The 42,570-nt window shown below is 37.6% G+C and carries 32 protein-coding genes and 1 tRNA gene; 18 read left to right on the top strand and 15 right to left on the bottom strand.

Features of this window, described 5'->3' with window-relative positions:
* A partial coding sequence (locus D0T53_RS13480) for a hypothetical protein (RefSeq protein WP_221411538.1) occupies positions 1-183 on the top strand: 183 nt, incomplete at its 5' end.
* Positions 184-781: 598 nt separating this feature from the next.
* Here the strand turns inward: D0T53_RS13480 and D0T53_RS12265 are convergent.
* From D0T53_RS12265 to D0T53_RS12255, 3 genes are read right to left on the bottom strand one after another with little or no spacing between them, the layout of a single operon-like run.
* Complete coding sequence (locus tag D0T53_RS12265) at positions 782-3,367, bottom strand: alpha-L-arabinofuranosidase C-terminal domain-containing protein (protein ID WP_163268325.1); 2,586 nt, start codon at positions 3,365-3,367, stop codon at positions 782-784.
* A gap of 46 nt (positions 3,368-3,413) precedes the next feature.
* The gene (locus D0T53_RS12260; protein WP_163268323.1) at positions 3,414-5,858 is read right to left on the bottom strand and encodes a family 43 glycosylhydrolase; all 2,445 of its coding nucleotides are present in this window, start codon (positions 5,856-5,858) and stop codon (positions 3,414-3,416) included.
* Between the two features lie 10 nt (positions 5,859-5,868).
* Positions 5,869-9,495 (bottom strand): alpha-L-rhamnosidase, encoded by a 3,627-nt coding sequence (locus D0T53_RS12255; RefSeq protein WP_163268321.1) that lies wholly within the window; start codon positions 9,493-9,495, stop codon positions 5,869-5,871.
* A gap of 374 nt (positions 9,496-9,869) precedes the next feature.
* Here D0T53_RS12255 and D0T53_RS12250 point away from each other — a divergent pair, with 374 nt between their 5' ends.
* Complete coding sequence (locus D0T53_RS12250) at positions 9,870-10,559, top strand: DNA alkylation repair protein (RefSeq protein ID WP_163268319.1); 690 nt, start codon at positions 9,870-9,872, stop codon at positions 10,557-10,559.
* A 56-nt stretch (positions 10,560-10,615) separates the two neighbouring features.
* Here the strand turns inward: D0T53_RS12250 and D0T53_RS12245 are convergent, their stop codons facing one another.
* From D0T53_RS12245 to D0T53_RS12230, 4 genes are all read right to left on the bottom strand, one after another.
* Entirely contained in the window at positions 10,616-11,674 is a 1,059-nt protein-coding gene (locus tag D0T53_RS12245) for an LD-carboxypeptidase (protein ID WP_163268317.1), read from the bottom strand.
* Positions 11,675-11,964: 290 nt separating this feature from the next.
* The gene (locus tag D0T53_RS12240; protein WP_163268315.1) at positions 11,965-12,966 is read right to left on the bottom strand and encodes a glycoside hydrolase family 43 protein; all 1,002 of its coding nucleotides are present in this window, start codon (positions 12,964-12,966) and stop codon (positions 11,965-11,967) included.
* A 519-nt stretch (positions 12,967-13,485) separates the two neighbouring features.
* A complete protein-coding gene (locus D0T53_RS12235) occupies positions 13,486-16,581 on the bottom strand; it encodes an alginate lyase family protein (RefSeq protein WP_163268313.1) in 3,096 nt (1,031 codons plus the stop codon).
* Between the two features lie 8 nt (positions 16,582-16,589).
* Positions 16,590-19,361, bottom strand: a complete 2,772-nt coding sequence (locus D0T53_RS12230) for a LamG-like jellyroll fold domain-containing protein (RefSeq protein WP_163268311.1) — start codon at positions 19,359-19,361, stop codon at positions 16,590-16,592.
* 710 nt (positions 19,362-20,071) lie between these two features.
* Here D0T53_RS12230 and ndk point away from each other — a divergent pair.
* The 10 genes from ndk (at position 20,072) to D0T53_RS12180 (ending at position 30,152) form a co-directional block, all read left to right on the top strand.
* Positions 20,072-20,533, top strand: a complete 462-nt coding sequence (gene ndk / locus D0T53_RS12225; protein WP_163268309.1) for a nucleoside-diphosphate kinase — start codon at positions 20,072-20,074, stop codon at positions 20,531-20,533.
* 3 nt (positions 20,534-20,536) lie between these two features.
* Positions 20,537-21,562 carry a M23 family metallopeptidase gene (locus tag D0T53_RS12220; RefSeq protein WP_163268307.1) on the top strand — a complete coding sequence of 342 codons (1,026 nt, stop codon included), beginning with the start codon at positions 20,537-20,539 and terminating at the stop codon, positions 21,560-21,562.
* A gap of 113 nt (positions 21,563-21,675) precedes the next feature.
* Complete coding sequence (locus tag D0T53_RS12215) at positions 21,676-22,224, top strand: DUF1599 domain-containing protein (RefSeq protein ID WP_163268305.1); 549 nt, start codon at positions 21,676-21,678, stop codon at positions 22,222-22,224.
* A 26-nt stretch (positions 22,225-22,250) separates the two neighbouring features.
* Positions 22,251-23,591 carry a BT_3928 family protein gene (locus D0T53_RS12210; RefSeq protein ID WP_163268303.1) on the top strand — a complete coding sequence of 447 codons (1,341 nt, stop codon included), beginning with the start codon at positions 22,251-22,253 and terminating at the stop codon, positions 23,589-23,591.
* Positions 23,592-23,619: 28 nt separating this feature from the next.
* A complete protein-coding gene (gene tpiA, locus D0T53_RS12205; RefSeq protein WP_163268301.1) occupies positions 23,620-24,375 on the top strand; it encodes a triose-phosphate isomerase in 756 nt (251 codons plus the stop codon).
* Between the two features lie 92 nt (positions 24,376-24,467).
* On the top strand, positions 24,468-24,998 hold the full coding sequence (locus D0T53_RS12200) for an SPOR domain-containing protein (RefSeq protein ID WP_163268299.1): 531 nt from the start codon (positions 24,468-24,470) through the stop codon (positions 24,996-24,998).
* A 39-nt stretch (positions 24,999-25,037) separates the two neighbouring features.
* Entirely contained in the window at positions 25,038-25,604 is a 567-nt protein-coding gene (folE, locus tag D0T53_RS12195; RefSeq protein WP_163268297.1) for a GTP cyclohydrolase I FolE, read from the top strand.
* Between the two features lie 27 nt (positions 25,605-25,631).
* Positions 25,632-26,372: a DUF6348 family protein gene (locus D0T53_RS12190; protein WP_163268295.1), complete on the top strand. Its 741-nt coding sequence runs from the start codon at positions 25,632-25,634 to the stop codon at positions 26,370-26,372.
* A 53-nt stretch (positions 26,373-26,425) separates the two neighbouring features.
* Entirely contained in the window at positions 26,426-27,967 is a 1,542-nt protein-coding gene (locus D0T53_RS12185; protein ID WP_163268294.1) for a glycine--tRNA ligase, read from the top strand.
* Between the two features lie 379 nt (positions 27,968-28,346).
* Positions 28,347-30,152 (top strand): CotH kinase family protein, encoded by a 1,806-nt coding sequence (locus D0T53_RS12180; protein WP_163268292.1) that lies wholly within the window; start codon positions 28,347-28,349, stop codon positions 30,150-30,152.
* A gap of 98 nt (positions 30,153-30,250) precedes the next feature.
* Here D0T53_RS12180 and purN read toward each other — a convergent pair whose 3' ends face one another.
* Positions 30,251-30,826, bottom strand: a complete 576-nt coding sequence (gene purN, locus D0T53_RS12175; protein ID WP_163268290.1) for a phosphoribosylglycinamide formyltransferase — start codon at positions 30,824-30,826, stop codon at positions 30,251-30,253.
* 157 nt (positions 30,827-30,983) lie between these two features.
* Between purN and D0T53_RS12170 the strand changes: the two genes are divergently transcribed.
* From D0T53_RS12170 to rnc, 3 genes are read left to right on the top strand one after another with little or no spacing between them, the layout of a single operon-like run.
* Positions 30,984-31,220 (top strand): acyl carrier protein, encoded by a 237-nt coding sequence (locus tag D0T53_RS12170; protein WP_163268288.1) that lies wholly within the window; start codon positions 30,984-30,986, stop codon positions 31,218-31,220.
* 24 nt (positions 31,221-31,244) lie between these two features.
* Positions 31,245-32,510, top strand: coding sequence for a beta-ketoacyl-ACP synthase II (gene fabF, locus D0T53_RS12165; protein ID WP_163268286.1), 1,266 nt, complete (start codon positions 31,245-31,247; stop codon positions 32,508-32,510).
* Between the two features lie 4 nt (positions 32,511-32,514).
* The gene (rnc, locus tag D0T53_RS12160; RefSeq protein ID WP_163268284.1) at positions 32,515-33,405 is read left to right on the top strand and encodes a ribonuclease III; all 891 of its coding nucleotides are present in this window, start codon (positions 32,515-32,517) and stop codon (positions 33,403-33,405) included.
* On the opposite strand, the gene D0T53_RS12155 is transcribed toward rnc, so the two are convergent.
* Together D0T53_RS12155 and purD are read right to left on the bottom strand one after the other, a co-directional pair.
* Entirely contained in the window at positions 33,402-34,391 is a 990-nt protein-coding gene (locus D0T53_RS12155; RefSeq protein ID WP_163268282.1) for a hypothetical protein, read from the bottom strand. The genes rnc and D0T53_RS12155 overlap by 4 nt on opposite strands.
* A 19-nt stretch (positions 34,392-34,410) precedes the next feature.
* The gene (gene purD / locus D0T53_RS12150; protein ID WP_163268280.1) at positions 34,411-35,682 is read right to left on the bottom strand and encodes a phosphoribosylamine--glycine ligase; all 1,272 of its coding nucleotides are present in this window, start codon (positions 35,680-35,682) and stop codon (positions 34,411-34,413) included.
* Positions 35,683-35,933: 251 nt separating this feature from the next.
* Here purD and D0T53_RS12145 point away from each other — a divergent pair.
* The 3 genes from D0T53_RS12145 to D0T53_RS12135 all read left to right on the top strand — a co-directional run bounded on the left by D0T53_RS12145 (position 35,934) and on the right by D0T53_RS12135 (position 37,630).
* Positions 35,934-36,020, top strand: a tRNA-Ser gene (locus D0T53_RS12145).
* Positions 36,021-36,350: 330 nt separating this feature from the next.
* Entirely contained in the window at positions 36,351-37,163 is an 813-nt protein-coding gene (locus D0T53_RS12140) for a DUF6597 domain-containing transcriptional factor (protein ID WP_255489446.1), read from the top strand.
* A 95-nt stretch (positions 37,164-37,258) separates the two neighbouring features.
* A complete protein-coding gene (locus D0T53_RS12135) occupies positions 37,259-37,630 on the top strand; it encodes a VOC family protein (RefSeq protein WP_163268278.1) in 372 nt (123 codons plus the stop codon).
* A gap of 57 nt (positions 37,631-37,687) precedes the next feature.
* On the opposite strand, the gene D0T53_RS12130 is transcribed toward D0T53_RS12135, so the two are convergent.
* The 5 genes from D0T53_RS12130 to D0T53_RS12110 form a co-directional block, all read right to left on the bottom strand.
* Positions 37,688-38,548 (bottom strand): alpha/beta hydrolase, encoded by an 861-nt coding sequence (locus D0T53_RS12130; RefSeq protein ID WP_163268276.1) that lies wholly within the window; start codon positions 38,546-38,548, stop codon positions 37,688-37,690.
* A 27-nt stretch (positions 38,549-38,575) separates the two neighbouring features.
* Positions 38,576-38,992, bottom strand: coding sequence for an rRNA maturation RNase YbeY (ybeY, locus tag D0T53_RS12125; RefSeq protein WP_163268274.1), 417 nt, complete (start codon positions 38,990-38,992; stop codon positions 38,576-38,578).
* 15 nt (positions 38,993-39,007) lie between these two features.
* Positions 39,008-40,240, bottom strand: coding sequence for a nucleoside recognition domain-containing protein (locus tag D0T53_RS12120; protein ID WP_163268272.1), 1,233 nt, complete (start codon positions 40,238-40,240; stop codon positions 39,008-39,010).
* Positions 40,241-40,301: 61 nt separating this feature from the next.
* Entirely contained in the window at positions 40,302-41,495 is a 1,194-nt protein-coding gene (locus D0T53_RS12115; protein WP_163268270.1) for a DUF418 domain-containing protein, read from the bottom strand.
* Between the two features lie 536 nt (positions 41,496-42,031).
* On the bottom strand, positions 42,032-42,331 hold the full coding sequence (locus tag D0T53_RS12110) for a hypothetical protein (RefSeq protein WP_163268268.1): 300 nt from the start codon (positions 42,329-42,331) through the stop codon (positions 42,032-42,034).
* Positions 42,332-42,570: the final 239 nt, after the last annotated feature.

Genomic DNA, 42,570 nt, shown 5'->3' with positions numbered 1-42,570 from the left:
CTTTTTGTTCCGGGCGTTCACTTCGCTAAGCGGGTACCCCGCACATACGGCGAGGTCGGTCCTTTTTGCGATGCATTGTCTGAGAGCGGCCTTAGCTTCGACGGACAAGGCATGCAGGCGGCAAAGGCGTTAAAAATTAAAAGCTGTTTGAGCAGCTTTAGCTGCGAGTTATTTTTAATTTAGCCTTTACGGCTGCAATGCTGTCCCCAAGAAGGTATAGCCGCAAAATGCCTTTTTGATTCCTTTTGCGGCATAGGGCAAAAGGAATGTAAGTGATCTTCGATCACGCGCAGTAACAACAGTTAATTAATAAGTATAATTTTAAAGAACACTTGTTATTTGCTATTCTATCAATATAGAATTATACACAACTTACAATGCCATAAAATGCATATAATCAAAAAAACCTGACATACCTGACAATAATTTATATTTTTTGATAACCAATTATCATTTGTTGTTAACTAATAGCAGGGCTTCACAACTTATAGATAATATAACTTTGATTATATTGGCTCATAAATGGGAAAAGCGACAATTTAAGAGATTTCTTAAATCGTCGCTTTTAACTGTTTACAACTTCCCCTTGCAAAGTTAATTATATGTCTAAACAGAATATTTATTTAGTGACAAAAGTATTTAATGAATGAGTTCCCAACATAACTTCCAGATTTTTATTTCCTAGTTGTATATTTAGCGTCCCACTCTAACTGGTTGAAACAAGTGTCTCCTTATTTAAATGTCACTAACTTTTTTCATGCTCATCATTATAATTTAAAGGTTATTTAAATCTTAAAACAGTAAAAGAATAAGCCGGTAGTTCCAGATTGTCGATATCTTCTAACAAAACTTTATCGCTTAAGGGATGAGCACCCCTATCGTCCGGTTTTCCTTTCAAAATTGTTCTTTCAACTTCCGATCCCATAGTTCCTAATTCGTCGGCATTTAGTTTTGCTTTAACTTCAACAGGAAGTAAGTTTACAATTTTTACAATTGTGTTTCCTGTACTACTATCGCGAACAACAGAGCAAGCCACCCGTTTCTGAACCTTATTGTTACCATTTGCGACACTGACAGCGGAAGAGATATATTCAGTTCCGGCATTTTGCCCAAATAATTGCTGAACGTAATAACCAACAGTTGGTTTTACTTCCGAGTTATTAAAATAAATTAAATCGGGATTCCACTGAGTAAATTTCTCTTTTGCTAAAAGGGGTGCATACGAGGTCATTTCTACTACATCTCCATTACGTTCGCACGAAATAAGATGAAGAGCTTCGGTTAAAGCTGTCTCAATATTATTAGGACGACCCGGTAAATGTGAGGCATACTCTCCCAAATAAACTTTCGCTTTATTTCTATCGTAACGGTCGTAATAATCCTGATTGTAGATATACCATCCCGGAGGTTGATAATAATGCTCGTCCAACATCGGAATACCTAATTCGGAGGCAAGTTCCCAACCACGTTCATAGTCCGAACCCTCGCAGAAAGGCCCTGCTGTTCCTATAACTGTAATTTCGGGATGTTTTTCTTTCAGAGCTTTAAATATCATCTCGAAACGTTCCTCAAAAACTTCCGATATCAGGTCTTCGTTACCAACCCCGATGTATTTTAAATTGAATGGTTTAGGGTGCCCTGCATCGGCACGCATTTTTGCCCATTTGCTTTTTTTAGGGTCGCCATTCGCCCACTCTACCAAATCTACTATATCCTGAACGTATGCATCCATTTCTGACAAGGGGATACCTCCTTGTTGTCCTCCGATAGCACAACCATGATGAGCCGAATTCTGGCAAGGTACACCTGCTGCAACAATAGGTATAGGTTCGGCTGCTATATCTTCGCAAAACTGAAAGTACTCGAAATAGCCCAATCCTGCTGTTTGATGATACCCCCATATGTTTCGCTGAGGCTTACGTGCTTCTAGCGCTCCCACCGTATTCTTCCAATGATATATATTGCCTATACCATCGCCATGAGCTACACAGCCTCCGGGAAAACGTACAAATTGAGGCTTCAGGTCTGCTAATGTTTGAGCCAAATCGGCCCGAAGTCCGTTCTTTCTGTTTTTAAATGTTTTTTGAGGGAATAACGAAACCATATCTAAGGCTATTTTGCCTTCTGTTTGTGGTGCAATTTCTAAACGGGCATTTGTTGCGTTTTCTTTTGCTGTTATTACAGCCTCATATTTTTTCCAGTCCTTCGACAGACCGGAAATGTTTGTTTCGCCCAATATTTTTCCGTTATGGTCTATCAAGCGGATTATCAATTTCCCCTTTTTACCATCTAGCGAACGGGCAAATAACGAGAAGTTATATTTTTCTTTTTCTTTCAGAACAATGCCATCAAAGCCTTCGTTACGTATGCCTGCGCCTACTTTTTCTACAGTTAATACTGCATAATGCGAATTGTTTTCGTGGATAGGGTTTTCCGTTCCAATTTCAAAATTCATATTATCGCCATTCAAATTCCAGAACGATTTTGAATTCCACTCCCGACGGTCGGCCGAAGAATATTCAAAATCACGATTCTGAATCAATTCGGCATAAATGCCTCCGTCGGCCGAATAGTTAATGTCCTCGAAAAAGATACCCAATAGCTTATCACTAATTTTTTTACAATCAGTAACATCTATCGAAATAGTAGCCTCCAGAGGCTTTAAATCGGCAAAACGAGCATGGTCGTCTTTCATCGTTTCGGAAAACAGTTGATTACGGTAATTTGTCCATACAACCTTTTTCTCCAATTTGTCTATAACATCCCACGAAACAGGATGCACAGTTCCAGTCTCCGGTTTATTTGCAACTAAAACAGTTTTGCGTTGCCCTATACGATCCGATTTCGATATTTGTTTTGCTTTGCTATATGTCTTGAAATCGGGGGTTGTTACCGCACTATAGGTAGTGTCAGTTCCATTTATGCTTGCCCACGACACAGTATAAAGCCCATTATTAAACGACAATTCGGTTTGCATGCAATTTTTTCCTTCAGCAACTAACGGATAGGCCTGAGGTTTCCAATTAACCAAATCTTCAGAAAAAGCATAAGCAAAGGCTCCATCTCTTTCGTTCAGAGTCCACACGGCATGCCAGTTAGCATTCTTATCCTGAAACAATACCGGAGATAACATTCTCTTTTCGGACCCCCAGCGACTATAATCCGATTTCACAAACGAAAATTCAGGACCAATAGGGAACCATGTTTTCTGATCGATACTCCATGCAAAATGCAACCCGTTATGGTTGTTATTCTGTCCGGTAGCATATGCAAATATGTAAGCCGATTTTGGTTCATTTGCATACAGGTTTATACTTACTTGGGTAAGCATAAACAACAGTAAAAAAGAAAAGATTTTTGTTTTCATGTTTATTATGTTCGATAAAAAGTGATATAGTGAAATCAGTCGCCGATTATTTCATTCCCCAATGTTTAGATAATTTATCTGCTTCTTCTTTGGTTAAATGAATAATAGCGCCATGTTTTGGCGAGGTAAAATTTGTTGTTCTCATCACCCCTTCGTTAAAGTGTTCCAAGTTTTTAAAGTGAACAAAATCCGATGTTTCGCTAAATCCGAAATTATGAACTTTCTGCCCATAACAATCATACATTAACACCCATTTTTCTTCGCCTATACGCTTCCATACATTAGGAGCCTCGCAAGCCCTTGGTTCAGGATCGTACCAACGCGAGTCATACTCATAATTACCATTCACTTTGTCCGAAACAGCTTGTTTTATTCCGGCAACACCATCGTGAGCCACATAAAACATTCGGTATTTTCCGTTTATTTTTGTTATATCGGCATCTATGGCCGACACTTTTTCATTTGGATATTCGAACAAGAGTTTAGGCATTGACTCTAAGCGGTTATAGTCTTCGTTAACATAAGCATAATATAATTTATTAGGCTCGTTTTTATAGCGCATAGTAAAGTAAATCATCAACTTACCCGACTCTTCATCGTATACGGTTTCGGGAGCCCATGCACATCCGATTTCCTGAAATTGAGCCGAAATTTCGTTAAAGCGGATATTAGTGCGTTTCCAATTAATTAAGTTCCAAGATTTCATCAATATCAATCCTCTGTTATTTCCCCAGCCATATATCTTTCCATCCCGTTCCCACTCTTCGCTTCGTAGTCCATCGCGTTTGGCAAACACGTGTAAGTCGGTCATTGCCATATAAAAAGCACCGTCGGGACCGCGATAAATATGCGGATCTCTTATACCCTTCTGGTCGGCAATTGTATCGCCCGACATTATCGGTTTCGCATCATTCAGAGCAGTAAAACTATATCCGTCGGTACTCAATGCCATATACAACCCATGAGTGTCGTCTTTATGGAATACCATAAGGTAGGCACTCATATCTTTTTCCTGAGGAACGGCATTTTTGTACTGAAATTGTTTGAATTGCGCTTTACCCTTTCCTGAAGAAACTAATGCCGGACGTAAGGCAAAAAATCCTTTATAATTATTATGATGCATATTCGAAACATCAATATTCTCGGCCAAAATTGTCCAGTTATTTCCATCTTTACTTGCCAAAAATGTACAGTTATTTCCCTGATTCAGTATTTTCAGAAAAGAGCGTTTACCAATCTTGTTCGGAATGTTTATTCGAGTCTCTGCATTTTTATAAATAGTGAATTGTTTTCCATCGGAAAGAATTCCTGCGAATGCCTTTTCATTGTAAAATAATATTAATCCTGCATCATTCCCTTTATCCGATCGAACCTCTACTTGTACTTCATAAGTTTTATCGGTTGCCGTAACCAGTAATTTTCGGGCATCGGCCGGAGTTGTACCCATTGCTTCGAGGTACAATGTATTGTCTTTCAAAATAACCGAACGGGGAGTATATTCTTTCCAGAAAGTCCATTGCAATCCTAATTCTTTTCCGCCAAAATTATCCGATAGTTCTAAACCATGCTTTACCTGTTTTTCCGGAATAATGGGTGTTACCTCAGCTGTGGTACGACACCAACCATCAGAAGTCCACTCAATAGGCTCTATTAAGGTTTGTCGCCCTAAAGCATGATAGCCATTAGCATAAGCATGGTAAACAACCCACCAATTACCATTTATATCGTCAACAATTGTTCCGTGCCCTTTCGACCACCAATTGTCGTTAGCACTGTATGTGTGAACAAGCGGATTGTATGGAGAGTTTTCCCATGGACCATGTACGTTTTTCGACCGCGCAACGACAATCATGTGGCTGGTAGGAGGTCCTGCTGTTCCGCCTTGTGCCGAAATCATATAGTAATAGCCATCTTTAAAAATCAGTTTAGGAGATTCGAGGTACATCCCTTCAGTTTCCCATTCTTTCGGATATTGCCATCCTTCGTATACCAATTTTCGTTCACCAATGGTAGACAACCCATCATCTGATAGGCGAATAACATATCCTTTATCTACATACAGATAACGTTCTCCGTTATCTTTCACAACATGTCCGGGATCGATACCATTTACTTTAAGATCGACAGGCTTGCTCCAAGGGCCTTTTATATCATCTGCCCAAACTACCCAGTTTGTTCCTTCCGATGGAAAATAAAGGTAGAAACGTCCGTTGTGTTTAATTAAATCGGGAGCCATTGCCGAACCGGTGTATTCGGGCACTGCACGACAAATGGGTTGCCAATTGATTAAATCCTGAGAATGCCAGATAAGAAAGCCCGGCATATAATAGAAGGGCGAATGAGTCATATAATAATCTCTTCCATCGCGCACGATAGACGGGTCGGGATAATCTCCGGATATTATTACTTTCGGATATTCTTGTGCTTTTATCTGAAATATTGAACAGACAAAAACAAATAATAAGGAACATAAAAAGCTTGATCTTACCATAAGTGCAATGTTAATATTTGTTATTATTTTGTACTTCAATTTGATATACCCCGGCCGACAGTTCGAAAGCATATGTGTTTTTATTTGCTTGCAAATACTTTATGCCTTTCGACTGAGCTAATGGTTTCTTTCCCTCTTTAATGTTGTTTAATGAAGGTGCTTTTAAAAACAAGGTTGCCGAAGTATTAGCAGGGACAGTAAATTTGTAAAGACATTTATTTCCGTCAATTTGCCAACTGCTTTTTATCCTTCCATACATTGAATCGTAGTGTCCTTTTGCATAAGTCATTTTTCCGGTCGGATCGGGTTCGGGCTTCAATATAAAATGTTTAAATCCCGGATTGCTCTCATCCCGTTCAATACCCAGCGAATAGTTGTACATCCATGCACATACTGCACCAAAAGAATAATGATTAAAAGAATTCATCCGGTTGTTGCCTCCAAATCCATTGGTGTGGGTATACGAATTTAAACGTTCCCATATGGTGGTTGCTCCTTGTTCTACCGAATATAACCACGAGGGATAGGTTGTTTGCTGAAGCAGATCATAAGCAATATCTGTATATCCATTATCGGATAAAGCTTTATTGATCCAAGCCGTGCCAATAAAACCAGTCATGAGAGAATAAGGGGGGCACATTGTTTTATTGTCGGCCATATTCTCTCGTTTTACAGTATTTACAAAATTAGATACAACTTTTTTGTTAGTCGCCTCGTCTATAATGCCGAATGCAAGCGGAAGAACATAAGAAACTTGTGTATCAACTTTCTTTTCTTCCAAATTTGGGAAGATCGTTTCTCCTGTTTCTTTATTTATGTAGGTTTTATTAAAGAATTCTTTTCTTTCAGTATGCAATTTTTTGAATCTTTCAGCATCTCCATTTTCGCCTAAAAGCGAAGCTATTTTATTCATAAGTTCTAAATCATATATGAAATAAGCTTCCCATAACAATGATTTTTCATTTCTGTCGTATTCGGGGCTGAGCCAATCGCCTAGACTGCCCCAATTTCGTACGTATTTCTGCCCGAATATGTTTGTTTTCCCATCTATTTGTTGTAACAGATAATCAATATAGTTTTTCATTGCAGCATAGTGTTCTACAAGCAACTCCTTATCTCCATATTGTTGAAAGCTTTCCCAAGGTACGGTAATAGCGGCGCTTCCCCACAAAACTCCACCAAACCCTCCACCTATGGGTGCAATATCAGGAAAACGGCCATCTTCGCGTTGCACATCACGCATTGCTAACATATGTCTTTTCAAGAATTGCGATATATTTGATAAATAAGTAGCAGTACGTGAAAAAATAGAAATATCGCCACTCCAGCCTAGTCTTTCGTTTCGTTGAGGACAATCGGTAGGGATAGAAATAAAATTACTGTATGTAGACCAAACTATGTTTTCCCAAAGCTTATTTACTTTGTTATTAGATGTTTCGTATTTAGAGGACAGTTCGAGAACAGAACTCAAAACTTCGCCTTTCACTGCATTTAGAGGTAAGGCTTCGGGAATCCCTGTTATTTCGACAAAACGATATCCATGAAATGTGAATCGTGGGCTGATTGTTTCATTCCCGCCTTTTGCAATGTAAACATCCTGCGACATAGCTGCACGAATATTTTCGAGCATAAGCATACCTACATTCTTTTCATATTCGGGTAAATCTGGATATTTAACTTCGGCAAAACGCAAAGTAATGTTTTTACCTTTCTCCATTCCCGACAGTTCAATTTTAGGAACTCCTGCCATATTTTGCCCCATATCATAAACAAAAACACCGGGACGGACTTCTTCGACGGAAACGGCAGTCAACTCCTTTATCTTTTTTACTGTTTCACCAAATTGCCCAACTAAAGACAAATTACTGTAATCGTCTATCATAGGCATATTATAATGCTTATTCGTTTCATCGTAACTTATATGTTTTTCAAGCCCTACTTCAATAGCTTTAGTCCAGCCCGAATCGTTGTAAGTGCCAGTAGCCCAGCCCGTAATCAGGTGTTCTTTTGTTGCATCATAAATTTCACCCTGAAAAAAACTTCCATAAAGCAGAGGTCCATTATTAAAATAATTCCACGTTTCGGGGTTTGTTATAATCACATCTTCTCGGCCATCGGTATAAGTGATAACCAATTTGGCTAATAGCGATTGCCTGTCGCCAAAAAAATTCCAGAAATCGCCCATGTAGGTTGCACCTCCGCTCCACCAACCTTCGCCCAAAATAGCACCTATTGCATTTTTACCCGAAATAATATTGTTGGTAACATCGTAAGTTTGGTACAAATGAGTTTTATTATATTGAGTTAATCCCGGATTAAAATAATCGTCACCAATACGTTTCCCGTTTATAAATATCTCATACACTCCGCGCGAAGTAACATATAAACGAGCTTTTTTTACTGAAGAATCTGATACCGAGAAAGTAGTACGCAACATAGGCATCGAGTTTTGCTGAGGATTAGCAATAACAAAAGCTGCAGAGTTTTTACCTCTCACTTCATAAAGAGAATTTGATACAGTTATGTTATCCGATGTTTCCGAGAATATACCGCCGTAAGGCTGTTTGTTAAGGTCTTCTGTAAATAAGATATTGGACGGGCTTCTGTAATTTCGAATTTCAATGTCAGAAAATCGGCAAGCTTGCCCTTGAGCCACAGAAAATCCAATTTCAGAAAGCATTGGGAACGCAATAAAGTCACCTCCCCTTCCTAATGGATTCAGGTTTATTTCTCCAACTCGGTTTTTACGCCCTTCGTTATCAATATATATTTGGGTATATCCCAAAACAGAAGTAACAAAAATAGTTTGCTTCCCATACTTATTTTTGTCATTAATTATTTCTGTAGGAATCGGAAAACTTTTCAGAGGTATATTTTTTTTGTCGTCGGGGTGATAGCCAGTTCTATATATGTGTATTTGCGCAAGATTACCCGAAAATAACGGCTGAATATCTAATTCGACTAACAGATAAGATTCGTTTAATTTGCTTTTCAAACCATAGAGGTTTTTATTTTTATCCATCAGTCGGCTATCGTTTGCTCCATAAACAAATCCAGCTTTGGTTGTTTGCGTCGCCTCATCCAGTTGCAGCGAGTAATTTAACTTAAATACAGGAAGATAATATGGATACAAAGGCAAGTCGCTGTCTGTTCCTCCTATCCATTTGGCTCCATTCCAAGCCAACAGATTTGAGTTAGGGTTCATTAAACCTGTTTCGAACCATGAAGTGGCATCTTTCTTTTCCTTCCGATTATTCCATACTGTTAGTTTCCAGTTGTAACGTGTGCAAGGGCTTAACGGATGGCCTGCGTATTTTATATTTAAAGAAATATTGTCATTCACTTTGCCCGAATCCCACACTTTTTGATTGAATTCGTCAGTAACAATTATTTGATAAGCTGTTTGGGAAATACCTCGTTCTTCGGAACTCATTTGCCAACTAAAACGGGGGTTTTCAACGTCTATGCCTAAAGGTGTTTTGGTGTATTCAACTTTTAGGTTTCTTATTACCTTAACTTTATTGGTGGCAGACAGACTACCACAACAAGCAAATAAACATAAAAAGAGCAATAAAATAAATAGGAATTTATGAACAACCTTTAATTCTGCTATTAACTTCATAGCTTTATTTTTCATCTATAAGAATTTGAAAGTTAAACAATTGTTTTTCTTTACAGGTATTTGCTTATTAGTTATAAAACACTAAAGCATTTGAGGTTTTAAATATATAAAAATTATCGGATAAATTCGGCTTTTATCCGATAAAATGTTTAAAATACACTTTCTGCTTATTGTTTGAAAATCACTTTGTTCTTTGGCTTTGATTTGAAGCACGAAGTGAAAGGCAAAGTCAAGTTTGTACACAAATTTTTTGTTTTAATTCGCATCGAAAAGAGGGGCTACACATTCATAAATAGTATATCGTTATGAAAGCTTAATACTAAGTCGTAAAAAATTTATCATAATATATTTTATAAGTATCTTTGTTTATAATACTATATCTAAATCATATGAATACTTTGATAGCCGAAAAACTCAAAGCTTTATCTGAAAGTGATTATAAAGCATTTAATGAAAAACTCATCCCTACCAGTTATGAGATACATGGTATTCGCATGCCTGCATTGAAAAAACTGGCAAAGGAAATATCTGTCAGTGCAGATATTGAAATCTATCTGAGAAATGCAGAATATACTACTTACGAACATATTCTACTATATGGTCTTGTATTAGGTCAGCTAAAAAAGCCTTCTTTGGAAAAAATATTTTACTACTTAGACCCTCTGATTTTGAAATTCGACAATTGGGCTCATGTAGACACTATTATTTCTTCGCTGAAAGTTTTTCAGAAACAACCAGAAGAGGTATTGACTCACTTTCTGCCTCTCAAAACCCATAATGGAGAATTTACAAAACGCACCTTCGTCATTCTCCTGATGGATTATTTTATGAGCGAAACGTATATTGATTCAACTTTAAAGCATTTGTTGGAAGTGCCTCAAGGACAGTATTATGTAGATATGGCTATTGCTTGGGCTATAAGTGTTGCACTGGTTAAATTTTATGACGAAACTCTCCCGATATTAGAGCAGAGGACTTTCTCAAAATTTGTACACAATAAAGCTATCCAAAAAGCACGCGAAAGCTACCGTATAACACCGGAAAGAAAAGAATTTTTGAATAGTTTAAAGATGAAATAATATTATCTAGCCATTCAACTTAGAGGTTTTTCCTTGCCTCATTTTTCTGTTACTATCTACTCCACAGCTTTTTCGAATAGCTGGATAGTCATGTTGTTGGCATCAAAACGGGCTTTTAGCCCAATAGGGAAAGTAAAGTTATTAATATTATGCCCAAACGATAATCCGTATACTGCAGGGATGTTTAGTGGTTTTATCCTGTCCTCAATCACTTGCCTTAGGGTAAACGAGTTAAGTGTTTTTGTTTTATCCGATTTGTCGCACCCTCTACAAATACCGAATACAATTCCTGCAGCCTTTGTCAGTTCGCCACTTGCTATCAGCTGCGTCAACATTCTATCAATCCGGTAGGGCTCTTCGTTAATATCTTCAATCATCACAATTTTACCCTTCATGTCAATCTGATATGGAGTTCCTATCATGGAGCATATTAATGTGAGATTTCCGCCAACTAACTCTCCCTGCGCTTTACCTGCAGTAATGGTATACCTGTCGAGAGTTTTATTGTTTGCCGACTTTAGCAAATCTTCGGCAGAGCTTTCAATCACATACTTATCTATCGGGCTGACTATTATGTTTTCGAAATGTTCCTGGTTATATCCCTTATGTATTGTTCTGGCAATTGGTCCATGAAACGTAACCAAGCCCGTTTTCTTATTTATAGCATTAATAAGGGCTGTATTATCGCTAAATCCCATTATTACTTTAGGATTTTTCTTTATCATATTGTAGTCCACCAAATCGAGAATGCGGGTACAACCATATCCGCCACCTGCAAATATTATCCCTTTTATGTCGGGATTCTTTACCATATCGTTAAAATCGGCAGCCCGTTGTTCGTCTGTACCACTAAAATAGCCATATTTTCCATGTATTTTGTCCGAATAAACAGGTATAAACCCGAGTTGCCTTATTTTTTCGACCGATGTTTGTAGATCTTTCTCGGTTATAAACGAAGCCGATGCAACCAAACCTATTTTATCGCCCGAACGTAACCTTTCAGGTTTTACGGTACATGTTGTTCTACTTGTTATGTTTTGGCCTAGCAGTATGCCCACATTAGAGAGCACCAATATAAGCCCGATTATACAGATTAAGACGCTTCTTTTATTCATGCCATTTTTTTTCGTATTGCTGTTTCCCGAAGATATAACAAAACCGGTTCAAAGTGAACCCTTGGAAAATAATTTTCTTTTAAAATCTTAGTTTTAAAATATCGTATTGTACCATCTGCTGCAAATTTAACAAATAAGCTTTCAAATCAATACAAAATCTTGCTTTTGTGCAATGTTGTTTATTACCTGCGGGTTTAATTGCCGATAACCAGCAAATTGTAAAATAGGCTATTCTCGATATGAAGAATAGCCTATTAATAGTCAATATATTTTTAGATTATACCCAATAGTTAAGGTATATATCTTTTTCCGATAATCAGTTTATCGCCCGAATCGTCAACCTCAAATAAACAAGGTATACGGTGATAATGTCCGTTTACATCCTTATGACTATGCACCGACATCAAAAGTTTCCCATCGAAAGTACGAAAAAGCATGCCATGCCCAAAATTGGGTGGTGTAATTGGGTCGGGCTCGTGAATCCACGGACCATCAAGAGTTCCGCTTTCGGAATAGGCTATACCTTGGGTATATGTAGAATAAATCCAACTTGTCCAGATCATACCTAAACGTCCTGTTCCTGTTTTAAACAAGTAAGGCCCGTCGGTAACTTTGTTAAAAGTATCTTCTCCCTTTTCATTCTTTTCTCTGCTCCATGGCGAATCGCTGGCTTTAAACATCAGTTTCGGTTCTCCTACCGATCCGCTCAGGTCGGGCTTTAACTCAATCTTTTCGATAGTTCCATTCATATTCTGCAACCATTCGTAACAATATACCATATAAGGTTTTTCATCACTGTCTATCCAAAATGTGCCATCCAGTGTTGGCATATTGGCAGGCAGATAAGTCTCATCCTTCATTGGCAGATACGGGCCATCGGGCGTATCACTTACTAAAATATGCGAGGCTCGGCGTTCAATAGCATTTCCTGCTACCGTATCAATTATTACGTTTTTATTGGTAAAGGTAGCAAAGTAGTAATATTTACCTTTATATTCGTGTAATTCGGCTGCCCATATCATAGGTTTAGGCCCCATCCACGAAGTAGAATCTGTTTGTGCCACATCATAAGGGCCTTCCCAAAGTTTCAGATCTTTACTTTTCCATAACTTACCTCCTGTTCCTGTCATATAATACATGCCAGTTTTATTGTCCGGCAGAATAGCAGGATCACTTAACACGATAGAATCTATAGGTGTCAGTTTTTTTTCTGTTAGGTTCTTATTAGCTGACTGGTTCGAACAAGCACAAATGACGAGGCAAACCAAAAGGAGCAAAAATGTTTTCTTCATACTTTCTGTGATTTTTGTTTAAAAATAATCAGAATTATCGATTAAACACAATGAATGGAAAATTATAAAAAAGGTTTAGCAATGCTAAGCCCTATGGAAACGTTGGTATATCGAACGTCATGTTTATGGTATTCCCTGAGATTCTTTAATTGTACAATGTACACCTTAAAAAGAATAAATGGAGATTTTCATGAAAAATCTCCATTTATTGAGTTAACTTAGGTATTAGTCTTTAAGGTAAAAAGATTGTTTTAGGTTATCTGATACAAAGAAAGACTATTATTCTCAGATTGCAAAATAAAAAACCATATTATAAAACATATAATTTTTTGTGAAGAATCTACAAAAAATTATGCAAGAAGCTTACTTTTTATTGCTGAGTCGAATGTATTTCATATACCAAATATAACCTAAAGGTATATAATAAAATAGGGAATCGTTATTTTAAATAAGCAATTCCCAATATATGTAATGGTTTATAGAGAATAACCGAATATTATCCGGTTGGTAAAACCTAAATTAGTCTTTAATAATTTTAAACGTTTCGTTTTTACCGTTAGAGCTTAACACACCTATGTATAAACCTTTGAACATACCAGACATATTAATTTTGTTTTCGCCGGCTTGGCATGATCTGGTTTTTAATGCTCGACCATCAAGGCTATACAATGTAAATTGGGTATCATTACTTGACGTTTCAGCGATATTAACAATCAGGTAATCCTGAACAGGATTAGGATATACAGCTACTCTATTGCCGCTTGTTATATCTGAAATTGATGTATCGTCTATTTTTACAGTATATGTTAATGAAAAAACGAAGGTTGTATCAGCCTCAGGGTAAGTATACTCAACAGAATAAGTACCTCCACTTTGAATATTGTTCAATTCAATCTGACGGTTTGTGCTGTTATCGCTCCAAAGCCAAGTGCCTCCGCTCATTCCTTGTACAACAATAGGCCTTAACCTTAAATTCTTACCCGCCTCAATTGTGATTTCGCTTCCGTATTTAGAGGCTCCGCCATTGACCGAGTATGCCGGAGTAATATAAGAAAGAACATTTGTTCCCGGCACAGAAGGCTCTTCAGCCCAAGGAACAGTAGGTGTTATAAGAAAAGGATAGCCATCCTGTACGTCTGCACCTTGCGAAATACCTGCTGTCGAAGTTTGCCAGTATTTAGTACCTGACTTTCCTCCATTTTGTATTGCATAAAGGTTTTCGCCATCCAATGCATAAAACGTATAAGTATTCCATTCGGGATAATACGGATTAGTCCCGAAATCGCCTTTTTCATTCACATAGTTCCCATCTTTTTTTGAAACAATCTTAAAACGTCCATCGGCATTCGATGCTGTTTCTTTACTTATTGTCCATATTTGGGAATCTGTGTCGGTTTCGTTTTTGTCGTTAAATAAAGGTTTTTCTTTTGTTGTTGCTGTTGCATTATGATTGGTCAGGTATAATCCGTCCGATGCACTCTGAATATAATAGTCTCCGTTTGGCATCTGAAAAAAATCTTTCTTTACCGAAACGTAAAAATCCAACGTGTCGATAGTTGTAACACCACTTGTATTGGTTAAAGTATAATAAACCTGAAGGTGCTGCGATTTTTGTATATTCAAAACAACGAGATTTTTCGACGTATGGCCTGTACTCCAACGATAAGTACCCCAATCATAGCCTGTGCCGGTTTTTGGCTTTAGTTCAGCAAATTGACCAGTTTCGACTAAAACACGATTTGTTGTTTGTGCATCACCTCCATCTACCGAGATAGTAGGCGTTACATATCTCATTTTTACATGAAAATTAACAGTTGTTTTATATCCACCATCATTATAATGCACTACTGTAAACACCGAATCTTTTGAAACCCCATTATTTACAGGTAAGCTAAATCCGGTAGCACCTACATCCCATTTGGCAGAACCACGGTTATAATCTCTGGTACCGATACTCAGCGTAAATTTTTGGAAAGGCAGAACCTTGATTATTGTATCCTGATAAACATCGTCACCTACAGTTATACTTGGTATCAACGGTTCGGGTGTACAATCTCCCCAAACTGCTATGTTAAATGCCTGACGGCTTCTTACTCCGTTAGGCGATGTGTAAGTTACACGATAGATCCCGCTTTTTTGAACATTAAATGTAAGTTCGCGGGTAGTTTCTCCGGTTTCCCATTTCCATGTTCCTCCTGTGTCAGCTCCATCAGGTAAAGATGGACTCAACGTTATAGAACTACCTTTTTCTACTTTATTAATGCGGTTATCATTAATAGTTTGGCTTCCATAAATAATTTTTGTTCCAAGAGTCACAGGTAAACGTCCCGGCATAGGATACATTGTTTTAGGACGGTAGTTGGTTATAGTAGAAAAACCAAGGTGGTCAAATCCTCCGCTATTGCCTCCGTAGTCGCCACCACCACCATCAACACCCATTTTATCTCTCATTTTACGCGAGTAAGTCATCGAAATACCTTTCTCCCCTTCGTAATGAGCGATAACACGATCCCAAAAAGGACGACCAGCACCGCGACCTCCTATACCCATCACTGTTTTTTCTCCAGCTTCGGCAGAGTATTTTACATAAGTAATAAAAGGTACTGAATCGGCAACTTGCTCATCAGTTTCCAGAGTATTGGTAAGTGCAACATATTCGATTCCGGCAGCAATCCGATTGTTCATATATGCATATAAATCGTCGCCCTGATTCCATGCGGTTTGACATATATCGACACTCAACCCCGTCTCCATAAGTGTATGTCCTTGGTCGCGTCCACTTTCCTGCATCTGCCCTAAAAAGCCGAAAGGGCCACGAGGATCAGGGTGCATCCATACAACATTATTACCTAAAAACTCGTTATATCCACGTCCATGAACTTTTTCGTCGGCCTCCAATTGGTCGGTAAAAGTCCCTATTTTGTCATCCTTATAGAACGAAAGTCCTTGGTTGTAAATCGAAACATCATCGCATAAAATACCAATGCTTATCAATGCCAATGTATTACATAGCCCCCAGTTTGCCCAATAGTGATTAGGTATAGTGCCATGCCGATTTTCAAGAAAATACATAACCCGAGGATACCATAAATTACGCATCCAATCTTGGTAAGCTTTGAAATCGGCTTCTTCCCAACCCGAATAACCACGTAAAAGCTCTCCGGCTTGAGCAAATTCATAGCCATAGATACCCGATGCTAATGAGGCATTTGTATTTCCTGTGATTGCTTTACAGGTTCTTGCCCATGCATTAAGAATACGAACAGCACAATCGGCATGACGCGTATCTCCGCTAATACGCCACATCAGCGCATTTTGGTAAGCGGCAGCTACCTGATTCATTGCATTGCCATAATTATCGCCACTTAATCCTCGCTGAATATAAGCTGTGGCATTAGGGCTATAATTGAAGGATGCATGTCCGTTTGCTTTCAACTTGTTGTAGGCTGCAATTATTGTAGGGTCTTTTTCCAGATTAAGCAGAAATTGCGTCCTGTCAATGTCTTCCTGAGTAACTAAACCTCCGGGATGAATGAAGGTTTGGCCTAAGGAAATGTATGGGTGCGCTACTAATAACGCACCCAATACAAATAAATTTATTAAGATTCTTCTCATTCTATAGTTTATTTAACTACCACTTTTCCTACAGCAGTTTCTTCACCTTGAACTTTTACAATATATAAGCCCGATTGTACAGGTATTATCTGTTCTCCCGATACCGAAACTTGTTTAACTAATGCTCCGGAAATTGAATATACTGTTACTGTTGCAGATGTTTCGGTTACAACTTTAATAGCATTGTTATCGGCAGTAATTTTCACACCATTGCTGTTAACTCCATTTTCAATACCATCACCAGTAAAAGGTATAAAGTTGAATATAAATGGAATTTTAGCACCAAAGGCTAAACTTTCTTTAGTAGCATCATAAGTCCAGTCTCCTTTGCTTGCTGCTGCTCCTGCACTCTGAACTGCATAACCAGTTCCATTATAAAGAATATTAAATGTACGCCAATTGTTGTCTGAACCACCCCATGCACTTTGAAGAACAGCAGTTTCTGTTAAATGGCGTTTTACTCCATTTTCATCTAGTTCGCTATAAATAGAATAACGGAAAGGATCAAGAGCCATAACTTTAGTAAGTTTCCAAGCTTGTGTATTATCTGCAACTTTTGTAGCAGACAATCCTCCATTTGCAATAGTTAAAGTTTGTTTATCGGCCAAAGCTTCAGCTCCGGGATTTGTAAGATAAAGTGAATTATTTACTGTAATGTAATATAAGCCTTCGTCCAATGTATTAGCTTCGTACACAACTGATACACTAAATGTTTGGTACGCAGTATTTAATGCTTTAACCTCTACGTCAAGTCTAACCTGAGATACATTGTCAGTATTAGCAAGTTCGTCTGCTGCTGCTATACTGGCTTTAAACGCATCTATAGCTTCTTGAGGATATTCACCTGTAGCTTCACCTGCTACCGCTGCATCTGCAATCGCTGCATATTTTTTAATTAGATCTTCCAATTCGGTGTAATCTCCATCTGTACCAAAGTTAGTTGCATTGTCTAATGCCAAAACTGTTTCAGTCCATGTTGTTATACTGTCTGTATTAACCGGGAAAGCGTAATTGTAAACACGGAAATCGTAAACCATTGTTTGTTGCAGATATCTGTCACCTCCGAAAGGTGGGCGTCCAATCCAGTTGTAAGCAGTAGGCGCAGTGAAATTTAAAGATGGTTTAGTTAACTCACCTGTTATAACTTCAACACCATTTACATAAATTGTACAAGTTTCACCTGTTTGTTGGATAACTAAGTGTTGCCATTCTCCTTTTATAGGATCTGCATTTCTATTTAACGTTTTCTCAGTACTCCATCCAGCAGATGCCATGCTATATTTTTGTCCCGGTACACGATAGAAAACATATTCTCCGGCTGTTGATGCATTTGCTTCAAGAGAAGAGAATGTAAACAACATTCTTCCGTTACCCGAAATATCGGCATTTGCGTCGATACGATAGTAAGTCGAAATTGTATAATCGCCTGTAGTGCAGAATGCATCGCCAACAGTTGCGCCCATGTCTAAATAACCGTTTTCGGTTCCAAGTTCCAGAACATTGAATTTGCCGTCGCCTAAAGCCTTAATAGTTGCTTTATTTAATTTACCATCATTTCCTGTTCCAGAAACGTCAGGGACAATATTATCTGTAACATCGTCGAATAAATATCTTACTTTTAAGCCAACAGTTGATGCGCGACAAACAGCAATTATTTTATCAAACTCTTTAATCACTGAAGGGATTTCCATCGATTTAATAGCACCGGCAGTTAAACGGCTGTCTATAAGCATATAATAAGCTTCTAATGCATCGCGCGAAGCTTGTGAATACTCAAAGTCGTTGATAACAGATTCCGCTTCTGCCATTTTGTCTTGCAGTTCAGCTAAAAGAGTTGGATTTTCGTCATAAGGGCTAACAAATTTAGAGGCGTTGGCTTTTGCTGTAGCCTCATCAGTTTTTTCTACAACAAGATTCGACCATTTAGTACGGGCATAAGCTCCACGTGGAGTATTTTCTCCGTTGTTAGTACTGCGTGCATCTGTTTCAAACGACAGTTTGTCGCCCTCTTTAGCGTAAAAATAAAAATATTCAGTAGTGCTACCTGTAGGTAATCCACGCAAAGGCTGTCCACCGCCATTAACTACTTGTGGAAATTCAGGAATAAGTGCAACATATTTATTATAAAGTTCTAAATTTTCGGGTTGTACAAGGTCAATACCCTGTCCAATACCATAGTCAAAGTCTTGTCCCATTGGGTATCCTGGTCCTTCGCCTTCATAACGGAAATACTGATAAACTTTCATTGGGCCAATTTTGCTCCACAGGTCCATGCGGATTACTTTCATGTCTACTTTGTAATATCCTGTTTCAGGAACAGTAAAAGTAATAGCAGCACTAACTCCTTTCGAGTCTGCATATACTTCATATCCCTTCAGTGTATCAGGATAATTTGTTCCATAAACAATATTGTCGCCTATTGTAACATCATCGGCGTACTCGTGTGCTACATAAACAAATTCGTTTACAGCAGCATACCAGGCAGTTCTTTTTTGCTCATACTGAGTACCACTTGCCGGACGATTCATAATTGGATACAAATTGAAACGTTCGGTAATGTATTGGTCATAAAAGTTTACAGCAGTACTGTTTTCGTCACATGTTGTAAACGACGAATAAACGTCAGAATTGACATCATGACGTTCAAAACTCCACTCATCGGTACCACCCGATACAAATTGATCCATTGTTAAATCCTTTAGGTCATAGGATTGGGCCTTACTTACGACTACTGATGCGAAAATCATCAGCAAAGTCATTAAAAAGTAACTTTTTTTCATGATAATAAAATTAAAATGTTTACTAAGGTGCTTATTCGCTACAATTATAAATTAAAAAATCTCCCACAGCCTATGCAACTTCGCCCAGTTGCTTATTTTGTGATTATATTTCTCAATAATATTTTATATCGAATGTCAAATTTAGCCGAAACAATGAGAAGTATATGGGATGTAACATCTCATTTTATAGGATATTTTGTGTCAAACCATCTTTAAAGAAAATAACAATGTCTAACAAAAAGTATATTGCAGCTCCTAGAAATAATAATCGGCGATATTAATAACACCTGCACAAATGGCATAACAGATAGCCTCGTTAATATTACTCACATCTATTTTTCTTAAAATATTTTTCTGCGAGTTGCTATTTGTATGTATACTAATATTTCGAAAACGAGAATGTTGTGCAGGTTGTAAATAATCAGATTACGAGGCATAAATTTTATCCATTATTAAATCCAAAAATTGGATATACAGCATAATATTAAAGTTAAAATGTTCTTCTAAAATATTCTACTAAATAACGTTAAGCCGTGAACAATTTTCAAAAACAATAACAGGTTGATAATTAGCGACATGTAAATAAAACAAAAGAGCTCCGAATGTTTTTTACAGTGTTAAATAGCAGAAAATAACTCGCTGATAACTTGCTTTTTAATAAATAAAATAATTATCTTTGACAGGATTCATAAAAAAACGACTTTTTTGCAATGGAGAAAACCCTCATCATTTTAAAGCCTTCGGCTGTTCAGCGTAATCTAATCGGAGAGGTTACTTCAAGATTTGAACGCAAGGGGCTTCGGCTGGCAGGAACTAAAATGATGCAATTAAATGATGCAATACTGGATATTCACTATGCCCATTTAAAAGAAAAGCCTTTTTTCGATAAAGTAAAACAATCAATGAAAGCCACTCCTGTTATTGTGCAGTGCTGGGAAGGAATTGATGCCGCAAGGGTTGTTAGAAACCTTATAGGAAAAACAAATGGAAGAGAAGCTCAAACGGGAACAATAAGGGGCGATTTCGCTGTAAGTTCGCAAGAAAATATTGTTCACGCATCGGATTCGGCTCAATCGGCTGCCATCGAATTAAAGCGTTTTTTTAGAGATGATGAAATTTTTGAATACAAACTTTTAGCCTTGCCTAATCTATACGCAAGCGACGAACTTTAAATAATGGAGAGTAAAAAACAACCAATGTTAATAAAAATCAAAACCTTTTCGCTCGCAGCTTTTATGCTACTTCCGCTATGTGCATTTGCATCAGGAAACGAAGAAAATAAAGATGCCACCGAAAACAAATCGGTACCAGACACACGCATAGAGGTTGCTTTTAAGCAAAGACACAGTCGCTCTACTACAAGCCAGAACTTATATGCCGACGGAATAAAAATAAAACGCGACTTGTCGCTTATCGATAAAGCTCGGGAAGAACGAATTCTGGATGCTGACGAAATTCCGGCTGACGAAATATATGGCGGATTGTGGAGTGCCAGCCGTGTAAATATTTACGGAAATCTCACAAACATCCCTGATACTTTTAGCGTAGACCTTTCGAACTTCACAATGCCCACGATGGGACATGTGACGTCAAATTACGGAAAACGTCGCCGCCGTTTTCATCACGGAATCGACCTAAAAGTACAAACCGGAGACACTATATATGCAACTTTCGACGGAAAAGTAAGGCTATGCAATTTTGAGAGAAGAGGATACGGATATTATGTAGTTCTACGTCATCACAATGGCCTCGAAACCGTGTATGGCCATCTTTCTAAATTTTTAGTAAGCGAAAACGATGTTGTAAGATCGGGAGATCCTATCGCCTTAGGAGGAAATACAGGCCGTTCTTCCGGTTCGCATTTGCATTGGGAGTTTCGTTTCTTAGGGCAGCCGTTTAACCCAAACCACATTGTCGATTTCAAAAACAAAGTATGTCATCGCGATTCATACACAATTTCGAAGAGAACATTTAACGATTCAGGGGCATCAAGTACTGTAACCAGTAGGTCGTATGCAAAAACACCAGCCAATCAAAACAAGTATATTTCGGGTGGTGTAGGTTATCACCGGGTAACAAAGGGTGATACATTATCGAGAATAGCTAAGGCGCACGGAACATCGATACGTAGTTTATGCCGTTTAAATAATATCTCCGAAACAACAACATTGCGATTAGGACAATCGATAAGAACCAAGTAGCAATTTAAGCTAAATTAGATATATAAAAGCATAAGGAAAAGAACTTATGCTTTTGTTTTTTTCATACCTTTGCATGCAGTAAAAAAAGCACTATAATTTTCATTACTAACCGAATGGCAAAAAATACGCAAGAACAATTCGATCATGTTATTTCGGGATGCCGGAATCTTTTTGCAAAAAAATTGAAAGACTATGGTCCATCGTGGCGAATAATGCGTCCACAATCGGTCACAGACCAAATTTTAATAAAAGCCAGACGTATAAGGAGCATCGAAGAAAAGGGTGTAAATATGGTAGGCGACAGTATATCGTCCGAATTTGTTGCTATCATAAATTACTGTATTGTCGGGCTCATACAACTCGAATTAGGTTATACCGAAACTGTTGATATGGACGAGGATAGTGTTCTTAAACTGTACGACAAATACGTAGCCCAAACAAAAGAATTGCTTTTTGCTAAAAATCACGATTATGGCGAAGCTTGGAGGGCTATGCGGATAAGCTCGTATACCGATCTTATCCTTACAAAGCTTCTCCGTATAAAACAAATAGAAAGCAATAGTGGTAAAACTATCGTGTCGGAAGGCATCGATGCCAATTATATGGATATATTAAATTATTCTGTTTTTGGACTGATAAAAATAGAATTTCCTGAAGAATAACGTCTTCTTTGAGAGTTTTTATAAAGATGGATAGTAAGAAAATATTAAAAAAAGTACTAGTCGAGCTTTCCCGTATAATAATCGGGGTTACATTCACATTCTCAGGATTTACCAAGTCGGTCGATCCTATGGGAACTACTTATAAAATACAGGACTACTTCACTGCTTTTGGGTTCGAAGCCTTTAACTCGCTGGCTTTGCCTGTAGCAATAGCATTGTGTGTAGTAGAGTTTTCGGTTGGGGTATTCATGCTGTTTGGAATATATCGTAAGTGGACATCGCGAATGGCCCTTCTTATTATGATATTTATGACGCCATTCACGCTTTATCTGGCAATTTTTAATCCGGTAAGCGATTGCGGATGTTTTGGCGATGCTTTTGTTATTACAAACTGGCAAACATTCTTTAAAAACATAATCCTCCTTGCTGCGGCTATCGTATTATTTTTCTGGCACGAAACTATTACCAATTTATACACAGGTAAATTTTACTGGCTGGTAGCATTCTATATTATTGCTTTTGGTATAGCTTTTTGCGTATATAACTCGAATGTAGAACCTGTAATAGATTTTCGTCCATATAAAATAGGAGCTAATTTGCCCGAGCTGATAAGCGTTGAAGAAGGCAAGGGCGATGTTTACGAAAATGTATTTATTTACGAAAAAAACGGAGAGAAAAAAGAATTTTCGGACGACAATTATCCGTGGCAGGATTCGACATGGATATTTGTTGACAGAATAAATAAATTGGTAAAAGAGGGTGAAAAACCACAAATAACCGATTTCGAAATAAACAGGTTGTATTTCAGCCCCGACAGAAAAGAAATAGAAGATGAAGAAAACATAACAAGTGAAGTTCTCGAATCGTCTAATTATACATTTCTGATGATAGCATATTCTCTGTCGGAAATGAACGAAACTTATCTCTCTCGTTTCGAAGATGTAAATAACTATGCAAAAGAATATCATTACGATTTTTATTGTCTGACAGCCTCTTCCACAACAGAGATACTGGAGTGGGACGACGAAAATCCTGTGAACTTTATTTTTTGCCAAACCGATTCGCGAACGCTTAAAACAATGATTCGCTCTAATCCGGGGCTAATATTATTAAAAAACGGTGTTGTAATAAATAAATGGCCTGATATAAGAGTGCCTGCGGAAGAACAATTAAGTGCGCCGCTTGACAAGCTTCCTCTTTCTCAAAAAATAGATACACAGGAACAGAATAAAAATACAATGCTCGTTTTATTAAGTATATTTTTTATACCATTGCTACTGCTAACAAGCCTCGATTTGCTTATATTCAGAAAAAAGCAGCCACCAATGGAGAACAGCAAAAAGACAACAGACAATATAAATTCTTAATTTTTATATATCAAATAACACTATCATTATGAGAAAAAACATTGTAGCAGGAAACTGGAAGATGAATAAGAATCTTCAGGAAGGTGTAGCTTTTGCTAAAGAACTTGAAAAAGCATTAGCGGGAAAAACATTAAAATGCGATGTCGTTATTGGCACTCCTTTCATTCATCTGGCAAGTGTTGCTTCTGCAATCGATACAAACAAAATCGGAGTTTCGGCTCAAAACTGTGCCGACAAAGTATCAGGAGCTTACACAGGTGAAGTTTCGGCAGCTATGGTTGCTTCTACAGGTGCCAAATATGTAATATTGGGACACTCGGAGCGCCGTGCCTATTACGGAGAAACCGATGCTACATTAAAAGAAAAAGTATTATTAGCTCTTGAAAATGGGTTGAAACCAATCTTCTGTATTGGCGAAGTTCTTGAAGAAAGAGAATCAGGAAAACAAAACGAAGTAGTTAAATCTCAAATAGAGAACGCTTTATTTAATCTTTCGGCCGAGCAATTTGCAAACATAGTTCTTGCTTACGAACCTGTTTGGGCTATTGGTACCGGAAAAACTGCAACACCTGCACAAGCTCAGGAAATGCATGCTTTCATCCGTGAAACTTTAGCTGCGAAATTCGGTAAAGAAGCTGCCGATAATACAACTATCCTTTACGGAGGTAGTGCAAATGCTTCAAATGCTAAAGAATTGTTCTCGAACCCTGACGTTGATGGTGGTTTGATTGGAGGTGCTTCTCTTGATGTTGAGAAATTCCTTCCTATTATCGAAGCATTTTAAGTTATAAACAGTATATTCGATCGCAAGAATCTCCGTATAAGAGATTCTTGTGATTGCTTTTTTTATTTTTCTACATTCAAAGAATGTCAATTATGAGAATTTTAATCGGCATATTTTTATTTACCATAGCAACCTTGTGCTCTTCAATTGTAGCACAAACTACTATAATTAAGGATTTAAATGCCTCTAAACCAGGACAAGGAAGTGTGGTTATATATCAGGATGAAGCTATTGAAGGCCTCATCGGTACTCGTACATCTTCCTCCCCAATCCCTTCGCCGACCGATCAGGGAAGCATATCGGGTGAAATAGAAAATGGAACAAATAAATCCCAACCTTCTGGTTTTATCAGAGCAAAGGGATATAAAATACAAGTGTTTTCGGGAAATGACCAGAAACGGTCGAGACAAGAAGCCGAAAGCCGTAAAAGTAAAATAGTATCTGAATTTCCGGATATGGAAGTCGCAATTATATTTAACTCTCCCGTGTGGAGAGCACGCGCAGGTAACTTTAAAACATACGAACAAGCCTTTCAGGCTCTGAACGACCTGAAGAAAGCTTTTCCGTCTTTCGGACGTGAACTGCAAATTGTTGAAGATGTAGTAAAATTGCCAATCGAATAAATCAGGCTATTGTATTAAGAAAAGAAGGGAAGAAAGTAAATGTCGGAGCACGGAGAAAAAACAGAAATATTAGCAAGTCACTATAAAGAAATCATTAATGTACTCGGAGAGGATGTTAATCGTGAGGGCTTATTGGCAACACCCGAACGGGTTGCTAAAGCCATGCAGTTTTTGACAAAAGGATATCACGAAGACCCCGAAGCTATTTTATTGAAAGCTCTTTTTAAGGAAGATTATCGCCAGATGGTTATTGTAAAGGATATTGACTTCTACTCACTCTGCGAACATCATATGCTTCCTTTTTGGGGAAAAGTACATGTAGCCTACATTCCCAACGGATATATAACAGGTTTGAGCAAAATTCCCCGTGTGGTAGAAGTGTATGCACGCCGTCTGCAAGTACAGGAAAGACTGACTTCGCAAATAAAACGGTGTATACAAAATACTCTGAATCCACTTGGTGTAATGGTGGTTATTGAAGCACAACACATGTGCATGCAAATGAGAGGAGTTGAAAAACAGAACTCGCTTACTACAACATCCGATTTTACGGGAGTTTTCAATCAAGCCAAAACACGCGAGGAGTTCATTAATCTGATAAAATAATACATATAAGGCTTATTATAAAAACAGGTGGGAATATTTGATAAGATATTAGGTAGAAAAAAGAGTACAGGAGCAGAAGAAAGCCCTGATGCTTATCTTCGTTGTGAACTAAAGAGCCGTTTGGTAGCAGCAGGACATAAAGTAGAGATAGAAGACGCATCGGTTATAATAAACGATAAAATAACATTACGTACCGAGATTGTAAATAACCCAAACCTGCATCCGCTAATTATGCATCTGCATACCGAAATTTATGTAGGTAACTACTTTCCCGGAGGACTTGCCGAGGATCTTGTTGGAATAGGTGAAGATCTACCTAAAAAAGCAGATTCGGTTCTGGCAAATTTTCTGAATGTGTCGTTACCACCTATTCTCGATGCATTTACCGATAGCCATAATCCTGATTTGGATTTTGAAACAACAACCAATGGAAACCGAAGGCTACTTTGGCATCCCAAGGTTGGCGATATTGGTTATCAGGGACAATGGGATGAATCGGAAACAATAACACCTGACTATTTGCTTGGTGTATTAAAAAATTCTTTAGCTCCCGAACTTATCGATAGAAAATTTAACTGGCTAAAACTATATGTTGCCAAGCAGGCCGACGGCTCTATATCGGGCGAATGCTCGTTAAACAACCAATTATGGGATGCGGGATTCGATATGCTGAAAAGCTATGCCGAAACGTGGAAAAATCAGGATGGATTCAGGGCAATAAAACAGTTTATTGTTTTCAGGCTATGCGACGCTTGCGATGAACAATAATAGAATCAGAAAAATAATCAAAACAATATAAATATTATTTCAGAAAGAAAACTATGGCACAAGAAGACGTTTTTAAGAAAATTGTTTCGCATTGTAAAGAGTATGGTTTCGTTTTCCCGTCAAGCGAAATATACGACGGGCTGGGCGCCGTTTATGATTACGGGCAAATGGGCGTCGAGTTAAAAAACAATATAAAAAAATACTGGTGGGATAGCATGATACTACTTCATGAAAATGTGGTAGGTATCGATTCAGCCATTTTCATGCACCCTACTATATGGAAAGCTTCGGGGCACGTTGATGCCTTTAACGACCCGTTGATAGATAACAAAGACAGCAAGAAACGTTACCGTGCCGATGTTCTTATCGAAGATTATCTGGCGAAGATTGACGAAAAAATAAATAAAGAGGTTGAAAAAGCCGCAAAGAAATTCGGAGATAGTTTTGACGAGGCTATGTTCCGCGAAACTAACCCCCGTGTTAAAGAACAACAAGCAAAGCGCAACGAAGTACATACACGTTTTGCAAAAGCTTTGAACGATAGCAATCTGGAAGAACTACGTCAGATTATTATTGATTGCGAAATCGTAGACCCAATAAGTGGAACACGCAACTGGACTGATGTGCGTCAGTTTAACCTAATGTTTGCTACCGAAATGGGTTCTACTGCCGACGGAGCAATGAAAGTTTACCTGCGCCCCGAAACTGCTCAGGGTATTTTTGTAAACTTCTTGAATGTACAGAAAACCGGGCGAATGAAAATACCTTTCGGTATTGCACAAATAGGGAAAGCTTTTCGTAACGAGATTGTTGCGCGCCAGTTTATCTTCCGTATGCGCGAATTCGAACAAATGGAGATGCAATTCTTTGTTCGTCCGGGCGAAGAGTTGGATTATTTCCGTCAGTGGAAAGAAATACGTATGAAGTGGCATAAATCACTTGGTTTTGGCGATCATAAATATCGTTTCCACGATCACGACAAATTAGCTCACTACGCCAATGCTGCAACCGATATTGAATTTGAAATGCCTTTCGGATTCAAAGAAGTAGAAGGTATACATTCGCGTACAGATTTTGACTTAGGTAGCCACGAAAAATACTCAGGTAAGAAAATGCAATACTTCGATCCTGAATTGAATAAATCGTATACGCCTTACGTTGTAGAAACATCGATAGGTGTAGATCGTATGTTCTTATCTACCATTGCGGCATCTTATTGCGAAGAAACACTCGAAAATGGCGAATCACGCGTTGTTCTTAAGCTACCTGCGCCACTAGCACCAATTAAGCTAGCAGTGTTACCTCTTGTTAAAAAAGATGGTTTACCCGAAAAAGCCCGTGAAATTATTGATGCATTGAAATTCGATTTCAAATGTCAATACGACGAAAAGGATAGTATTGGAAAACGCTATCGTCGTCAGGATGCTATCGGTACTCCTTATTGTGTTACTGTAGACCATCAATCGTTAGAAGATAATACCGTAACCATACGTTACCGCGATACGATGGAACAAGAGCGTGTAAGCATTAACGATCTGCAAGGTATTATTGCCGAAAAAGTAAACATGAAAAAACTTTTAACAAGTATATCATAACAAGATTATAACTTTAGTATACAGAGAAACCGTGAGTATTGACTTGCGGTTTTTTTATTTTCTTTTGCTATTGTTTCTCTGCTGTTTTTCAAAATATACAACACCTTTCATGCTATCTTTCGAAAAAGGAAAATTTCCTCTTGTAAATACTCATTTAAAGCTCTACTGTTAAAAAGCTTTTGCCATACTTTTGCTAACAGAATTTAGCACTTCCTTTTATCTATATATTAGGAAAGTAAACAATAGTCCAATAAAAAAATAAAAATGAATAAATCTTGTCAGATCTGTCAGGTTTTTCAAAAATCATACTGCTGAATACTTTAAAACTCGCATGTTATTATAGTAATGTAGAATAATTATAGGTTTAATTTTTTTAAGTATGAATAAGATTTTCTCTTTCTCCTTATTTTTTGCGTCTCTATTTTTTGCTTCCTGTAGCAACGATTCCGGTAATGAAGATGAGCCATCACTAGGTTCCGACAACAAAATAACTTCGTATACTATCGAGGCATCTAAAAACGGACTCAGTGCTAATATTGAAGGCATAATTAACGATGAAACCAAAACAATAACCCTCGGTTCGAAAGTGCCCGCATATAAAGATTTGATAGCAACATTTACCTCCGAAGGAGATGCATATATTGGGTATATAAAACAAACCAGCGGAAAAACAGCAGTCAATTTTGCCGAAGAAATCAGTTACAATATTATTGCTGAAAATGGTGATACCAGAACTTACAAAATAATAGCTACTCCCGAAAACGACGGGGAACCTCTGAATAGTTTTCAATTAAAAATAAAAGAAAAAGGAGTTGAAAAAACTCTTTCTGGGGTTTATAATAGCAGCAATACTATAATCACGTTAAATGCTCATTGTAAAAATTGGATCGAGAACATAAATCAAGCGGTCGCTCTATTCGAAACCGAAGGCAAAGTTTATGTGGGAGAAGCAGAACAACAAAGTGGAGTTACCGCAAATGATTTCAGCAAAGAACTTATTTATAAAGTAACCAGTTCGGGAAAACCGGACAGAAAATACAGGGTTATATTGGTTTCTCCTCAGTCAACAGGCTTGCCAATTATGAGTATTGAAACCGATAACAGAACGGAAATCAAAGATAAAGAAAATTATATACAGGCTCGTTGTCGACTATTCGACCCTAATAATACTCAGAACAATATAGATGAGTCCACGGGCATACGTGGACGGGGAAACTCTACCTGGACATTATATCCTAAAAAGCCTTACCGTCTGAAATTTGAAAACAAAGTAGGTTTATTTGGATTAGGAGAAGCTAAAAGCTGGGTTTTAAGGGCAAACTATCAGGATCCCACATTCATTATGAACACTATAGCTTTCGAGATAGGCCGGCGTTTAGGGCTGGAGTTCACAAACAATGCAAACCATGTGGAGCTGTTTGTTAATAAGCAATACAAAGGAAGCTATTTATTAACCGAACAGGTTCAGGTAAACAAGCATCGGGTTGATATTGACAAGACCAACGGTTTTCTGATAGAACTTGACAACTACTTTGACGAAGAATTAAAATTCAGGTCGGCAAGAAACTTACCTGTGAATATAAAATCGCCCGAAGATGCCTCCTGTGTTGAAGCAGTTGAAAAAATATTTAACGATTTCGAAAATGCAATGTATGCAAATAACGGCAAACCTTCGGGAGGTTATAAAAACCTTGTCGACATCAATTCTGTTATCGGGTATTTATTAGTCAACGAAGTTACTTATAATGGCGAAATTGCTCACCCCAAAAGCCTGTATATGTACAAAGACAACAATAAAAAGATTCATTTCGGTCCTGTCTGGGATTTCGATTGGGGCTTTTGTCATGCCGAAGACGGCATTAAATATTTTGGAGAAACAGGTATAAGATTATTTAGTAGCCAAACAGGTGGTTCGTGCGGATATCTTATAGCTCAGTTCTTTAAGGATGCCGAGTTTAGAAGTGCATACAAGGCCAAATGGAATTCGATAAAACCACAGTTATACGATCTGGATCAGTTTATTGCCGATTATGGAACATACCTACGCAAATCGGGAGCTGCAAATTTAGCGTTGTGGTACAACGAAAAATATTACAACTACAACTACGATGAGCAAATAAACAAAATGAGGCTTTGGTTAAAAAACAGGATAGATTATCTTGACAGGGAAATTAACGCCGATTAAAATAAAACCTTGTACTACTACTTTATAGATTATGTCAAAAACCGGATACACTTAGTGGTACCGGTTTTTTATTATAGAAACACCGCAGAATAAACGGATTAAGAGTTGGCCGATTCTAACAAATCGACTATTACTTGCGGAAAATATTTATACTCTAATTCGTGAACTTTCGCTGCCACATCCTGATAAGTGTCTGAAGGAGTTACAATACATTTAGCCTGAAATATAATGTTGCCTTCGTCGTAATTCTCATTCACATAATGGATGGTTATGCCCGATTCCTGCTCGCCTGCTTCAACAACTGCTTTGTGTACATTATCGCCATACATACCTTTTCCTCCATATTTAGGAAGTAAAGCCGGATGTATATTTATTATTTTATTGGGGAAATTATCTATAAGATGTGCGGGTATTTTGAGTAAAAAACCTGCTAAAACAATAAAATCTACATTTCTTTCTTTCAGAAAGTCTAAAACTTTACTGTTTTCTGTAAAATCAGATTTACTGAAAAAGAAGGATTCTATACCTAGTTTTTTGGCACGTTCGTGAACATAAGCATCGGCCTTATTTGATAGGATTGAGTCGATGGTAATGTTCTTATTACCAATCAGATGATTTGCAATATTTTCGGCGTTCGAACCCGAACCTGAAGCAAAAATAGATATTTTAATCATTGTTAGAATATTTAAATGTTCTGCACAAAAAAGAGATAATTGTGCAATTTTTAAGTATTTTCTTGATGAAATATTTGTTAGATATAGAGAAAAAACTGTTACTTTGCACCGACAAAATTAAAAATAAAAACGAATTATTAATTAAAATCAAAAAGTTATGTCTGAAGTAGCATCAAAAGTAAAAGCTATTATTGTTGACAAATTAGGAGTTGAAGAAACTGAAGTAACTGAAACTGCTAGCTTTACTAATGATTTAGGAGCTGACTCTCTTGACACTGTAGAGCTTATTATGCAATTTGAAAAAGATTTCGGAATTTCTATTCCAGACGATCAGGCTGAAAAAATTGCAACAGTAGGAGACGCTATCTCTTATATCGAAGCAAACGTAAAATAAATTATTTTCCACTGAAATTCAATTATGGAATTAAAAAGAGTGGTGGTAACAGGTCTGGGCGCAGTAACCCCAATTGGTAACGATGTTGAAACAACGTGGACCAATGCAATAAACGGTGTTAGTGGGGCCGGACCTATTACTCAATTTGATGCATCAAAATTCAAGACTCAATTTGCTTGCGAAGTAAAAGACTTCGATCCAAGCAAATACCTCGACAGAAAAGAAGCACGCAAGTGCGACAGATATACACAGTTGGCTATTGCTGCCGCAGAACAATGTATCGAAAACTCAGGACTTTTGGCTACAGAAGGCCTAAACAAAGACAAAGTTGGAGTTATTGTTTCGGCAGGAATCGGAGGTATCAAAACATTCGAAGCAGAAGTAGGCGATTACTATGTTCATGAAGAACTAGGCCCTAAATTCAATCCGTTTTTCATTCCAAAGATGATTTCGGATATAGCTTCGGGTCATATCTCTATCCGTCACGGGCTTCGTGGTCCTAATTTCGGAACTGTTTCGGCTTGTGCCTCATCAACTCATAGTGCAATAACAGCTTTCGACCTCATCCGTTTAGGTAAGGCAAATGCTATTGTTGCCGGAGGAGCTGAAGCTGCTGTATGTGCATCTGGTATTGGTGGCTTTAATGCACTAACAGCATTATCGACACGTAACGATTCGCCCGAAACTGCTTCTCGCCCTTTTAGTGCAAGCCGCGATGGTTTTGTATTAGGAGAAGGTGCTGCATGTTTAATGTTCGAAGAGTTGGAGCATGCTCTGGCTCGTGGAGCAAAAATATATGCCGAAGTTGTGGGCGGCGGAATGTCGGCGGATGCTTATCACCTTACGGCTTCTCATCCCGAAGGATTAGGAGCAAAACTGGTAATGAGAAGCGCTCTTGAAGATGCTAGTATGAAAGCTTCCGAAATAGACTATGTAAATGTACATGGAACATCTACTCCGGTTGGCGATCCTTCAGAGATCAAGGCTATTAAAGAAGTGTTTGGCGAACATGCTTACAATATGAATATCAGTTCAACAAAATCAATGACAGGTCACTTATTAGGTGCTGCCGGAGCTGTTGAAACCTTATTCTGTGTATTGTCGGTGCAAAACGACATTGTTCCTCCAACAATCAACTTCACAGAAGGAGATGAAGATCCTGAGATTGATTATAACTTGAACTTAACCTTTAACAAAGCACAAAAGAGAGTTGTGAATGCTGCTCTTTCTAATACCTTTGGATTTGGCGGTCACAATGCATGTGTGATAGTTAAGAAGTATACGAAGTAAAGAAGTGTTTAAGAAACTATATCGAAACATAAGGCTTTTCCCGAAAAGGAAAAAAGAGCCTTATGTTTCTTTTTTTAAGATATTAGGGTTCTATCCGTACAATATAACTTTGTACGAACAAGCTTTATTACACAAATCTTCGTCGATAAAACTTAAAGATGGTAAATGGATAAACAACGAGCGTCTTGAGTTTCTTGGCGATGCAATACTCGATGCCATTGTTGCCGATATAGTATTCAAACAATTTGAATATAAGAAAGAAGGATTCCTTACTAATTTACGATCAAAGATCGTACAACGCGACACTCTTAATAAACTAGCTTTAGAGCTGGGGCTTGATAAGCTTATTAAATCGTCGACTAAGAACACAACCCACAAAACACATATGTATGGAAATGCACTCGAAGCTCTTATTGGCGCAATATATCTCGACCAAGGCTATCGTGTAGCAAAAAGTTTCGTATATGAAAAACTCATCCTTGAGCTGCTAAATCTGGAAACGGTTGTGAAGCACGAAGTTAACTTCAAATCGAGGTTAATAGAGTGGAGCCAGAAAAACAAGATAGATATTTGTTTCGAACTTATAGAGTATTTTGTTGACAGCGACAATAATCCGATATTTCAGACAGCTGTTATTATTTACGACAGGCAAGCCGGAGTAGGTACGGGATATTCTAAAAAAGAGTCGCAACAAAATGCATCTAAAATGGCATTGAACAGAATTGATACCGACAGCGAATTTAAATTATACATTCTTGAACGGAAGGAAGAAGAGTCTCTGAAAGAAAACAATTCGGATATGTCGGAAGATGAGTCTGAGAAAAGCATATCCAACGATACGTCAGTTATAGCAAAAGAGAATTTTTCGGAAGAAGGCAATAACAACCCTGTTTAGTAAAGCATTGCATAAGTATATACTCCAAAATATACGATTGTAGCAACAATAAAAAAGTACATTTTCCACTTCTTGTCGGCCAGAGCAAAGAAATGCGCAAACGAAAGAGAACAAGCTACAAGTGTAACCATAAGCCAAATCTGGAAGTGCTCATTCAGGAAAAGATACCCAGTTATAGACAAAAATCCCATCAGGTTTAAATACATAATGTTTGCCCTGACTCTTATTTTATCTTTATACGAATTGCCTAAATAATCGATAAGGATAATCAATATGGTAATCATCCCGAGCCCTAATAATATTACGTCATCGATATACATTTGCATGATAGATACTTCTCTCATCCCATTCCATGTATACAATAGCTCGGAGTATATAATATTAATGTCATTAAAAGTCAGGCTGTACATCGCTGCCAACCAATAAACAAGAAATATACCAAGCAAGGATGCTAAAAGAGCTTTAATATTAAAGCTTCTCATGAACAAAAATCCAAGCCAAAATATAAAAACATACAAAAATAAGCTGGGAGTAAATAAACTGCCGATAGATAAAAGGAATGCAATACGAAAAGATGCCCACGAAGCTAACTTAACTTGATAGCTATCGAAAAGAATGTCAAGACACCGTAATAGGATAATTACACTAATATATGCCGGCGACATAAAAGCCATATCTCTTGAGAAACTGAATAACAAAAGTACCAATACATAAGGAAAATTGCTGCGAACCCTTATTAATGAATACTTATTACTCAGAAACATCACATAGAGGGCTATGCCAAAAGTAAATAACAGCCCAAAAACAAAAGAGATATACTCGTTTGTGAATATCTGATCAATAAACTGCCATAATAAACCTCCGTCGGAAACGTGAAGATTGTCTGTTGCTGCAAACGATATACCCCGCAATACTAAAGCTATAAATGTTGCGGGATAAATTATATTACGGTTTTCTGCTATGTGCTTTGTGTATTGTTTAAACACTATACTTGTTTCAAATCACTTATTGTAAATCGAAGCCTATATCCTTTCTGTAATATTTTCCTTCAAACTGTATTTTTTCGGCATTCGCGTATGAGGTTGTCAATGCCTCGGATTTTGAATTTCCATAGGAACTGATAGCCATTACTCGTCCGCCATTTGTCAATATTTTTCCATCAGAGCATTTTGTGCCTGCATGAAAGACTATGCTACTATTAATAGTATCAAGATTTGATATCACATCTCCTTTCTTGTAATCTCCGGGATACCCTCCTGCCACAAGCATAACAGTAACTGCATATCTTTCATCTATCTCTAGTTTTTTAGATGCAAGTTTGTTATAAGCAACACCTTCTAGTAAATCTACAAAATCGGATTTTATACGAAGCATCACAGCCTCAGTTTCAGGGTCACCCATGCGAACATTATACTCTATAACCATAGGTTCTCCTTTAACTTCAATCAGTCCGAGAAAGATAAAACCTTTATAATCTATTTTATCCTTTTTTAGCCCTTCCACGGTAGGGATAACGATACGTTCCTCAACTTTATTCATGAATATGTCATCGGCAAACGAAACAGGAGATACAGCTCCCATACCTCCGGTATTTAACCCTGTGTCTCCTTCCCCTATGCGCTTATAATCTTTTGCTACGGGCAGAATCTTGTACGAATCGCCATCGGTCAGAACAAATACCGAACATTCGATCCCCGACAAGAACTCTTCTATCACTACGGTTTCACTAGCCTCTCCAAACATTCCGTTAAGCATATTGTGAAGTTCACGTTTAGCTTCGTCAATATCATTGATTATCAACACGCCCTTTCCGGCTGCTAGTCCGTCTGCTTTCAGAACATAAGGGGCATCGAGCTGCTCAAGAAACTCATAACCTTCTTTTATATTATCTAACGTAAAACTCTTGTATCTTGCTGTAGGAATATTGTGGCGAAGCATGAATTGCTTTGCAAAATCTTTGCTCCCTTCCAATTGTGCACCTTCTTTCGATGGGCCTATAACAGGAATATGATTTAGCTGCGAATCGTTCTTAAAAAAGTTACTAACACCTTTTACTAACGGGTCTTCAGGACCTACAACAAGCATATTTATGTTATTCGTTAAAACAAAATCCTTTATTGCCTCAAAATCGGTTGCATTTATTGCTACATTTTCAGCAACCGTAGCGGTTCCTGCATTACCCGGGGCAACATACAAGTTGTTTATTTTTGCACTTTGCTTCATTTTCCATGCCAAAGCATGCTCGCGTCCTCCGCTTCCTAATAGTAAAATATTCATATAGTTATAGTTTTCTCGAAAAGACTACAAAGGTACATGATATTTTTATAAACATCATTCTGTCATCTGTAAAAACAGACAATTAATAATGTGTTTTATCTATAAATATATAAGTTGGCTACACCTATTTAAGGAGGTACAATCAGAAAACAGAAGAAAGTTTATTAAATCTCAAAAATATTATGCTTTGGTATTGATAAATAAAAACAATGAATTATATTTGCATCGCAATTCGTTTTAAGACTTGCCAGGGAAGTGTGGGTGAGTGGCTGAAACCACCAGTTTGCTAAACTGACGTACGGGTAACTGTACCGGGGGTTCGAATCCCCCCGCTTCCGCAACAAAGACTGATTATCAGTAAAATACAAGACAGGGGGACTAAAACAAGGACTATAACCTTTTTTTAGTCCTTATTTTTTGCGGTAGATAAAGGAAACACTAGCATAAAAATATTATTACCGTAAAAGTTTAGAAATAGTATCTTTAGCCTGATGATATATTAATCCTAATTGCATAGTCAATAATATGCTTTCCTCATTTCAGTATATTCTCTGAAAAGTATCTTGGCTCTTTTTTATTTGTACAATATTTTGAAGCGGATTAGATATATGTCTGTTTTTTACAATTGCAGAATTTTTGGTATATTTATATTTGTTGTTTTAGACTGAATGATGGAACAATTTGATGTAATATATCCTAGCCCTTTATTGTCTCCTTATATAAAGCATTATTGGACTCTTAGGGCTGAAAGCTCTGATGGTGGCTCTGTAGGGGAGCGTACAATACCTACAGGTTGTATTAGTCTGGTCTTTCATCGGGCATCACGCATGTATTCGTCGGCTCAAGATGTATTATTGCCGCAATCTTTTGTTAGCGGACAAAGTTCGGGTCATACCGATTTATTGGCAAAGGGTAGGGTAGACATGATAGTGGTTGTTTTTCAGCCGGCAGGAGGTAGGGCTTTTTTCGATATACCGATGAATGAGTTTGTGGGGCAGGATATTTCGCTCGAAGATATAGGAGACCCCCTATTGCTAGATTTAGCCGATAGCTTGTTTTATATGAGAAATACCACATTTTGCATAAAGCGTATAGAACAGTATTTTATAAAACGATTAAATATAACTAGGCAATATAATTTCGAGCGGTTAGATGCTGTTATAGCGAATATTAATAATAAGCCTAAATTAAGTATTGGTAATTTAGCCGATATATGTTGTCTGAGTAGCAAACAATTCGACCGGATTTTTGGAGAATATGTTGGTACTAATCCGAAAGAATTTTTATGTATAGTCCGCTTTCAGCGTGCATTGTTTATATTACAATCTTATTCCGGCCTTAACCTAACCCAGCTAGCATTAGAATGCGGTTATTACGACCAATCTCATATGATAAACGAATTTAAGCGTTTTTCGGGATATTCTCCGCGCGAATATATGGCTGTTTGTAATCCTTATTCCGACTATTTTTTTAAGCCTTAAGGAAGATGTCTTTTATTTCCAAGTTTGGGAGTAGGGCTCTATCTATTTTTGTAAAGTCGATCGATGTTCTATTAATTAACAACAAACAAGATTTTATGAAAAGATTAATTGATTTTTTTGAAATTCCGGCAACAGATTTCAGTAGGGCTGTAAAATTTTACGAAACCATATTTGGAATAACAATGGCAACCTTTGATTGCGGTAACGAAAAAATGGCTTTTTTCCCGGGAAATAATGGAAAGTCGCAAGGGGCTATATCGTGGAGTTCCTGTTTTGATTTCACACCTTCTGCTCAAGGAGTACTTATCAGCTTAAACTGTGAGGACATAAGCAGTATGCTTGAACTAATAGAAAAAAACGGAGGCAAAACTCTAATTGCAAAAACAAAAATAGAGTCCGACGACCGTGGATATTTTGCAGTTTTTACCGATTGTGAAGGAAATCGGTTAGGGTTGTATAGCGAGTAAATAGTGTGTATGCCAGATAGTTGAAAGTGTAGTCGGTCAACTATCTGGTTATTTGTTTTATTTAATGACAGTAGCTTCGAGCCACAATTTCAACAGAGATAACATCTGGTTGTGGTATTTAAAATTAGTGTTCATACCCCAGCCATGTCCACCGGTAGGAAATACATACATAGTTGCCGGAATACTGTTCTTCTTCAGGGCATCATAATACATAATACTGTTTTGCGGAATAACCGCTTTATCATCGTCGCTAAGCATGATAATGGTAGGTGGAGTATTTGCATTTACCTGTTTTTCGTTTGAATATATATGCAAGTCTGATAACGAAGGACTTTTTCCTAAAAGGTTATACCGCGACCCCCCATGTGTTATTCCTTCTTTCATTGTTATAACAGGATAAAATAGAATCGAAAAATCGGGACGGGTATTTCCTGATGTAAAATGAGTGGACGCCGTAGAAGCCAAATGTCCTCCGGCCGAAAAACCGGCTATACCCACTTTATTTTGGTCGATATCCCATTCATTAGCTTTACTTCTTACTATGCTGATTGCTTGTTGAGCGTCTTGTAAAGGTATTTCTTTGTACCCGTTTGGGAGGCGATATTTAAGTATTATACCGGCAATCCCCTGCGATTTCAACCATTCGGCAAACTGTATGCCTTCGTGATCGTATGCAAGGCGCGAATATCCTCCTCCGGGGCATATTATAACAGCTGTACGCGTGTTTTTACTCTTTTCGGGCAAATATACTGCTATATCGGGTTCGGTAACGTTCGAAATACGCCAGTTTTCTTGTTTTTCCGACTCGGTTATACCATTGCTTGTTGGCGGATTTCCATTCCATAATTTTAATATTGTTTGCGCACCCACATCTGTTGCAAATAAACAGATTAATAAAAATAAGCAGGTCTTTTTCATGTGTGATGAATATTTGTTGTGGTTAAATTATTGCTTTATTAGTGCCAAAGCTTTGTTTTCGCACAGTGTCATTTGTTCCTGCTCTTCATCTGTCTTGTCGTTAATACCGCAAAGATGGAGGATTCCATGAATGATAACCCTGTGCAGTTCGGAATTATAGATGGTATCAAACTGTTCGGAGTTGCTCTTTACTGTATCAAGGCTTATAAATATATCGCCTGATATTACATTCCCTTCGCTATAATCAAAGGTTATTATATCGGTGTAATAATCGTGTTGTAAGTACTCGTTATTTACCTCAAGTATTTTTTCGTCCGAGCAGAATATATAAGAAATATTTCCTATTTTCTTTTCGAAGGATGCTGCTACCTGCTTTATCCAATTCGATGTATCCCTGCGTTTTATCGCAGGAAATTTAATGTCAATATTTTCGTACGTTATCATTTTCTAATTTTTTATTTAGCCGAAAAATATATATGAAACCCAAATAGCAGTGATTACACCAACAAGGTCTGCAAATAAGGCGTAGGGTATAGTATAGCGGCTGTTTCGTATGTTTACTGCTCCATAGTATACAGCAACAACATAAAATGTTGTATCTGTTGATGCTTGAAATATTCCCGCCAATCTTCCCGCAAAAGAGTCTGCTCCGAAAGTATTCATTGCATCTACCATCATGCCTCGTGCTCCGCTTCCACTCAGGGGCTTCATCAAGGCGGTTGGCATTGCGTCAACCCAATTGCTGTTATATCCTAGGCCTTCGACGGCAACCCGTAACCAATCAACTAAAAAGTTCATTGTTCCTGATGCCCTGAACATGCCTACAGCCACTAGAATAGCAACAAGATAAGGGATAATGCGGATAGCTACCAAAAAACCGTCTTTTGCACCTTCGATAAAAGCATCGTATACATTTATTTTTTTTCTGACACCGCTTAGTATGAATACAATTATAACCGAAAACAGTATAAAACTGGCAACTATATTCGATACTTTTTGTGCTTTCTCCGGACCCATTTCATTGAAAGCCCATATAACTCCGGCTATAAGCAATGCTACAGACCCGAATGTTCCAAGAATAACTTTATCAAATAATTTTATCCGTTGCTTTATACATATTGCAAATACCCCTAGCATTGTGGATATGAAAGTGGCTATCATTATCGGGACAAAGACATCGGCAGGGTTCGATGCTCCCATTTGAGCACGTATTGTCATTACCGATACAGGAATAAGGGTAAGCCCTGAAGCATTCATGACCAGAAACATTATCATAGGGTTCGATGCCTTGTTTTTATCAGGGTTTATTTCCTGTAATTCGCGCATAGCCTGTAATCCTGCCGGAGTGGCGGCATTATCGAGTCCCAGTATGTTTGCCGACAGATTCATTAGTATTGATCCGCCTGCCGGATGATTTTGAGGAATATCAGGAAATAATCGCCTGAACAAGGGGTTAATGGCACGCGAAAAAAGCTGTATCATGCCTCCTTGTTCGCCAATTTTCATCAAGCCCATCCACAAAGCAAGGACACCTGTTAATCCGATTGATATTTCGAATGCTGTTTTTGCTGATCCGAATGTTGAATTTATTGTAGCATTGAAGGTTTCAACATCGCCAAATACGATGAGGCGGCACAGTGCAACTACAAAAGCCACAATAATAAAACCTATCCAGATATAATTAAGAACCATTGGAGTATATTATTCTGTTCCAAAGATAAAACTATTTGCTGTTAAAAGGCACGTCAATATCTTATTTTCTGTTTAGCCCAATCCATGTTGCTTTTTTCCATATGTATTCGAAAGGTCCGTGCTTATGCTTTTTCATCCACCAATGACAAAATACAAATTGTATGAGAAATAATAAAACTCCTACAAGAAAACTGTGAGTGATACCGAGTTTGTTGTGTAGCCCGAAACCCCAATTATAGAATAGCATAGAGCCTATTATAGACTGAGTAAGATAGTTTGTTAAGCTCATTCGTCCATAAGAAGAAAAATTCATCAGGAATTTTCTTACTTTATCGAAAGTGTAAAACAGTAAAATAACGCCTGATAATAGAATCAGCATAAAGGAAAACTTAGCCAATGATGTAATGATAAGATTTGCCGAGAATAAAGCTTGCTTGTTTTCCATAAATTCGGGCAACATATCGGCAAAACCTTGTAAAGGGAAATAACATACAATGCTTATTGTCAGTACTTGCACCCAAATCTTCATGTTTTGTGGCGAATACAGGAACAGTCCTTTACGTCCTATAATCATTCCAAAAATGAACAGCGCTGCTGTCTGAAACATCCGTCCGTGTTCCCATGCCCATGTAAGGCTGGCTAGCTGTCCTTCCCAAAGATTCATTCTAGCAGTTTCGAGAAATGTTCCGTTTTCCTGTACTTTATAAGCTTCATTAAAGTAATATCCTGCAAGGCTACCTGTTGTTTCAGCCGATGGGTTGAGCAGTGTTTCAAATAGTTTCCACCACTCCATTGGTTGTAAAAGAAGCAAAATTGCAATAGCAATCAGTACCTTGTTTGGTAAGCGGCAAACTAACACTAACACAAAACCTACAAGTGAATATAAAACAAGTATTTCGCCCGTAAAAAACATGGCATTAAAGTTTCCGATTATGAATAATAAGACTAACCGCCACATAAAACGCATACGGAAATCGCGTCCCCTTCTTCTCTCATTATCATCTTGTATGAAAAAACTGAACCCGAACAGTAAGGCGAAAACAGCATAAGCTTTTCCTCCAAAAGTGAAAAATAACGAATCCCAAATAGCTTTATCCGTAAAATTCAAGAGGTCGCTTTGTGTGCTGGTATCGGGGTACGAGTAAAAATTGAAATGTTCTATTGCATGTAATATGATTATGCCCATAACGGCAAGTCCTCTTAATACATCGGCGATATCGATACGTGAATTTGTTTTTATAAGGTTGTTTGTCATAGTTGGTTTTTTATTATAAAGGCACAATATTTTATTCTAAGAATGCAAATATACATAGTATAGCTTTAAAAATAAAATAAGTAGTTAATGATCTGTTTCTTAACCGATTTAAAAATGAATTTGTGTTTCGTTCATTAGAGTCCGGCTTAAAAACAGACTTTAGAATGTTGTATGCAATACTTAAATGAAGAGAGTGGGACGATTGTATGTGAAAAGAAAAATTATATAAATTCTTGTGGCGGTATTATTCAAATAACCAGACGAATAAGGCGACTAGCCCTCCAACTAACGAAAAAGCGAACAAAAATCCCCCAATTATATCTGTGTAAAAGGGGCAGTATAAATAGTGTAAAAAGCACGGGCGGCATTTTTTATTTGTAATTAATTGATAATGACAACGAAAAACGCAAAACGCATTTTTTTTGATTGCTAACAAATCGTGCAAGTGCTTTAAACTTGATTGATTTTACTTTAAACTTTTGCGGGATATTTAAAGACCGGCTTTAATTCGTATTTAAACAGCGATTAAAGTCGGTTTAAATTTTAGAGTATGGCAGTTCTTTTTCTTTCCATTTGCCGCGCTCGCATTCACCGGCTTTGTATGCCTGATTGCATTCGTCATTTAATATACGGCGAATATCGCCAGTTGATAAGGTTTCTTTTTTGGATATGATTATACGGCTTGTAATGTAGTCGAAACTATCGAAATCGTGCTTTTGTAGCTTTGATTTGCTCGCACCAAGCGTTGAGGGTTCGTTGTCCTCTATTAATGCAGTGAGTGATGAATAAACTTTTATTTTTAGCGGCTTTTGCAGTATCAAAACATAGACTTTCATTTGCACAATATTTTTTATTTATGCAAATATAGTATATTATATTTGCAAATACAGCAAATAAACGCCCGAATTACGATATAGTGTTGTAACGAATAGAGAGTTTAACCAAAGCCAATGATTTTATATGCGACACATGTTCGTCTTTTGGGTCGTGGTGCGGGTTTTGACTGTATAATATAATTGAAAAGTAGTCCACTTAGTAATTGAAAAGTATACCACTAAGTGTCTCGGACGAGATG

The organism is Dysgonomonas sp. 216 (assembly GCF_010501065.1).
Classification (GTDB): Bacteria; Bacteroidota; Bacteroidia; order Bacteroidales; family Dysgonomonadaceae; genus QVMM01.
The sequence above is the reverse complement of the archived record's forward strand: the minus strand, read 5'-3'. Positions and strand labels throughout refer to the sequence as shown.

Excerpts from the sequence above, each read along its gene's own strand:
- tpiA (WP_163268301.1), top strand. The coding sequence starts at position 23,620 with ATGAGAAAAAACATTGTAGCAGGAAACTGGAAGATGAATAAGAATCTT.
- purN (WP_163268290.1), bottom strand. The coding sequence starts at position 30,826 with ATGATTAAAATATCTATTTTTGCTTCAGGTTCGGGTTCGAACGCCGAA.
- D0T53_RS12215 (WP_163268305.1), top strand. The coding sequence starts at position 21,676 with ATGGCAAAAAATACGCAAGAACAATTCGATCATGTTATTTCGGGATGC.
- folE (WP_163268297.1), top strand. The coding sequence starts at position 25,038 with ATGTCGGAGCACGGAGAAAAAACAGAAATATTAGCAAGTCACTATAAA.
- ybeY (WP_163268274.1), bottom strand. The coding sequence starts at position 38,992 with ATGATAACGTACGAAAATATTGACATTAAATTTCCTGCGATAAAACGC.
- D0T53_RS12120 (WP_163268272.1), bottom strand. The coding sequence starts at position 40,240 with ATGGTTCTTAATTATATCTGGATAGGTTTTATTATTGTGGCTTTTGTA.
- ndk (WP_163268309.1), top strand. The coding sequence starts at position 20,072 with ATGGAGAAAACCCTCATCATTTTAAAGCCTTCGGCTGTTCAGCGTAAT.
- purD (WP_163268280.1), bottom strand. The coding sequence starts at position 35,682 with ATGAATATTTTACTATTAGGAAGCGGAGGACGCGAGCATGCTTTGGCA.
- D0T53_RS12265 (WP_163268325.1), bottom strand. The coding sequence starts at position 3,367 with ATGAAAACAAAAATCTTTTCTTTTTTACTGTTGTTTATGCTTACCCAA.
- D0T53_RS12245 (WP_163268317.1), bottom strand. The coding sequence starts at position 11,674 with ATGAATAAAAGAAGCGTCTTAATCTGTATAATCGGGCTTATATTGGTG.
- D0T53_RS12110 (WP_163268268.1), bottom strand. The coding sequence starts at position 42,331 with ATGAAAGTCTATGTTTTGATACTGCAAAAGCCGCTAAAAATAAAAGTT.
- D0T53_RS12210 (WP_163268303.1), top strand. The coding sequence starts at position 22,251 with ATGGATAGTAAGAAAATATTAAAAAAAGTACTAGTCGAGCTTTCCCGT.
- D0T53_RS12115 (WP_163268270.1), bottom strand. The coding sequence starts at position 41,495 with ATGACAAACAACCTTATAAAAACAAATTCACGTATCGATATCGCCGAT.
- D0T53_RS12140 (WP_255489446.1), top strand. The coding sequence starts at position 36,351 with ATGATGGAACAATTTGATGTAATATATCCTAGCCCTTTATTGTCTCCT.
- D0T53_RS12250 (WP_163268319.1), top strand. The coding sequence starts at position 9,870 with ATGAATACTTTGATAGCCGAAAAACTCAAAGCTTTATCTGAAAGTGAT.
- D0T53_RS12185 (WP_163268294.1), top strand. The coding sequence starts at position 26,426 with ATGGCACAAGAAGACGTTTTTAAGAAAATTGTTTCGCATTGTAAAGAG.
- D0T53_RS12130 (WP_163268276.1), bottom strand. The coding sequence starts at position 38,548 with ATGAAAAAGACCTGCTTATTTTTATTAATCTGTTTATTTGCAACAGAT.
- D0T53_RS12170 (WP_163268288.1), top strand. The coding sequence starts at position 30,984 with ATGTCTGAAGTAGCATCAAAAGTAAAAGCTATTATTGTTGACAAATTA.
- D0T53_RS12235 (WP_163268313.1), bottom strand. The coding sequence starts at position 16,581 with ATGAGAAGAATCTTAATAAATTTATTTGTATTGGGTGCGTTATTAGTA.
- D0T53_RS12255 (WP_163268321.1), bottom strand. The coding sequence starts at position 9,495 with ATGAAAAATAAAGCTATGAAGTTAATAGCAGAATTAAAGGTTGTTCAT.
- D0T53_RS12135 (WP_163268278.1), top strand. The coding sequence starts at position 37,259 with ATGAAAAGATTAATTGATTTTTTTGAAATTCCGGCAACAGATTTCAGT.
- D0T53_RS12220 (WP_163268307.1), top strand. The coding sequence starts at position 20,537 with ATGGAGAGTAAAAAACAACCAATGTTAATAAAAATCAAAACCTTTTCG.
- D0T53_RS12180 (WP_163268292.1), top strand. The coding sequence starts at position 28,347 with ATGAATAAGATTTTCTCTTTCTCCTTATTTTTTGCGTCTCTATTTTTT.
- D0T53_RS12260 (WP_163268323.1), bottom strand. The coding sequence starts at position 5,858 with ATGGTAAGATCAAGCTTTTTATGTTCCTTATTATTTGTTTTTGTCTGT.
- fabF (WP_163268286.1), top strand. The coding sequence starts at position 31,245 with ATGGAATTAAAAAGAGTGGTGGTAACAGGTCTGGGCGCAGTAACCCCA.
- D0T53_RS12200 (WP_163268299.1), top strand. The coding sequence starts at position 24,468 with ATGAGAATTTTAATCGGCATATTTTTATTTACCATAGCAACCTTGTGC.
- D0T53_RS12230 (WP_163268311.1), bottom strand. The coding sequence starts at position 19,361 with ATGAAAAAAAGTTACTTTTTAATGACTTTGCTGATGATTTTCGCATCA.
- D0T53_RS12240 (WP_163268315.1), bottom strand. The coding sequence starts at position 12,966 with ATGAAGAAAACATTTTTGCTCCTTTTGGTTTGCCTCGTCATTTGTGCT.